The organism is Paenibacillus glycanilyticus (genome assembly GCF_023715145.1).
Lineage (GTDB): Bacteria > Bacillota > Bacilli > Paenibacillales > Paenibacillaceae > Pristimantibacillus > Pristimantibacillus glycanilyticus_A.
Genome location: NZ_JAMBNP010000002.1, coordinates 288,358 through 346,028 on the forward strand (window position 1 = coordinate 288,358; position 57,671 = coordinate 346,028).

Genomic DNA, 57,671 nt, shown 5'->3' on the forward strand with positions numbered 1-57,671 from the left:
ACAAGGAGCGGACGCTGAAATATATCGACATCGGCGAAAAGGAAGGCGCGCTGCTTATCCGCGACGGACGCAAGGACGCTGCTTCGGATGGCCAAGGCTACTTTGTAGGGCCAACGATCTTTGACCAGGTGCAATGCGAAATGAAAATTTGGGAGGACGAGATTTTCGCTCCGGTCCTGTCGATCGTACGGGTTGACACGCTGGAAGAAGCCATTGAGCTGGCTAACCGTTCCGAGTTTGCGAATGGGGCATGCTTGTTCACGCAAAGCGGTGCTTCGATGCGCCAATTCCGCGAAACGATCGATGCGGGCATGCTTGGCGTTAACCTCGGGGTTCCGGCTCCGATGGCCTTCTTCCCGTTCTCCGGATGGAAGAAATCGTTCTATGGCGATTTGCATGCAAACGGCACGGATGGCGTCGAGTTCTTCACCCGCAAGAAAATGGTCACAACTCGCTGGTAACAGATAATACGGGAGGTCTATTCGATGTCAAAAGTGAAAATCGGCATCATCGGCGCTGGCCGAATTGGCAAGATACATGCGGAAAATCTGCTTAAGCACCCTCAGGTTGAGATTGTTGGAGTCAGCGACCTGTTCGCCGGACCCGAGCTTGAGGCTTGGGCAACAGAGAGAGGCATTGGCCTCTTGTCCAAGGATTCAAACGATATTATTCAGCATCCGGATATCGACGCCGTCTTTATTTGCTCGTCCACGGATACGCATGTGCCGCTGATCAAGCAGGCCGCGCAAGCCGGCAAGCATATTTTCTGCGAGAAGCCCGTCAGCATGTCGGTTGCGGAAACGGCCGAAGCGATTGCGGCGGTCAAGACGGCGGGGGTGAAGCTGCAAATCGGATTCAACCGCCGCTTTGACCATAACTTCAAGCGCGTGAGAGAGCATGTGGAGTCGGGGACAATCGGGGATCTGCATATTGTGAAGATCACCTCCCGCGACCCTAACCCGCCGTCGAAGGAATACATTCAAGTATCCGGCGGTTTGTTTATGGATATGGCGATTCACGATTTCGATATCGCGCGGTTCGTATCCGGCAGCGAGGTTGTAGAAGTGTTCGCCCAGGGCAGCGTCCTGATCGATCCCGTATTCGAGGAATGCGGCGATATAGATACCGCCATCGTAACCTTGAAGTTCGCAAACGGTGCGCTTGGCGTCATCGACAACAGCCGTCAGGCTGTATACGGCTACGATCAGCGAGTGGAGGTCTTTGGTTCAAAGGGCAGCGTAGCGATTGCCAATGACCATCCGAATACGGCCGTTGTAAGTACGGCTCAAGGAATCGTCTCCGACAAGCCGCTGCATTTCTTCCTGGAGCGTTACATGGCGGCTTATGCGGACGAATCCAAGCAATTTATCGATAGTCTTGTGCTCGGAACAGCGCTCCCGGTAACGGGGGAAGACGGCCTGCAGGCAGAGCGGATCGCTTTGGCCGCCAAGCTGTCCTGCAAGCTGAATCGTTCCATCAAGCTGGCGGAGCTCGACGAGTTAATTCTGCAATCCGCCAGATCATAACGGAGGTAAACAAATATGTCGAAGCTTATCGTCACTCCAGAGCAAACCCCGGGTTCTGACGGCTCGGTCTTATCGATTACGCCCGAATCGGCAGGCTGGGAATACGTCGGCTTTGAAGTTCTGAAGCTGCAAAAGGGCCAGACCGTTCATAGAGAAACAGAAGACAAGGAAGTGTGTCTGGTTCTGTTAAGCGGATTGGCGAATGTAAGCGCAGCAGGCCAAGAATGGCGCGAGATCGGCCGCCGCATGAGCGTGTTCGAGAAGATACCGCCGTATTCGGTCTATGTTCCAAATGGCCAGCCGTATGGGATCGAAGCGCTGACAGAGCTTGAGGTTGCCGTCTGTTCCGCTCCTGGACTGGGGAACCATGAAGCGCGGCTGATCACTCCCGACCAGGTAGGGACGGAGGTTCGCGGATCCGGAAGCATGGAGCGCCTGGTTCAGAATATCCTGCCGGAGCAGGAGCCTGCCGACAGTCTGCTGGTTGTCGAAGTGTTCACGCCAAGCGGCCATTGGTCCAGCTATCCGCCCCACAAGCATGACCGGGATAATCTGCCGGATGAATCGCTGCTCGAGGAGACCTATTATTTCCGGACGGAGCCGGAGCAAGGTTATGCGATTCAACGGGTGTATACGGATGACCGAGAGCTGGATGAGACGCTGGTCGTGAAGAACGGCGAAGCCGTGCTGGTTCCAAGAGGCTACCATCCGGTCGCTGCGCCTCCCGGTTATGAAGTGTACTATCTGAATGTCATGGCAGGTCCGCGCCGCATCTGGAAGTTCTATAATGATCCCGATCATCAATGGATTATGAATACAACGATTAAGTAGAGCCTTTTAATTGGCCTCTTCACGGTTGCAACTGCTGATAGAAACACTCATAATAAGACATCATGGGGATAGGTCATCTATCCCCCATCTTAATGTTCAGAGGGATTCGGCATGAAAGCAACGATATACGATGTGGCCAAAGAAGCAGGGGTCTCCATTGCCACTGTTTCCAATGCCATCAATGGAAAAGGCAACGTCAGCAAGAAGAGACGGGAACAGATTCTCAAAATAATGGAGCAGATGAACTACCAGCCGAATGTGAATGCTTCCGCCTTGATGGGGAAGAAGACCTATACGCTAGGATTGCTAATACCGGATATTTCGAACCCCTTCTTCTCTGAGATTGCTCGGGCCATCGAAGATCAGGCCCATCAATTGGGCTACAGTGTCATCATGTGCAGCACGGACAACAAGGATGAGAGGGTAGAACGATATATTGGTTTGTTAGAACAAAAGAATGTCGACGGCATCCTGATCGGAACCGGGGTCGATAATCTGGATATTCTGACTAATCTGCAGGCGAAGCATATCCCGATTGTTATGATTTCCCGTGAAACCGCGGCATTAGAGGTGGATACGGTTGTGGCCGACGACTTTGTGGGCGGCTTAATGGCTGCGCAGCATTTGGCGGAGATGGGACATCGCCGCATCGCGATACTATCCGAGCAATTGAAGGTGAGCAGCGCCCGCGAACGGATCCGAGGCTTCAAGCAAGGCCTGCAGGACCGGCAAATTCCATTTGATGACGATCACATTGTTATCTGTAATTATATGATTGAGGAAGGCCGGCGCGCCGCCGGCGGGCTGCTGAGCCGCGAGGATCGGCCAACCGCGCTGTTCTGCTGCAATGACGTACTCGCCATCGGGGCTATGCAGGAAGCGAGAAGCCTTGGGATTAAGGTTCCCGAAGAGCTCTCGATAGTTGGGTTTGACGATACGATACTCGCAGCCGTCGTAGACCCTCCGCTTACCACGGTCGCACAGCCGATCACTAGCATGGCGAAGCAGGCGTTCCAGCTGCTGATCGCCAATCTGGACGAGGCTGAGCCGGTTAAGAAACGGATCGTGCTGCGCCCGGAAATCACTATCCGTCAATCGACGGCAATAGCAAAGAGTTGAATCATGCCTCCCTGAATCGGGGAGGTATTTATTTTTGCTATTTATTGGTTAATTAAGAGAATTGTCGCAACAAAACAAAAATCGTTCTATCATGATCCAAAATTCGTTCATCCCTCCGGGATGCAGGAGGTGATAAGTTAATAGACATAGTATGCGCCGCATGTGACCTATAGCAATCTGAATTCTCATGGTAACACCGAAATACGTTGTGGGGGCTATTTCGTGAACATACAAGATCAGATGAACCAGGCCATTGAATTGAAACGTGAGGAAATGCATCAAGCGAGTGACAGGTATGGTCTATCCTCCTTGATGGTCTTGCAAAAGTCCCGCGAGCTGGACATGCTGCTTAATCATTATGAAAAGAATTGCGGCTGTAAGCGCAAACGGGCGACTTAACCGCGCTTGCCTTGCCTGTCACATAAACGGAGGGGTCACAATGAGTAACGCAACGGTCAATTCCGCTATCACCGTCCGTCAATCCTATATGATGCGAAGCATTAGGTTTGATCGGCCTTCCGCTGCCTACCCGCTTACAACGGATGTGGGCATTCTATTTCCGGATGAGGGACCTGTTGGTCCATTAAGACTGCTCGTCTCTGCCGACGCCGCAACAAATTTGACGGTCGAGCTGTGGGATATTGGCTGCAAGGCTTATTGCCGGCCGCTTAACTGCAGGCTGAAGATGCAGGTCTCGATCCGGTCGGGAGAGCAGCAAGGGCTGAATATTTTATCGGATGACGGCATGTTCAGCGATGAACCCTATCATGCTTTCCTCATCGTGCGCGCCAATCCAGCTGTTTCGCTTTTCCAATGGGCAGGCTCTTTGCCTTACTATCAGCTTTCCATGCCGAATGTCTGAATCTCCGCATAGGTCGGCTGCATGATATAGGATATAAACCGCAAGACTTACACTTGAAAAAGTGAAGGTCTCGCGGTTTTTTTATCTTCTCGGTACGAGGATTTTACATGATATTCGCTATTCCATGGGCAACGATTGTTAAAAATGCATAATACGATTATACTTAAAAGATTAGATTAAACGATAAAAATCCGGAGGTTTGCTATGGTCACGCTAAGCGAAATAGCCAAAAAAGCAAATGTATCCGTAACGACGGTATCAAGAGTCGTGAACTATAATGATACGAGCGTGTGCAGCGAAGAGATGCAGAAGTTGATCTGGTCGCTCGTGGATTCTATGGGATACAAAGTCAAGAAGCGGGTCAACAATAAACAAGAACAGAAAAAGCCCGATCGTACGTTTACGATTGCTTATGTTCTTGGAACCGCTTCCTATGTGATGCAGCAATCATACAGCTATGCGATTATTAAAGGAATTGAATCAGAAGCTATCCGCAGAGGGGCGGACATTACGTTTACTTGTCTGAACCTGGATCTGTATACGCCCGAAATGCTGGGCGAGAAGCTTGTTGCTGCGAGCGTTGAGGCGGTGATCTGGGTGGCCGGCACAAGCGAAGCGTACTTCGAGGTCATGGAGCGGCTTGGTATCAAGATTACGATCGCGGGTATTGAGCCGGGCTATTATCCCGAAGACGTTGATTATGTAGGGATTGATTTCTACGCGGAGACGCTCCGCTGGATGAAGACGCGTTTCGTTAACCAATTTGAACGTGTCGGCTATATCGGACCGAAGGAATTATCGCGCTACCAGGCTTTTGTTGATGCGCACGGGATATTGGACAAGCCGGTTCAAGAGGAGTATATCCTTGAACTTGAAGGATGGACGATCGAAGAGGCGAAGACGGTTATGCAGGACTATATGACCCGGGAAGGCAAGCTGCCTGAAGCCATCTTTGCAGCCTGCGATTCCATCGCGCTTGGCGCAATGACCGTTCTCAAGAGTCAAGGGATTCAGATTCCCGACCAGGTTCGCGTCCTCGGATTCGATAATATCGAGATGGCCAGCTACTTCGTGCCCGAGCTGACCACAATCGAGGTGCCGACGTACAAGATTGGAGTAATGGCGGTGCAAGCCGCGTTGTCGAGACTTCGCGGCGAGCGCGATTTCGCCGTTCGTTATTTATTCCCGACGCAGTATATCGAACGTCAATCGTTATAGAATGATTGGAGCAGAAGAAACCGCCGCTTCGACCCGGAAGCGGCGGTTTCTCGTTTAATTAAAGTATAATCCAAAAAGGCCTTCAGATTAGTCATTTATCTGAAGGCCTTTTTCTGCTTTAATAGGTGGTTTAATTTAAACTAAAATTTTAGATCAAATATTGAAGTGTTAAAGTTTAAATGATAGTATAAATGTGGGGCGATAAACTACAATTTCCTGTTCGGTTGTAGATGGATGATTATTTTGACTTGCTAGATTTATTAGAAACGGGGAGATGTATTTGTTAGTGTCTGTGGAAGCGTTTGGTTTGCAGCCTGACGGGGGAGGAGATGCAACGCTGGCCGTTCTTCGGGCCATTGATTATTGCAGGGACATTCCTGGCGCCACGCTGGTATTCCCGGAAGGGACGTATCACTTCTGGCCTGATCTGGCGTTCGAACGCCAGTATTATATTTCCAACCACGATCAGGAGAAAACAAGAAGAATTGCTTTTCCCCTGCTTCAGATGAACGGCTTTACGATTGACGGGCAAGGCTCCACCTTTATGATGCATGGATTTACGACGCCGTTTGCCATCGATCATAGCTCGGATATCACGCTTACGCGCTTTACGATCGATTATGCGCGGTCTACCATTTCGCAAGGTACGGTCGTGCATTCGGATGAATCGGGCTTCGAGGTCTGCATACCGGAAGAATACCCGTATGAAGTCAGCGGAGGCAAGCTGATTGCGGTAGGCGAGGGCTGGAAGGAGCCGGTGAAAGGGATTATCGTGATGGATCCGAAGACCAAAGCTCCAAAGCAAGGATCAGGGGATATTCTGATGTGGGGTTATTACGATAAAGGCCGCGTGGAAGAGAGCGGTGACCGCCGCGTTCGTTACAGCGGATTTACTCATTACTCGCCTGATAGCGGGGACGTTGTCCTGCTTCAATCCGGTTATCGGGACTGTCCGGGCATCTTCGTCAATGACAGCCGTAACATCCTTGTCTCCGATGTCGACCTTCATGCCTGCATCGGCATGGGCTTTATCGCGCAAAATTCGAAAGATCTGCATCTTCGCGCTTTTAATGTTACGCCTCGTCCTCATTCAGACCGCTTATTCAGCGCTTCGGCAGACGCCACGCATTTCGTCAATTGTGAAGGGAAGATCAAGCTCGAAAACTGCTTGTTCGAGAACCAAATGGATGATCCTTGCAACGTTCATAGCATTTACGCTCAGATTGCCGAACGCCAGGGCGAAGAGCTGCTGTGCAGGCTTGTACATCCTCAGCAGAGAGGAATTCGAATATTTAGTCAAGGCGATCAGGTTCGTCTAGTGAGAAACGACTCCCTGCTGCCTTATTTCGAATCGCAGGTGAAGGCTGTACGTGCGATTAACGCCGAATATATGCTCCTTGAACTGGAAACGCCGCTTCCTTCAACGATCAACGGAGGTGACGGGCTCGAGAATCTGACGCGGATTCCCGATCTTCACGTGCGAGGGTGCGTGGCCAAGGCAAACCGCGCCAGAGGCTTTCTTATTACAACGCCGGGTCATGTGCTGTTTGAAGGCAATATCGTAAGCACGCCGGGCGCTGCAATCAAAATATCGGGCGACGCGAACTATTGGTTCGAATCAGGAGCGGTCCGAAGCGTCACGATCAGGGAGAATGTATTCGAGGATTGCAATTATTGTTACCCGTTCTGGGGAAAAGGAATGATTGATATCGACCCCGAGATCGAACAACCGGAGTTATTTGTTGGGCGCTACCACGAAGAAATCGTGATCGAACGCAATCTGTTCAGAACCTTTCATCCGGTGCTCGTATCGGGTCAATCCGTTGCTGGTTTGCGCTTTGCGGACAATCAGGTTGAGCTCAGCCGCAGGTATCCGCAAACGGATAATCTTCCTTATGTGATTGATTTGAAGGCTTGCAGCGATGTAGAGGTCTCAGGCAACCGCTGCGAGGGCGGCGTACTGGTCAGCCGGATTAACGGCAAGGAGATACAGCAGCCGCTTGCTGCCGGGAAGGAGTAATTTTGAAGGCTTGGGGTGGAACGATGGTTAGACTAAAAGACATAGCAAAGAAGGCGAACGTATCGGTTACGACCATTTCCAAAGTGGTCAATTACAACGATACGAGCGTATGCAGCGAGGAAACCCAGGCACTCATCTGGTCACTGGTGGAAGAAATGGGGTACAAGGCGAGGCGAATGGATAAGAACGGTTCGTCTGGCGGGTTACCCGCGTATAAGCTGGCTTATGTTATCGGGATGCCGAATTACGCGTTATCCGGAACGTATACGCATCAGATTATTCAAGGGATTGAGAAGGAAGCGTTCCGGCTTGGCGTGACGATGGCGTTCTCCTGTCTTAATCTGAGCCTGTATACGCCAAGGTCTCTAAGCGACAAGCTGCTCGAAATGGAAGTGACGGCGGTCATCTGGGTCGCGAGCTCGGACGATGAATATTTCTCGCTGCTGAGACAAAACAACATTCATGTGGTTGTGGCCGGCATCGAGCAGGAGCTGCTGCCCGATGATATTGATTACGTTGGCGTTAATTTCTACGCAGACACGCTTTATTGGCTGAGAACCGCGATTTTTAACCGGTTTGACCAAATCGGCTTCATCGGCCCCAGCTCGCAGGCGCGCTTCGAGGCTTACAAGGATCTTCATCTGTTGATGGGGAGGAATTATGATCCGGAATCAATCGTGGAGCTGGATGAGTACGACATGGAGAAGGCAAGGGCAGCCGTAGTGAAATGGATCAATAAGGGCTACAGGCTGCCGGAGGTGTTCTTCGCCGCTAGTGACGCGATTGCCATTGGCGCTCTTAGCGCCTTTCAGATGATGGGCGTCTCCGTGCCGGATCATGTCAAGATCGTCGGATTCGACAATATCGAGGTGGCCAGTTATGTATCGCCGGGACTGACCACAATCAGCGTGCCGGCGTTTCAGATCGGCGTTCATTCGGTTAAGGCGGCACTGTCGAAGACAAAGGGGGAGCATGAATACACGCTTCACCATATCTTCCAAACGGATTTTGTCGTTCGAGAGTCCTTATAAAAATGTAAGCGGTTTATTAAAGTATAAATATAGATTTAATTTAACTAAAACTTATTGACAATTTTACCTGAAAATTATAGTATATTTTTGTAAACAGTTTCGGGTTGAAGGTGGGATCTTATGGCTAGCGTATCATTCCGTCATGTGTTCAAAACCTATCGTTCAGAGAAGAAACCTTCCGTTAATGACTTTAACTTGGATATCGAGGACGGCGAGTTCCTTGTCCTTGTCGGACCGTCAGGCTGCGGGAAAACGACAACTTTACGAATGCTCTCGGGTCTTGAGGATATATCGGACGGAGAGATTTATATCGGAGACCGTTTCATCAACTACGTCTCCCCGAAGGACCGGGATATTGCGATGGTGTTCCAGAACTACGCGCTTTATCCTAACCTTACCATCTACGAGAATATGGCCCTTGGGCTAAAGCTAAGGAAGACGGCCAAGCATGAGATCGACATGCGGGTGAAGAAGGCGGCCCGGATTCTCGAAATTACGAACTACCTGGACAAGAAGCCTAATCAATTGTCGGGCGGGCAGAAGCAGCGGGTAGCGCTTGGCAGGGCCATCGTGCGGGAGCCTAAGGTGTTCCTGATGGATGAACCGCTGTCCAATCTGGATGCCAAGCTGCGCGCGCAGACCCGGGCGGAGCTGATCCGGCTGCACCAGGAGCTTGGAACAACGACCGTCTACGTAACGCATGACCAGACGGAAGCGATGACGATGGGAACGCGAATTGTCGTCATGAAGGACGGCGTGATCCAGCAGGCAGACACGCCTCAGCGAATCTATCAGCATCCGGCCAATCAATTCGTAGCAGGCTTTATTGGATCGCCGGCCATGAATTTTATGGCGGGCAGCATTAAAGAAAGCGAGGGGCGCCTTTATTTCGATAACAGGCGGGTGAGGCTCCGCATTCCAGAGAGCTTCTACGCGGAGCTTCGCGAAGCTCCTTCGATGCGCAATGTCATACTTGGCATTCGTCCCGAGCATCTCGTCAGCGACTCGGCATGGCTGCAGGCGAATGACAATAAAGTAAGCGCTTTAATCGATATTAAGGAGCATATGGGCGCAGACACGTATTTGTATCTGAACTTCGGAGAAACAAGCGTGGTGGCCCGAATCGACAATTCGGAGGATAACTTCCAGTTAAAATCCAACGTCGAGATCGGATTCCAGATGGAGAAGGCTCATTTCTTCGATGCGGAGACCGGAGCGAATCTCCGTACGGACAGCCGGCGGGGGCAGCTATGAAGGTCCGGAAGAGATATGTGTACTTAAGTCTGATGGCTCTGATTGTTCTCTTCTATGTCTATCGTTCGCTTGATGAAGGAAGCAAGGTTTTCCCGGTTCTCGCCGCGGAGAGCATTAAGCTTGAAGGCTTCAATGACGGCGAAGGCAGTCCTTATTATTATGAAGTGCTTAAAGGCTATACCTCCGCAAGGACCGGCAATTATGAAGGGCAGCCGGTAAACGTAGATCCGAAGGAATATTCGGGGAGCGGCGACAATGCCAAGCATTCTGTTGCAAGCGGTTCCACGGCAGGCTCGCAATCGTTATCTTGGGATAACGGAGAAGGCTGGATCGAATGGAAGGTTGATGTGCCGGCCGATAATCTGTATGAAATGGAGCTGGAATATGAGCCGCTTCAGGAGAATAGCACAAGCTCCATCTTCTACGGCCTGCAGGTTGACGGCAAGTATCCCTTCGCCGAAGCGAAGTCGATCGAGCTGGTCAAGCATTGGAAAGACCAGACTCGTCCCTATGCGAAGGACGGACTAGGCAACGAGATCCGCTCGGCACAGATGGTTATCGAGGGCTGGGAGACCGAGAGACTGCGCAATTACAGTATTTCCTCCGAGCCGCTGCGTTTCAGCCTGAAGAAGGGACAGCATACGCTGCGCTTCCGGGCATTAAACGAACCGATGAAATGGGGCGCGATCCGGCTGGTTGCTCCCGAGGTGCTGCCTGCATACAACGAGAAAGACGCTGATGCCAAGGCGGCCTCCTCCTCCTGGTATGCCGTTATCGAAGCGGAGCATTACGCCAGCAAGTCCCATCCGTCCGTTCAGGTCGGCAGCTTTAATGAGCCTCACGTATCGCCGGATCCGAAGGGGCGCGTCATCTACAATACGATCGACGGCAACCGGTGGCAGAAGGCAGGACAATGGGCGGAGTGGGAAGTGGACGTGCCGGAGTCGGGCTGGTATGAGCTTGACGTGAAATATACGCAGCGGTTTCAAGGCAAATCAAACATCTACCGTACGATCCAGATTGACGGAGAAACCCCGTATAAGGAAATGCTGCATTACGCATTCCCTTATAACGGCAAGCTGACGGTTTACCCGATTCAGGATAAGGAAGGCAAGCCATACGAGTTCTACCTGGAGAAGGGCAAGCACAGCATCCGATTTGTTGCGGACGCTTCGCTGCTGGATCCTGCTATTCTAACGCTTCGAAGCGCGATCTCCGAGATGTTCGAGCTGGAGCAGATGATCCGCAAGGTGACTGGCGATTACGGAGCCGCGGGCGGGGATGCGAACCGGACATGGGATTTGGCTTCGTACATTCCGGATCTCGAGTCCCGCCTTGCAGGAGTCAGAGACCAGCTGCAGACGGTGGAGACGTATATGAACGGTCTTAATCAGAATACGACGGATGCAACCAGCTCCATTAACATCGGCATTGAGGTGCTGGACGATCTGGTCGCGGATATCGATAAAATCCCGCAGAAGATGGGCAAGCTGACCGATCTGCAGACCCGGCTGGGCACATGGCTGGATTCGTTCTCGCAGCAGGGAATGACCATGGACTATCTCGTTGTTAAAGCGCCTGGTGCTAAGCCGGAGCTGAAGGAATCGAACTGGGCTTCCAAGATCCCGTATACGGCGGTTAACTTTGCGCGGACGTTTCAGCTGAAATATGATACCCGCAGCGAGAAAGACGTAAAAACCCTGCAGATCTGGGTGGCAAGAGGACGCGATTACGCGAATCTGCTGCAAGAAATGGTGAACCAGTCCTTTACGCCGCAAACGGGCATTAACGTAAGCATTAATCTGATGCCGGATCCCAATGCCTTGCTCCTCAGCAACGCGGGGGATGATCAGCCGGATGTGGCCATGGGCGTGCCGATGGATATGCCGATGGATTACGCGATCCGCAAAGCTGCGGCCGATTTAAGCAAATTCCCGGATTACGAGGAAACCGTATCCCGATTCAATCCCGGCGCCATGCGGTCCTTCACCTTTAACCAAGGCGTCTACGCTTTGCCGGAAACGCAATCTTATTATCTGATGTATTATCGGAAAAGCGTTCTGAAAGGACTAGGCGCGGAGGTGCCGCAGACTTGGGAGGATGTCCGCAAGCTGCTGCCTTCGCTTCAAGAGAATGCGATGTCGTTCTATTACCCATCGAAGGACTATGCTCCTTTCTTCCTTCAGAATGGCGCCGAGCTTTATTCGAAAGACGGCCTGAAGCCGGGCTTTGATACGGAAGAGGCTTACAAGGCCTTTGCCATGTGGACGGATTTATTCAGCAAATATGATCTGCCTCGTGAAGTGCCATCCTTCTTTAATCACTTCAAACGCGGAGATATGCCAATTGGCGTAGCCGATTTCAATACGTACATTCAGCTGCTCGTCTCCGCGCCGGAGATTAGAGGCGACTGGGGAGTCGCGGCGATGCCGGGCATCCGGCAGTCGGATGGCCAGGTTGCGCGATGGGCGCCAAACAACATGCAGGCGGCCATGATTCTAGTCAAGAGCGTGAAGAAGGATGAAGCGTGGACGTTCCTCAAATGGTGGACGTCGAAGGAAGTTCAGCTGGAATACGGCAGGAACATTGAATCCTTCAACGGTCCCGAATACCGCTGGAACACGGCGAACATGCAATCGCTGGCGGAGATGCCCTGGCCTTCGGCGGACATATCCGCAATCGAGGAACAGAACCGCTGGACCCTTAATATTCCGATGCTTCCCGGCGGCTATTACCTGGGCAGGGAAATGGATTTTGCCTGGAACCGGACCGTTGTCGAGAAGGTTCCGCCGAAGGAGTCGCTGGACAAATCGTTCCTTGACCTGGAACGCGAAATGGCCCGCAAGCAGCAAAATCTAAATCTGGACGACAATTATGATCTCAGCATCCCTGTTATTGATAAGCCCTACGATTGGAGGACGGTAGAGCCATGAAAGATGTGACAATCGTTCGGGCGGTTCCGGGCACGGAAGCGAAGCAAACGAAGAAGAGCAGGATGCGTTTTGCGCCGGATATCAAGGGAATGCTCGTGAGAGCCTGGAAGGAAAGGCTGGCCTATCTGTTTCTTGCGCCTTTCCTGATCAGCTTCATTGCTTTCATTCTCGTGCCGGTTGCCCTGGCGCTGCTCATGAGTCTCACCTCCTACGACGCCTTTAACGCTCCCAAATTCATAGGCTTTGACAATTTTATTGCCCTACTTACGCAAGATACGGTCTTTATGAAATACGCCTTGCCGAACACGCTTAAATTCGCCTTTTTTGTAGGGCCTTGCGGCTATGCGCTGAGCTTCTTCATCGCTTGGCTGATTTATCAGCTGCCGAAGTCGATCCGCGACATCGTGACGCTTGCCGTTTATGCACCGTCCCTAGCGGGCGGCGTGGCGCTTACCGTTGTCTGGCAGGCGGCGTTCAGCGGTGACTATGTTGGTTATATCAATAACTTTATGATGAAATTCGGCATGATCTCCAAGCCCGTTCTGTGGCTTCAGGATCCGAAATATCTGCTGACGATCATGATTATCGTCACGATCTGGATGAGCTTTGGCGTCGGATTCCTGTCCTTGCTCGCCGGGCTGGACACCGTGAACAAGGAGTTGTATGAGGCGGGCAAAATCGACGGCATCTCCAGCAGGCTGCAAGAGGTGTATTACATCACCATTCCGTCGATGAAGCCGCAAATGCTGTTTAGTGCCGTGATGGCCATCGTAGGCACTTTGAAGGCCGGCGCTATCTCGGTGCAGCTGACCGGGCTGCCGATTACGCCGCAATACTCCGGCCATCTGATTCTTAATCATATCGATGATTATGCGTTTATCCGCTTCGAGCTTGGTTACGCGTCCATGGTATCGGTGGTTCTGCTCCTGATGTCTTATGCGGCCCTTAAGATCAGCTACAAGCTATTTAACCCGAAGGATGGTGAGTAGACATGCAAGCGCTGTTCAATCAGATCCGTCGGTTGACGCTGTTCGAAGTTGCGCTGCTCGCCAGCCTGCTGCTGCTGGCAGCGTTCCTCGCGCTGCCAATCGTGTTCATTATCAATCACGCATTCAAGCCTTATAACGAGCTGTTCCAGTTTCCTCCGACCTTTCTGGTCAAGGAGCCGACGTTATCCAACTTCTATGATCTCTTCCTGCGCTCCTCGGCAAGCATAGTACCTTTCTCGCGTTATTTGTTTAACAGCATCATCGTTACTTCCATCTCGCTCTTTGCCGTTATCGTTTCTTGTTCCATGGCAGCTTACGTATTGTCCAAATACCGGTTTGGCCTCAAGAAAGCGGTTATGGCCATGATCATGCTGTCTCTCATGTTCGCGCCGGAGACTGTGGCCATTCCCCGGTATCTGATCATCAGCTGGCTGCAGATTAATAACACCTACTTCGGGCATATCCTGCCGTTTATTGCATCGCCCGTTGCCGTGTTTCTAATGAAGCAGTTCGTTGACCAGATTCCTAATGAGCTCGTGGAGGCGGCCAAGGTGGACGGAGCATCGGAGGTCCGCATCTTCCTGCAGATCGTTATGCCGCTTGCGATGCCTGCGCTGGCGACAATCGCCATCATTACGTTTCAGAGCGTATGGAGCGACGGGCAGGCTTCGACTCTCTTCATGCAGGACGAGACGATGAAGACGCTGCCTTACTATATTACGACGCTCACGAGCGGCGCCAATAATACGGTGGCCGGCCAAGGCATGGCTGCCGCGGCGGGACTGCTCATGTTTCTGCCGAATCTCATGATCTTCCTGTTCGCGCAAAAGCGGATTATGGAGACGATGGTCCATTCCGGCGTGAAATAAAGCCAGAGAAGAGGGTTTCATATGCGTAAATACATGCCGTTATTAGGGCTTATGCTCTTGCTGGCGTTGTTGTTTCCGAATAGCGCCTCCGCAAGGGAGCCTTATTATACGTTCTATCTTGATCACGGTACCGGCGGCGCAAGCAACAGATTGTACTATATGCAGGATATCTACGCGACGGGGATGAGCGTTGCAAATGAGGGCAAGTTTTCTCTAAGCGGTCCCAGCGATCTGTATATCGACGGGAACGATCAGCTCTTCGTAGCGGATACGGGAAATAATCGCATTGTCGTGTTTGACAGAGAGGGTCATTTTCTTCGCGAAATAGGAGGGCAGGAAGGCAAAAGCGCCCTTAACGCGCCGGAAGGCGTGTTCGTCACGTCGGAAGGCGAGATGTATGTCGCCGATACGGGCAACCGCCGGATTGCGGTGTTTGACGCTCAGGGGAAATTCGTGAAGGAGTTCCAGAAGCCGGTTAATTCGCTGGTGCCCAAATCCTTCTATTTCGTTCCGGTCAAGATCGTTGTTGATGCCCGGGGCATGATGTATATCGTCTCGAAGGGCTCCTATCAGGGCCTTGTCCGAATCGACAAGTACGGGGAATTCACGGGGTTTCTGGGCGGAAATAAAGCTAGCGTGACGCTGCTGGACCGAATCAAGAAAGCAATCTTCACGGAGGAGCAGATGGCGCAAGAGAGCAGGAAGCTGCCTCAGGAACTCAGCAATATCACGCTCGACCATTCAGGCTTCTTGTTTACGGCGACGCTTGGCGTCACTGCCGACCAGGTGAAGAAGCTGACCGCCGGAGGGCAAAACCGGCTGAGCGACTCGGGGGTCATTACGGGATCCGACCAGATCGTTGATATTGCTGCCGACACGCGGGACTTCTATTATGTCCTGGACCGCAAAGTAACGGGAGATGAGGACATTGACAGCATGATCTCCGTATTCAGCCCGCAGGGCTTGGAGCTGTTTACATTCGGGAGTGTCCGGAAGCAATCGGAACGGCGCGGGGTGCTCTCTTATCCCGCCAGTATCGGGATCGATTCGAAGGACCGGCTCTGGGTGCTCGATTCGGATTTGAACATGCTCCAGGCTTACGACCGGACCGCGTTTGGCAAAGCCATTCTCGATGCGGCGTCCGACTATTACATGGGTGACTACGAGAAAGGCGCGGACAACTGGCGCAAGGTGAGCATGCTCAACGAGACGATCAACCTGACGTATCTAGGGCTGGGCGAAGCCGCCCAGAAGGAAGGACGCGTCGTTGAAGCTATGCGGGATTTCAAAATCTCTTATGACGTAGAAGGCTACTCCGAGGCGTTCTGGACCTACCGGATGGATTGGCTCGAGCGGAATTTTGGTTACCTGGTTGCGGCAATGGCCGGCCTCTGGCTCGCCTACCGCTTCGGGATCAGGAGATTGATTCATTATTATCTCGTCCGCACTCCCGAGGCCTTGAAGGGAATTACGCGGGATTTGCGGGATTGCGGATATACGATGCTGCATCCTTATGAAGGATTTTACCGGATCAAAGGAAGGAACGTTTCCTACTGGAGCCTGCTGATTATCTTGCTGCTTGTCACGGGTGTGAAGCTAGCATCCATGTACGGGAGCGGGTATATTTTCAATCCGGTTGATCTGCGGCGAATTCAGCCTTGGACAGAGCTTCTCATTTTCTTTGTTCCCGTGTTCACCTGGGTGATTGCCAACTATTTGGTCAGCACGGTCAAGGATGGGGAAGGGCGTTTCCGGGAAGTGCTGCAAGCCAGCGTGTTTGCCTTGCTGCCCTATGCGCTGCTCTCCGTTCCGGTTATCTTGCTTACCAATATCCTCGTTCTGGAAGAAGGCATTCTTGTCTCCTCCATAACGAGCATCATGTGGCTGTGGGTGGTGCTGCTGTTCTTTGTCAGCTCGCAGGTCATTCACAACTTCGATTTTATTGAAAATTTCAAAAACTCGGCCATCACGGTCGGCACAATCGGGATCATCTGGCTGTTTGTCGTCATCAGCGCAGGCTTGACGTTTAACCTGTCGGATTTCATTTATCAGCTGTATAAGGAGGTCGCTTTCCTTGGGTAGCTTAATTAACTTCAGACCACGACGGAAAGTCCTTCTCACAGCCGTCATTCTCGTCGCTGCAGCAGGGATCGTGCTTTATGCAAGAAGCCAGCTGGATAGCTCCTTGACGGATAAGACCGGTATCGATATGCGAAAGCCTCAAGCTGCAGCCGTGCTTGCGGGTAAGGTGTGGCAGGCGGATGGCGTGAATGGAGGGGGCTTTGCCGAAGCGGCGCGCAATGCCGGTTACGCTCTTGAGTTCCAGCAGTCGACGGGGCAAATAAGAGTGAAGAATCTCCAAAGCGGTCAGGAATGGAGCAGCAATCCGAGTCCATCCGCGCTGGCCAAGGAAACGGTAGCGGGCGATCTGCGCACGAACCTGCAATCGCCGTTTATCCTGGAATATTACGAGCAGGCTTCCATCCAGCGGAAGGTAGCGAACGCTCTTGGTTCGGGTACGAAATGGACGGTCACGAAGCAGAAGGACGGCATAGCCGTCCAATATGATCTGGCCCAGCTTCAAATCAAGTTCAGCTTGATCTACACGCTAACCGAAAATGGATTGCAAGTTGCGATTCCGGACAGCGAATTTGAAGAAAGCGGAAATAACCGCATCGTGTCTATCGAAGTGCTGCCGTTCTTCGGGGCGGCCGGAACGGATGAAACGGGTTATCTCTTTGTTCCGGACGGCCCGGGTGCGCTTATGCATTTCCCGCGCAGCCGCCAGCTTATCGGCAAAGGTTATAATCAGCCCGTTTACGGGCCCGAGATTACGACTAAATCATCGAATTTTGACTCGACGGCCGTGTATCCTTCCCTTCCGGTATTTGGCATGAAAAAAGGAGAAGAAGCCTTCCTGGCCGTGATCAAGGCAGGAGCAACAAAGGCGGCGATACGCGCATTGCCTTCTGGGGTGGCCAGCTCGTTTAATTCCATTAACGCCAAATTCGTTTACCGCGAGGAGTATGACCGCCGTCTTAGCCTGGGCGGTAAAGCCACAAGAGTCTTCGAGGAGGAGCGGACACCGCTCGACGGGGAGATTGAGTATTCCTTCCTGACAGGCAAAGAAGCGGATTATGTGGGGATGGCCAAGCGGTATCGCGAAGAATTGACATCGGAGGGCAAGCTTCAGCCGCTTCAGAAAGCTGATGGCCATGTGCCCTTTGAGCTGATGATTATTTGCGGCAACTCGAACCGATACAATAACGACTACGAAGCAGCTACTACTTTCGTTCAGGCCGAGGAAATCATGAAGGATTTGAAGCAGTCCGGCGTAGAGCATGCGCGCATCACGCTCGATGGCTGGCAAAGCCACGGCAGGCTTCATAATACGGATCCTTTTGATGTCGAGAAAAAGCTTGGCGGCAAGGCCGGTTTGAGGGCGCTTGTGAACAAGGCGCATGAGCTCGGCTATGAGATCGTGCTGAATGTTGATTTTGTTGAGGCCGATTCCGAGACCGACGACTTGTCTCCAAAGAACTTTGGCGTTCGTTCGGCCGAAGGCGACGTTCTGCTCTTTGACAGCGATTTTATTCTAACCCCTAATGTGACCTACCATTTGGCGAAGAAGCTGGTACATGAAGCGAAAGCTGTCGGCGTCGACGGCGTGCTGTACGAGGAGCTGGGGAGCTTTGTTACCCGCGACTACAATCCGAATTACAAGTATACGCGTGACGATACGGCTCTTATTTATAACTCGATCCTGGATATGACACGCAAGGAACTGGGGTTTGGCGGCGTATATCTCGGCAATTCCTATTCCTTTGGCCATATCGACCACATCAATGGGATACCCGGGGATACGAACCATTTCTACATGGTTGACGAGATGGTTCCATTCATGCCGATTGCCCTGCACGGCAGTATTAGCTATACCATGGCGCCGGGCAACCTGCGCAACTCCACGGAGGCGGAAAGGCTGAAGGGGATTGAGTACGGTGCCGTGCCAACCTTCATGCTGACGGCGGAGTCAAGCCGTACGTTACTCGATACGACCACGTACGGTATTTTCAGCAGCCGGTACGAGCAGTGGAAGAAGCAGGCGCTTGGGGAATATGCGGACATGAAAAGAATGGCTTCCTTCGATAATCAGCCGATTACGGATCATTATGAGAGCGAGGCCGGCGTTTACGTGACGGAGTACGGCAATGGCGTCCGCGTGACGGTCGACTACAATAACGGACGATTCGACGTGGAAGGGGAGGTGAGCCGATGAACGCCCGGGCGAAGGGAATGGCCAAGTTAGCCTATAAGTGGAGAAGTTACGGAGCGGGCTATTTGTTTATGCTGCCCTGGATGATCGGATTCGCCGTGTTTATGGCCTTTCCGATTGGCTGGTCGCTGTATCTGGCCTTTCAGAAAGTCAGCTTGTCCGGCACCGGATTCAAGTATTCCTACATCGGCATGCAGAACTTCAAGGATGCGTTATTCAAGGATAACGAATTTACGATCCAGCTTCTTGTCTTTATGCAGCAGATGATTTTTATGATTCCGATCATCATCATTTTCTCGCTGTGCGTCTCCCTTCTGCTTAATCAGCAGTTTCCCGGACGCTTTCTCTTCCGGGCCATCTTCTTCTTGCCGGTTATCTTCTCTACCGGCCAAGTGCTGACGGAACTGTTTCAGCAGGGAGCGGGAGACGTACCTTTTATCGCGCAGTACGGAATCGATACTTACGTCACCGAGAATTTCAGCAAATCGCTCGCGGATCCGCTGCTGAACATTCTTGGCATGATGATCCTGATCCTATGGTCGTCGGGGGTGCAGATCCTTATCTTTATCGCGGGCTTCCAGACGATTTCCAAATCGATCTACGAAGCCGTTCGCATCGACGGGGCATCGCCGTGGACCAGCTTCTGGAAAATCACGCTGCCTGGCGTCAAGCCGTTCATCGCCTTGAACCTGCTCTATACGATGGTCGATCTGTTCACTTTTCCGTTTAATCCCATTATGGAACAGATCAAATCGAACATGTTCAACATTTCAACCGGTTACGGTTACGCAAGCGCCATTGCTTGGCTCTACTTTATCTTCATTATGATTCTGATTGCACTCATTATGCTGTTCCTTAACAGCTCCAATAAGGCGAGGAGGGCCTAGAGATGAAGACCGAAGCTGTCGTCCGGCGGTACACGCGCCAGGTCCGTTCCTATGTTAACAGCCGCAAGGCTCAGCGGATCAAGCTGGCGGTGCTTGGTCAGCACATGAATGACGGGCTGCTCGCCAAGCTGTTTATTTACTTCATGTTATCGATTATTGCGTATTTGTACCTTCAGCCGTTTTTTTACATGATCAGCACCATGCTGAAGGGGCTCTCCGATCTGCTGGACCCTACGGTGAAATGGATCCCGCGGACGATCGATTGGGATAATCTCTCCCGCGCGTTTAAAGGACTCAGTTATCCGCGTGCCTTCATGAATTCCATGCTGCTCGCGGCGGGCGGTTCGCTGCTTCAGGTATTTGTATGCGCCATAACCGGTTATGCGCTTGCGCGGCTGCAATTTCCCGGGAAGAAGCTGTTCTTCGCGCTAGTCTTCCTGACTTTCCTGATCCCGCCGCAAGTGATCATGATTCCGCTGTATGTAACCTTCAGCAAGCTGGGCTGGCTCGGTACGCCGTTTGTCTTTCTTATTCCGGCGCTGCTTGGGCAAGGAATTAAGAGCGCGCTGTTCATCATTATTTTCCGGCAGTTTTTCCTCTCTCTTCCGAAGGCGCTCGAGGAGGCAGCGATGATCGACGGAGCTTCCATGTTCCGGCTGTTCCTCCGGATTATCATGCCGCTTGCTTCATCGGCATGCCTGGTTGTTTTCTTGTTCTCTTTCATCTGGTATTGGAACGAAGGTTATCTGACCTCCATGTTCCTCTCGGGTGATTTCATCCCGCTGTCCAACAAATTGTCGGGGCTTGAGGCGGCTATCTTCGGCGACAATCCAAGCATGGCGACGATGACGCAAAATCCGGTGACGGAAGGAACCAAGATGGCCGGCGCATTCCTGATCGTGTTCCCGCCGCTTGTTCTCTATATGATTGCCCAGCGCTGGTTTGTCGAAGGAATCGAACGTACGGGTTTAGTGGATTGACCGGCGCTGGATGGCTTGAAAGGGGTGATGCGGGAAGCAGAAGACGGGGGATATCAGGGGTCTGCAGCATTGGAAACGAATCAAGGGGAGCTAACGGCAATTCTTAGGTCTTAATAATCGATTCATAAAACGGGAGGATTAGTCCATGACAAAGAAAAGATTATCGATGATGCTATTTTCCGTAATGATGCTGTTCACGCTTATTCTGAGCGCTTGCACAAGCAATAATAACAAGCCGTCCAACATGCCGTCCGAATCTCCTGCGGCAAGTGCAGAGGCATCGGAGAAACCGTCCGAAGAGCCGGTCACGCTGACTTACATTCGCGGTTCCGCCGTGTCCCCGAATGAACAAAAGGTTCTGGATATGTTCCATGAGAAATACCCGAACATTTCCGTTAATATCGCCCTTGCCGATGGCGGCGGCGTAAACGACATGCTGGAGAAAGCTACGGCGCTTCAGGCTGCTGGTACTCCGGCGGACATTATTTGGGTCCAGGATACCATTCCGTTTGCGAAGGATAATCTTCTGGTTGATTTGTCGCCTTATATGAAGTCGGATTCGGTGCTCAGCACGGCCAAAATTCCGGCAAGCTCGCTTGAAGCGCTGCAATTCAAAGGGCAGCAGCTCGCCATTCCGCGCGCGGAAAATCCGATTATCGTTTATGTGAACAAGGATCTGCTCGCTAAGCACGGTATCGATATGCCGGCAAACAACTGGACCTGGGAGGACTACCGCGAAATCGCGAAGAAAGTGACGGATCCAAGCGTTGGCGAGTACGGCATTGCGTACGGCCATTTCAACTCCATCATTACAGCCGGGGTGCTTGGCGTAGCTAACGGCACGTCTCCTAACCTGTACTTTATGGATCAGGATTGGAAGCAAAGCCTGATGACAACGCCTGAAGCAAAAAGCGACATCGAATGGATTAAGAACCTGCAGGACGTTGACCACTCCATCGGGGTATGGGCTGATCTTGAAAAATCCGGTACGGATTGGATGAAGGGCAATGTCGCGTTCGAAATTCACGGAGTTTGGGAAGGCAAAAACAAACGCGAAAATGCCAAGTTTAACTGGGATGTATTGCCGCTTCCAGCCGGCAAAGCGAAGCAAGTCGGCTATACGGTAGGTACGGGCATCGGCGTGCTTAGCGCTTCCAAGCATCAGGATGCGGCAGTGAAGTACCTCTCGTTCATGAATACCGTTGAAGCACAGCAGATCATGCTGCAGAACGGCGACTTCCCGCTTACGGAAGACCAAGAGCTGAAGGATGCGCTGATCGAAACTCCGATCTGGAAAGGCACGAATATCCTTGCCACAATTGGCGTTGAAATGAGAGCCGAGCCGGTTGGCAAAATCGTTGGCGCTTCGGAATACGTGCAATGGTGGAGCGACGAAGTACAGCATGCATTCAAAGAAGGCGAAGATCTGAACAAGCCGATTTTCGAAAAAGCGGAGCATTTCAACGAGTATACCCTGGGTCTGCGCAAAGAGCTGGGCCTGGATTAAGATACGAAGGAGAGATTCGGCAATGAAACAAGGCAAGAAGAGGGTACCGCAATATTCCACGGCAGGCTTTTACGGAATTGAAGGAAGTCCGAGACAAGTATTTAACTTCAATCCGGGCTGGCGTTTCCTTAAAGGGGATGCACCGGGCGCTCATGAGGCGCAGTTCGATGACAGAGACTGGGAGGCAGCAGCGCTGCCTCACGGCCTCGAGATTCTCGGCGAGAACGCGAGCGGGATGCGCAATTACCAAGGTACGGCTTGGTACCGGAAGCAGTTTATTCTTCCTGAGGAGTTAAAAGGCAAGCGGACCGTTATTCATTTCGAAGCGGTCATGGGAATTGCCGATGTTTGGGTGAACGGACAGCCAGCCGTGCGGCATTTGGGCGGTTATCTTCCTTTCGCGGCGGATATCAGCCACCTTGTTTATTCTGATGGCCGGGAGAACATCATTGCCGTGCGGGCAGACAATTCCAATGATCCGACCTATCCGCCGGGCAAGCCGCAGGACTATCTGGATTTCAGCTACCTCGGGGGGATTTACCGCGATGTGTACCTGATCGCAACGGAGCAGCTGCATGTGACGCATAACCTGCTAAGTTCAACGGTTGCCGGCGGGGGTGTATTTATTGGCATTCGCGATGTCTCCGAAAGACAGGCGGATATTGAAGTGAGGACGGAAGTGGAGAATGAGGACGGGGCTAACCGCTGCTTCACGCTGCGCACCGTGCTTGAGAATGAGGACGGCAAGGAATTGCTCGTCTTCGAAGAGATGGCAGAGCTGAAATCCGGCGAGAAGGGAACATTCGTCCAGAAGATGGACGCGCGGGACGTAAGACTGTGGCATCCGAATGATCCATATCTCCATTTCATCCGGACGGAAGTGCTGGAGAACGGGAATATCGTCGACAGCTTCAAAACGAGGTTTGGCATCCGCTTGTTCGAGATGCGCGGCGACGAAGGCTTCTTCGTTAACAAATCCTATATCGGGGAAAAACTGAGCGGCGTCAACCGCCATCAGGATTACGTATACGTCGGCAATGCCTTGCCGAATTCCGGCCAATGGCGCGATGCGGTGCTGCTCCGCGAAGGCGGCTCCAACGTTGTGCGCGCCGCCCATTATCCGCTGGCATCCGCGTTTATGGACGCTTGCGACGAACTCGGATTGCTCGTTACGGTAGCGAATCCGGGCTGGCAATTCTACAATAACGAGGATCCCGTATTCGAACAGCGCGTATTCGAGGATACGCGCGCGATGGTAAGGCGCGATCGGAACCGTCCGGCTGTCCTTCTATGGGAAACGGCGCTTAACGAGACGGATGATCAGCCGGTCTCCATGCTGAAGGAAATGCACCGGATTGTCCATAAAGAATTCCCGTTCCCGGGCGCGTTCACCTGCGCGGACGTGGACAGCGCCAAAGAAGCCGGCTTCGACTTCTACTATCATGGCAGCATGCAAGACGAGAAATGCTCGCTCACCAGGGAATACGGCGATGGCGGCGAAGTCGATAACTTTGGTTCCCAGAATGCGATGACCCGCGTGAAGCGCGAATGGGGGGAGCTTGCGATGCTCAATCAGGCGATGATCCGGGCCAGAGATCTCGATGATGTCTACTCAACGCCTCCGAAGCGCGTAGGAGCAACGGTATGGTGCGGAATTGACCATCAACGGGGCTACCATCCGGATCCGTTCCTTGGCGGGGTGCTTGACCTGTACCGCGTGCCTCGTTACTCCTATTATTTGTTCAAGAGCCAATACGCTCCCGACTTTAAGCTGAAGGGGATTGAAACGGGCCCAATGGTCTACATTACCCACGAGCTGACACAGGTATCCGGCAGCGATGTGATCCTGTTCACGAACTGCGAAGAAGTCCGGTTGACCTGGCTTGGCCAAGTGATTGGCACACAAAAGCCGGAGCCGAATTACACGGCGATGCCGCATCCGCCCGTTGTGTTCAAGGATGTATTCGACTTCCATGAAATCTCGTCGAACTGGCGTCACCGGACGGGCGAGATTGAAATGGTGGCAGAAGGCTTAATTAACGGTGAGGTAGTCTGCCGTGAAGTAAAAGTCTATTCGGAATGGCTGGCCGGCGTGAAGCTCGAGGTGGACGACGTACATATCGGCCTGGCCGCCGACGGCTCCGATTTTATTCCGGTTCGTGCCGTGCTCGTCGATCATAAAGGCGTTCCGAAGGTGCTTGGCAATGAATACATTCACTTTGTGGTTGAGGGACCGGGCGAGATTGTTGACGGTCCAGTCCCGGGCGCTAATCCGATGCGTACGCAGTTCGGGACGGCAACGGCATTCGTTCGGGCAACGACGGAGTCCGGCGAGATTGCCGTAAAAGCATTCTGCAACGGTCTTGCATCCGATCAGATCGTCATTCGTTCCGTGAAGCCTGCCCTGCCGCTCATTTACGATCCTTCGTATGCGGAAGAAAGCCGCAAAGCCGAATCGAAAGCGAATGCTCCGGCTGTTGCTGCCGCGCTAGCCGTTGCCGTATCCGGCAATGATGCGGAAGCGATTCAGAAGCTGGAGGCAACCATCAAGCGCCTGCAGCTGGAGCTGACCAGCAAAGAGCAGGATATTATGGAATTGCGGGGAAGCCGCGCGTAATCGATCAGGGAGAAGCCCCGAGCATCTGTATCCATTGCTCGGGGCTTTCTTTTGCCCTCCGGAATCAGAAAGATTGGATGGTCTAAGTTCCGTCCAATTGGATGGTTACAGAAGCCGGGTTGAAATTTATGATGAGTTCAAGAACATCATCATGTAAAGGGTGGTTACAAATGAAGGAATTAATCTCTTTTATTTTTCTGACATTAGCGTTTATCTCTGGTCCATTTCTGATCGTATGGTTCGGGCGTCAGGCTATTAGCGGCGAGGAGCTTCTGGAGGCCGAGGGACAGCATCATTAATCTCGCTGCGCGCAAAGTAAAATGACGTATGCTTATTGTCCGAATTGTGGACAGCGCATACGTCATTTTTATTTCGCCAAGGTCTCTCTCAAGGCTAAAGCGAATTTATCGATACCCGTCTCGATTTCCTCTATTGAAGCCCGGGCGTAGGATAATCTGACATAACCCGGTTCGGTGCCAAACACAGTGCCCGGAATAAAAAGAACGCCATTCTTGATTCCGTTGTTCAGCAGCCCGTAGTCCTTGACTTCCTCGTTGATTTTACACCAGAGACTTAACCCGCCTTGGGGCAATTCGAAAGAAACCTTGCTTCCAAGCTTGCGGTACAGGGCTTCGGCCATCACATCCCGGCGAAGACGCAAAGAGTCTCTCAGACGCTCCAGATGAGGGGCTAGCGCATTGGATTCAAGCAGATGCGCGGCTATCCATTGCGGGAAAATGCTCAGGCCGAAATCCATCTGCTGCCGTGCGTCCGACAAGCGCCGGATGACGGCTTCAGGGGCAGCCATCCAGCCGATCCGCAGTCCGGAAGCAGCCACTTTGGACAACGAACCGATGTATAAGACACTGCCGCTCCGGTCTAAAGCCTTGATGGGAGAAGGGGCTGCTTCATCGAAAGAGGTCATGCTGAACGGATCATCCTCAACGATTGGAATTCCTAGCTGTTCACAGCAGCTTAGAACCTCTGCTTTTCGTACAGGACTCATTACGGCACCTGTCGGATTCTGATAATTCGGATTAAGAAATACCATCCGGATCCGGTGCTGCTTATATAATGCTCGGATATCATCCGGCTTAACCCCATGCTCATCTACGGATAAACCAAACAAGCGGATTCCCGCGGACTGAAACATGGGTAAAGAGTAGCAATAGGATGGATTCTCAATAGCAATGGCATCACCGGGACTGAGCAGACATTGCGTGATGAGATATAAGGACTGCTGCGAGCCGGATGTCACCAGAATCGATTCATCGGTTGCCTGAATTCCCCGCTGTTCATGAAGGAATGAAGTTATTGCCTTGCGGAGCGGGACATAACCCTGCGGATCCCCGTATCCAAGCGTCTCGCGAAACGGCAGGCTTTGCATCAGGCTTCTGATTTCTTCATTAGGCGAAAGCTCGGGAGCCAGCTCTCCGTTAGCGAAATTAATAAACGGTTCTCTGCTTTGATCCGCTTCCCTTATTCTCCGCATAAAGGGCAGATTGGGAAGAAGGGTGCCCCCTTCGACATAATGGTTCCAATTGGGGGAAGGATCCATTCCCCATTTATGTCCGCAGACGCGGGTGCCGCTTCCCGTTAAGCTCTCGATCATTCCGAGCGAGCGAATATTCTCATAGGCTTGTACAATCGTGCTTCGATTAACGCCTAATTGATCGGCCAGTTTGCGTTCCGAAGGCAGGAGACTTCCGGGAGGCAGTTCTCCTAGTGTAATCCTCTGCTCCAAATACGCCGCGATTTGTTGATACAGCGGCTGCTTGCTGTTTCTATCCGGTTTCCACATGGTACTCACCTTTCCGAGCAGTTGCTGATTAATCTAGATTAACATAATACAGCAAATAAGAGCACTCTGCCCGAAAAGACGGAGTGTCCTTAGGTTTTCTATAAAGTGACTTTCGTGCGCAGCGAGCGCTTATATTCGTTGGGCCTCATGCCCGTGTAATTCTTGAACGTATTCGAGAAATACGAATAATGGGAAAATCCTACTTTCTCGGCCAGCTCGTAGTTGCGGAATCTTCCTTCGCTTAAATAATGCTTCGCAAGTTCAATTCGCCGCTCCAATACATAATCTATCGCCGATTTGCCAAGCTCCTTCTTGAACAGAAGGCTGAAGTGGGAAGGACTTAATCCAGCCTCCAGCGCAATATCGTTAATCGTAAGCTTGTCCGCGATATGCCGATGAATGTAATCCAAGGCGCGGGCAATCTCTGCGCGAACGGTTGCCGTACCCGCGGTTGCGGCATCCCGCTCACGCAGCCAAACGCGCAACAGCTCGATAGCTTCCGCCAGGCGTTCCGCCTGACCAAAGGCAGGCCACTCCGGTAAGGAGGAATCCTGGCGCAGGAATGACTCAAGAGACTGCAGCCAGGCATAAACCTCCTCCGGCTCCGGTCGATAGAGAAGAAGCAGCGCAAATATGCTATTCAAGCTTTTCTGGGCTGGAGCCGATTCCGCCTCGTAACGCAAGGAGACGGCCAGTACATTCAATTCCAGCTGCAGAGCTTCGGTAAGCGGATGAAATTCGGGAACCTGGTCCGCAAAGATGGAGTGGGAGCTCTCCTTGTAGAAGCGGTGAATAAATAATCGCTCGGCCTGCTTGTAGCCTTCCCTGATCATGGAAGGGGAAGACAGGCGGCTGCTCACGGCTAAGGTGACGGACAGATTCAAATAGGAACGAAGCGGAGCCGCGATAGCCCGTTCAAGCTGCAGACATTTGTTTCTTGACTCTTCCTGGCTCTGAGCCGGTTCTTGCAGCAGCAATATGGAGAATTTGCCGAATTCCAGCGGGAAGAGCTCGAACTGTTCGGGAAATAAGAGCTGGAGGGAGTCCCGGATAACATCCAGCATGCTGTTTTCCACCAGATGATGATCCTTCTCCGAATAGGCGTCGAGAAAGGGACCAAGCCCATCAATCTGACCAAGAATCATAACGAAAGCGTCCGATTCCAGATGAATGCCAAGCGCTTTGGCTTGGGTTGTGATTTCGTTATCCTCTTCGTATACACGGGACAGCAGCTGCTTCAGGAAGTATTTGCGAAGCGGATATTGAACAGCGCCTGCCGTCCCGACATCCACCAAATCCCGGTGGGCGGTCACGATGAGATTATTAGCCGAATCGCCAAGCTTATGAAGCAGGGATTGTTCATCAACGACCGGCAATTTGATCTCAATTAGCGAAATATCCGGCAGCAGCCTTCTGACAAGCTCGAGTGCCTCCTCGCCATTTGACGCTTTTCCGATAATTTTGCAGTTCCGTTTGTTCCAAGGGAGTTGTCCGTGATTGATAGCCTCGTCATCTACAAGGATTAGTGTTTTCATGCTGAACCTCCATGCAATAGGAGTATAAGTACATCCATCATAAGGCCGGCATGACCGGTAAAACAGTGAGCAATTCCACGGAAACTAACACGATTCAACGGAAAAGCATAATCCTGCGATGCCGATGAATAGTTCAATTTTTCGTGGGATTGTTGCTGTTAAACGCCGAGGTTATTTAGTACATTTAACGCTATATCATCGGGGAGGCGACTAGGCAATGGAACGGTCCATTTACGTAAAAGATTTCACAGACGGGGACGATGCCAGCCGGATAAGGGCGGCCATCGAACGGGCGATTGCTGCAGGCGCAGCGAAGGTTGTATTTGAACCGGGCCGTTATATCCTGCAAAGTACGGTTATCTTTGAAACGGAAGGCTTTGAGCATGATGCCAGCAGTACGGAAGCCGGCTTTAAAGACTGCCATATCGTTGTGCAGGGCGCTAGAGGTCTGACGCTCCAAGGCGCGGTTGATGAGCAAGGCGAACCAGCTACCGTATTGGTTGGATATAATGATGGACGTATTCACGGCTATCTGCCTTCTATATTGTGGTGCGAGGATTGCGAGGAGCTGACGCTGAACAGCTTGGCCTTTACCCGGGAGCCGAATTTCGCTTCGGCAGGCGTCATTATTCACAAAGACGACCGGCATACGGTTGTTGAAGTGTTCGAAGGGAACCGCTGCGAGGAGACGATGGGGGCGTACTGCATGAACCGATTCGATCCGGGCACGGGCGCGCTTACCGGAGAAAGCGTCACCTATGGCTATGGGACGGAGAAGCCTTGGGTACGCACCGGAGAACGGCAGCTGACGCTCGAGGATGCCGATGTAGCCTCCAAGGTACGGGTCGGAGAGTTTTTGTCCTGGCATCAGGGAGCGAGAACGGATTTTCAGACCTATTTTGCCAGATGCAACGATCTGCAGCTCTCCAATATCCGGACATTAAACGCAAACGGATTTGCGATGCTGGCGGAAAGCTGCCGAGGCATCTCCGCTGAGCGTGTTGTCTTCCGGCCTGACGGGAACAAATTGTTCACCGCTCCGCGCGATGCCTGGAAGCTGTTCAAGTGCAGCGGGGAAATCCATATCTCAGGCATGCATATAGAAGGCGTTAGGATGGATGGCCAGAATATGCACAGCAATTGGCTGGAGCTGGAGCAAATCGTCCATAAGCGCGAAGCGGTATTTTACTGCAAGTATACCTTTGCCCCGTTGATAACCGGAAGCACGGTGGAGTGCCATATCGGCGAGGATACCTTTCCATTAACCGTCGCAGACTGGAAGCATGAAGCGAAGCGCGGATTGGGACATCTGTATCGTATTCAATTCCATGAGGATTTGCCTGTTGGGACGGCAAACGGGATGCTGGCGGCAGCAGCGTGCTGGGAGCCGGACCGCTATGTGTGCAAAGATTCTTCTTTTATCAATATTGCGGGAGCCGGACATCTTGTCCGTTACGATCATCTGTATTTGCTTAACAACTTGTACAAAAACACGATGAATCCCGGTGTTCTGCTAGGCGCCGAGCTGCCGGTCCATTCCGAGGGCGGCCATGCGACGGATATTATGATCAAGGATTGCGAGTTCGATAATTGCGGGTTCTTCCCCCGTTACGGGGCAGCAGGCTGCATCGGCATCAAGTCCGCAGGATTCAGCGGGAAGTACAACAAGAATATCATGATCGTGAACAACGTCATGCGGAATTCGGAGATTGGAGTCCATTGCTTGGATGGGGATGAAGTCTATGTGATCCGCAACACCTTTGACCATGTGGCTGCTCCTGTGCTTGCGGATGAATCGGTTGGCGGTTATATTTTCGAGCAGCACAGCAGGATTGCGAATGCGGTCTCCGGAAAATAAGGCATGTTCAAAAAGCCCGTCGGCTGCGTCTGCAACCGCCGGGCTTCTTGGTTTGGGTAGGCTTGTCAGGCTTTCACTCCAAGCCGTTCATCCTGAACATAAAGCCGACGCCTCGGACGTTGCGAATATACCGCTGACAGCCGGAAGGGGCGAGCTTTTTGCGCAAATAATGAATGTAGACCTCAATGGAGCTTATGCCGACCTCCGCATGGCAGCCCCGAACCTGGCTGAGCAGCTGCTCCTTCGATAAAACCTGTTCCCGGTTTAACAACAAATATTCGAGCAGTTCGAATTCCTTCGCCGATAGATATAACGGTTCGCCGCAAGCAAAGGCTTCTTTCGTGCGGGGATTGACGGAGAGCTCTCCGTATTGAATCTCGCTAGTCATTCGTCTCACCTTTCCGGTTCGTCATTATGGCTGTGTCTCGTATTATATCAACCTAAACTTAATGAACTCTTAGAAAAGATCACGCGGAGGCGAGTATGCATGCTTCATCACTTTCCTGTATGATAATGTGGTAAGGAAAGGAAGGTTAGAAGCGATGGGCAGGCAAGCGATAACGGAAACAAACGGATTTGCTTTTTTAATTACTCTTGCAACCGCCTTAGGCGGAGGAATCATCTTTCATCTGTTGAATACACCGATTCCATGGCTGCTTGGGCCAATGATTGCGGTGTTGATTGGTACGAACGTATGGAAAGGCAAATACAGATGGCCAGGTCAAATCCGCAATACCGGCATGATTATTGTCGGCTATACGATTGGACTGTCCATGACGGGGTCCGCCCTCAGAGAAATGGGGGAGCAGCTTCCGACGATGTGCCTGATGACGGTTATCCTGCTGCTCTTATGCGGAGGGATTGCTTATGCGGTTTCCAAGCTGTCCGATACGGATTTCAAGACGGCTTTATTGGGCAGCATTCCGGGGGGCTTATCGCAAGTGCTGGCGCTGGCAGAGGAAACCAAGGGCGTTAATCTGACGGTTGTAACGGTTACGCAGGTGGTCCGGCTGATGATCATTGTCATTGGCATTCCGTTACTCGTCTTTAGCCCGGTCTTTGGACAGGTGCATGATGCTGCGGCAGCAGCCGTAGCCGTAACGGCCAAGCATAATGATTGGGCAGGCTTATTCCCGAATATCCTTGTATTCGCTCCAGTATGCGCCTTATGCGCGATAGCCGGCAACCGGATCAACTTCCCGACGGCGTTCCTGCTTGGCCCCGCGCTTGCGACGGCTATTCTGCAAGGAATCGGGCTGCATGGTCCATCGCTTCCAGCGGGATTAATCAGCGCGGCGCAGCTGATGATTGGCACCTACGTTGGCCTGCTGCTTAAGCCGGGCAAGCTTCAGCGGAAAGCTAGAACCTTTGCTTTTGCCATAGGTAGCGGTCTGGTGCTTATGTTATGCGCATGGGGACTTTGCGAGCTAATGACGCTCTTGCACCCGGTGTCCAGGCCTACCGCTTTGCTTAGTCTTGCTCCGGGAGGAATGGATCAGATGGGCATACTGGCGCATGAGATTAATGCCGATCTGTCAATGGTATCGGGTTATCAATTATTCCGGACCTTCTTTATCTTCTTTGCGGTACCGCCGCTGCTGCGTCTCCTATTCCGAATAAGTCCGAAAGGCTCGCGTGCCGAGCAGCCGCATTAATCCTGTAAACGGGAGGAATCGTTATGAAAATATTTGTTGCCGGCGCTGCCGGCGTTGTTGGCCGATTGCTGCTGCCCAAGCTGGCAGAAGCCGGTCATGAGGTGATGGGTATGACGAGAAGCCTATCGAAGATTGCCCAAGTGAAGCAGTCGGGAGCAAAAGCAGCGGTTGCCGATGTTTTTGACCGGGACAGGCTCTTTGAGCTGCTTGCAGACTATCGCCCTGATGTTGTTATTCATCAGCTGACTGCTCTGAGCGAATGGAGTCTAGCGGATAATGCGAGGATTCGGATCGAGGGCACCCGCAATCTGGTTGATGCGGCTATGGCAGCAGGCGTACCGCGGATGATCGTGCAAAGCATCTCCTGGGCTTATGAACCCGGAGAAGAGATTGCAACGGAAGCCGATCGTTTGGATGAAGAGGCACCGTTGCCGAGAAAAATCTCGGTAGACGGCGTTATTGCGATGGAGCGGGCAGCCGCGGAAATGCCCCATGCCGTTATTTTGCGGTATGGCGCTTTGTATGGTCCGGGCACGTTCTATGAATATAACAACGGCATGTTTGCTAATCAGGTCAAAGCGGGAAAGGTGCCGGCAACGGATGGCAGAACCTCGTTCCTGCATGTGGAGGATGCCGCGTTGGCTGCTCTACATGCCCTTGATTGGCCGGCTGGCTCCGTCAATATCGTGGATGACGAGCCGGCGGCCGGCAAGATCTGGCTGCCGTTATACGCGAGTGCTCTTGGTGCGCCGGAGCCAGCCATTCAAGGCGCCATGAACCGCGGCGAGCGGGGAGCCTCTAACGAGAAGGCCAGACGGCAATACGGCTGGAAGCCCCAATACCCGACCTGGCGGGAAGGATTGCTCTGTAATTAGAATACATTTCTATCATATATGCAGGTTTTTTTGTGAGATTAGCCTTTTTCAAGGCAAGCATGACAAGCGCATACGCCATGCGGCTCTTGTCCCACACACATTAACGGGACAACAACCTTGGAGGTGCTTGTTTGAAATCCGCAGTCCGGAAATCCAGAAAGCATAGGCATGGCAAGCGTAAGGTCCGGCCGGACAGCAAGGGCCGCAGGGAATTCAAGGACCGGCGGGTCCACAAGGGGAGCAAGGCATTCCGGGAGCGTTCTCGCCTGCTTACGCCAACGTGTATGACAACGCAGCGCAAACGTTAATCGACAATCAGGCTGTTCGGTTTAACCAATTTGATCAGCCGACATCGATTATGGCCGGTGGAATCCTGGCAACGGCAACATCGTTGACGGTTCCAACTGCCGGTGATTACACTGCGGATTGGAGTGTGTCCTTCCTGCCGCCTCCAACCCATTGCGCGTTCGGGATATTTATTAACGGCGTGCTGAATCCCGCACCAACCTCCGGGCTGGCCGTGACCGATGGCCAGCAGGTCAATGATGTAGGAGCTACGGCGATTTTGCGTTTAGCGGCTAATGATGTGGTGGAGTTGCGTGCTCTTATACCGGCAGCTACCAGCGCACCGGCTATCATCAATATAAGCGGTGTCATCTAGTATCCGCCGTTTGGCGGGGTAGCCGACCAGCCAATTGCCAGCGCATCGCTTCGAATCATCAAATTAACGGCATAATTAAGCACGCCAAAGCACCGGAATGGACCTTCATTCCGGTGCTTTTCGTTTGATGGATCCGACCCAGCCAATGCCGCTTTAAAAATTCCGGTGGAGTTGACGCGGAGCTCAGCCATATGCTATCGTTGACTACGTTACTTATTTAGTAAATTAGTAAATAAGTATGAAGGGGATGAAGACAAAAGTGGAAAAGCAGCGCAAGAGAGAGCTTGGGACAGCCTACGCACAGTCCTTCCGCAGAATGGGCATTTATCAGATCAAGAATGTGGAGAACGGCAAGATATTGGTGCTTGGCACGATGGATTTGGAGGGCGCGAAGAATCGGCTGGCCTTTATGCAGCAGACGAATATGAATACCGTGTTTGAATTACAGCAGGATTGGAACAAATACGGGGGAAGCAGCTTCGCGTATGAAGAACTGGATACAATCAAGCCCCGCGAGGAGCATCTGAATGACCGTTCCGAGCTGAAAAAATATCAGGCGGAAGTAGATGCGCTTCTTGAGCTATGGCTCGAGAAGCTGCAGCCTTATGATGAGGCAGGCTATAACCGCCGGCCGCGTGCGAATTAAACGGCAACCCGCTGCTTCCTGACGGAGGCTGCGGGTTGTTGTTGCATCACAGGGAGATTGACTCCATTCTCCCGTTAACCTACAATCGGTTTCAAGAACTTTTGCAGGCACTATGGAATGGGGGAGCGGACCGATGCCGTCATATACGGATCAGCTGTTTGAAGAGGTGGATTTCAGCGGGGAAGATCTCAGGGAAGCCGAGCTGATCCGCTGTACGTTTATAAAATGCAGGTTTAGTCATACGCGCTTGGAGGAGGCTGCCACAACAGGCTGCAGATTCGAGGAATGCGACTTTCACGGCGCATCGCTGAATGCGTCCGTTCATACCGAGACGGCTTTTACGAACTGCCGTTTTGAATCGGCCAATCTGTTCGTAGCCAAGTTCGCGCAATGTAAAATGACCGGATCCGATTTCGCCGGCTCTGAGCTGAACGGGATCACGATTGTTAAAGGGGATTGGTCGTATACCAATCTCAGACACGCGAAGCTGGATAAGCAGAACTTGAGAGATGTCCGATTCGTAGAGGCAGATCTGATGGGGGCATCGCTTGAAAAATCGGACCTTCGGAAATGCGATTTGTCGCGGGCGAATTTGTCTCAAACGAATCTAAGCGGAGCTGACTTGCGCGGGGCCGAGCTGGAAGGCGTGCCTTGGATGACCGTGAATGTGAAGGGTGCGCGAATGGATACGGCCCAAGCGATAAGCCTGCTCCGGTCACTCGGGGCGAAGGTAGAGTGAAAGACGGTCTGAAATCTGTTACGATAGTGGTATTCTTCTAATTCATCCTACATAAGGAGAGGGCTAAAATGTCAGAAGCCGCACGTGTTACAAGCTTTCTGGAGACGGTTGACGTCGAGTCCGGCGAGCGCCGCGTTCTTGCGCAGTTTGATTATTTGATCGAGGCGCCGAACTGGACAAGCGATGGCAAGACCCTTATTTATAACAGCAAGGGCCGGATTTACAGCTACGATATCGCAGCAGGCACCAGCAAAGAAATTCCTTCCTCCTTTGCCGTACAATGCAATAACGATCATGTCTTATCGCCGGACAATACCCGCCTTGCTGTCAGCCATCATACGAAAGAAGACGGCCAATCGCGTATTTATATATTCCCGCTGGAAGGCGGAGATCCCGTCCTCGTTACTCCGATGGGGCCAAGCTACCTTCACGGCTGGTCGCCGGATGGCAGCACGCTTGCTTATTGCGCGGAGAGAAATGGGCAATACGACATCTATGCGATTCCGGCTAATGGCGGAGAGGAGACCCAGCTGACGAATACGCCGGGGCTTGACGACGGTCCCGAATATTCGCCTGACGGGGAATATATTTGGTTCAACTCCGTGCGGACCGGCCTAATGCAGGTGTGGCGCATGAAGACGGATGGCAGCGAGCAGACGCAGATCACGTTTGACGAGAGCAACAGCTGGTTCCCTCATGTATCGCCGGACGGCAAGCAGGTTGCCTATATTACTTACCGGAAGGGCGATGTTGCTCCGGGCGATCATCCCCCTAACAAGCAAGTAGAGCTTCGGCTTATGTCAAGCAAGGGCGGCGAGTATCGGACGCTAGTCCAGCTGTTTGGCGGACAAGGAACGATTAACGTTAATTCCTGGTCCCCTGACAGCAGGCAGCTTGCTTTTGTAAGCTATCAATTGCACTCGTAATTTTTAAGAAAAAGCCGCTCTATCGTCCACTCCTTACGGGTGGAACGGAAGAGCGGCTTTTTCTTGCGCGCGGCTTACGTGCAGGCATGCTTCATATGCTGGATAAAGGTTCGAACCTGGTAGGCAATCAACTCATCCTTCCGGTAGGCCAGACAAATATGGCGCTGCTGCACCTTCCCCGGCAATTCGCGCAGAACAAGCTCCTTGGCTTCCACTTCTCTCTTTACGCTCCGCCATGGCAGAATGCCAATGCCAATCCCATGCTTGACCGATTCCTTAATCGTCTCGATAGCGCCAAGCTCCATGCCCACTGTCCAATCCAATCCGTTATCTCTTGCCCACAGATCCGACAATTCCCTCGAGGTTGAGCCATGCTCATGGAGGAGGAACGACTGACCACGCAGATCATCAACCGTAATGTTTTCTTGGTGGGCGAGAGGGTGGCTGTAGGGCAGCACCAGTTTCAGATCATCATCGGCCAGCGGGATAATTTCCACGTCATCCATCGGGCGGACGATTAAGGAAACAACGGCAACATCAATATCGAATTCTCTTAACAGCTTCATTACGGTTCCGGCTTGCTTCACCGTAAGCTGCGGAATCACTTTATCATAGCTGGCCTGGAAGGCAGCCAGGTACGGCGGCAGGAAATAAGTAGCGGGCGTATAGCTTGCGCCGATTTTTAATTGTCCGCGGCCTTGCTCTCTATGCTCCTTCATTAACTGGCCGGCTTCATCCAGTAACGCGCATATCCGTTTGGCGTAAGGTAGCAGAGACTGTCCCGCATCGGTTAGCCTGAGCTGCCGGGGATGCTTATAGAACAGCTCTACGCCGATGGCCTCCTCGAGTTTTTTCAGGTGAAAGCTGACGGTGGGCTGTTTGAGCTGAAGCTCGGCTGCGACCTCTGTTAAGGTAGACAAGCGGGCTGCATGGGCAAATACGCGAAGCTGTTGAATGTTCATCTGGGCTCATCTCCTTATCTCTCTTGCCATACTATAGATAATTTCGATGAACCTATCAATAAGGATAGATGTTATTTAATGTAATCTTATCATTCGCTTAATCTTCCATTTACAAATTCTCGTTAATCTGAGATAGAAAGAAGAAGATATTGGAGGGGTAAGAGAAATGGCAAACGGGTATAAAATGAAGGGTCTTATGCTTGTCAGCGTATTGATGGCAACAGCGGCACTGTCGGCATGCGGAAGTAACGGCAATAACGAAGCAAATACTGCAGCAACAAACGGCACTAATGCGGCAGCAACGACAGAAGCAAGCACGGAGCCAACGAAGGAAGCCGCTGCGGAAAGCCCTGCGGCAGACGCCAGCAAAGATGAGCCGCTTGTTGTGTATCTGAATGACTTCGACGATATCGTGAAGCCGATGTTCGAGGAGAAGACGGGCTACAAGCTGGAGATTGTCTCCGGCAACGGCGCAGAGATCGCCTCCCGTATCGAAGCGGAGAAAGGCAATCCGCATTGGGACGTTGTATGGATGGATTCGATGCCAACCATTGACCAAATGGGCAAGAACGGACAGCTTCTCGACAGCTGGGCGCCAAGCAATCTCGGCGGACTGACAGATTTCGCGAAAGGCCTTGTACCCGCCAATAATACTTACTTCCCTACGGGTGAGCACGCTGCATCCGTTATCGTCTATAACACGAAAGCATTCGACGCAAACAGCGCCCCAAAAACTTGGGATGACCTGCTTGACGCCAAATTCAAAGGCGCAATCGGCATGGCCGATCCGGCTGTTGCAGCACCGGCTTATCCGTTCGTAGCCTGGTTCTTCCAATCGGAAGGCATGGACCAAGGCAAAAGCTACTTCGATGCGCTGCTTAAGAACGGCGTGCATGTCTATCCGAAGAACCCTAACGTAGCGAAAGCTTTGACAGACGGCGAGATCAAGGCTGCAGCTCTTCAAGAAAGCAATGCTTATACGCTTAAAAATGCTGGCGAGCCAGTAGATATTATTTGGCCGGCTGAAGGCGCTCCGGCTTCGGTACGCGTAGCGGCGATCCAAAAGGAATCCAAGCACCAGGAAGCGGCAAAAGCATTCGTAGAATTCCTGCTTGATCCGGCAACCCAGCAGGCACTGATTGATAAAGGCGACGAAAGCTACTTCGAGCCATCGGTAAAAGGCGTTAACGCGAAGGCTGACCGCGCGGCGGATGCGAAGCTGGTTGTCGCAGAAGCGGGCTGGGCAGGCGAGCATGAGGGCGAAATTAAACAATGGTTCGCGGATAAAGCGGTGAAATAATGCTGCGAATCGGGACGCAAGGAAACCGGACTGGCTGGCTCGTGCTGGCCGTCCTGTTTCTTCTTATACTTCTGCCGCTTGTTGCCGTCGTTATCCAAGTACTCCTGCCGGGAGTATTTTTTGGTCATTTTGAGCTGGGTAATTTATCGCTGCTGCTGGACGTATTCCGACGGCCGCTCTGGTATGTCTCGCTGAAAAACTCCGTTATCCTGGGCATTGGAACAACGGTGCTGGCGACGATTGTTGGTACGGCAATCGCGATGGCCAGGTCCAATTGGGCGTTCCGCGGCGCTAAGCTGCTTGACTTCGCCGTTTGGATTCTGATTATTACCCCATCCTTCATCTTGGCGCAGGGCTGGGTTATGTTTGCCTCCGCTGACGGTCTAGCCGCGCAATGGCTCGGATGGCATGGCCTGCATTCTTTTATTTTCCAACCGGTCGGGCTTATTGTGGTTATGACGCTCAGCAAGTTCCCGCTGGCTTACTTAACGGTCTATTCGGCGCTCGAGTGGAAGGTTGACCGGCTGAGCGAAGCTGCGCGTTTGTCCGGCGGCTCTAGCTGGACGGTGTGGCGGACGATTCAGGCACCGCTCTTGCTGCCGGCTATTTGCTCGGGAGCCATGCTGGTCTTTATGGATACGGTAGGCGACTTTGGGCTTCCGGCGTCCATCGCGACGATCTTCCGATTCCCGACTCTGCCCTATTCGATTTATTCAGCTCTGTATACATCGCCGATCCGGTTCGATATGGCCGGGGCGTTATCCTTTTATCTGGTGCTGCTCATTGCTCTGGCAATGAGTGTCCAGCTGTACGCCATGCGCAAGTCACGGTACGATTTCTTGTCCTCGCGGGCAACCCGTTCAGAACCAAAGAAGCCGCGCAAGAACGGCATTTATCTTGTGTTCGGCAATATTGTGTTTCTAGCCGTTGTAATCGGAATTCCATTTGGCTCTAATCTGCTTATGTCTATTTCGGGCAGCTCATCCGGCAAGGGGCGTGAGCTGACGTTCGAACATTATAAAGCTTTGTTTGCCGGTAATAACGATATGCTGCTTAAAGGGCTGACCCATTCGCTGGAGATTGCTGCCGTAGCCGCTGTTATCGGACTGTTGGTAGGCTTCCTTGTCGCTTATGTCCTCACTTATTCGGAGTTCAAGCTGCGCAAGACAATCGATGTCATCTCGCTTGTCTCGCTGGCCGTGCCGGGAATCGTGCTTGGGATCGGCTACATCTTCATCTGGAACCAAGCTTGGCTTGAGAAAATCGGGCTGCTGCTCTACGGAACGCCTTGGATTCTGATTCTGGCAAGCGTAGCCGGGGTTATTCCCGTTATTACCAGAGTGGTCGTCGGCGCAATGGCGAAGGTGCCAAGACAGCTGCTCTCCGCGGCACAGATGCAGGGCGCATCCTTCAGCCACCGAGTTACGACGATTCTGATGCCATTGATTAAAGGGGCATTGCTGTATGCGGGACTAGCAGCGTTTGGAGCCAGCGTATTTGATCTGGCGATCTCGTCCATCTTGTATCCGCCTAATTTCATGACTCTTCCGGTTGTTATTAATAAAGCCTTTGAAGATCTGCAATTCGGATACGCGGCTGCTGCCACGTTGACCGGCGGAGGACTCGTTATCCTCATCATTGCGGTTATGGAGCTGCTTATTAAACCTTCAAGAAAGCGGGTAAAATCATGACAAATACGATATTGGAAGTCGAGCGGCTGGGTAAATCCTTCGGCTCTCATACCGCCCTGCGAGATATTAATTTCTCCGTCAATCAAGGGGAGATTATCAGCGTGCTTGGACCGTCGGGCTGCGGCAAATCAACCTTGCTCCAGCTGATCGCCGGTCTTCAGCAGCCGGATGAGGGAGAGATCCGGCTGCGCGGAACAACGGTTGCAACCGTATCGCGTCTTGTACCGCCGGAGAAGCGCGGCATCAACATGGTGTTCCAGGATTACGCCTTGTGGCCGCACATGACGATCTACGACAACATGGCTTATGGACTCCGGAGGCAAAAGGTTCCTGCAGCCGCTATCCGCGAGAAGCTTGCGGAGCTTGTGGCCTTGCTGCATCTGGAAGGGCTGGAGGACCGCCTTCCGCCGCAATTATCCGGCGGTCAGCAGCAGCGGGTAGCGATTGCGCGCGCGCTTGCGACCAAGCCGGATCTGCTGCTGCTCGATGAGCCGCTCTCCAATCTCGACATGCGTCTGCGCATCGAGATGCGTTCCGAGATGGCGTATTTGTTCCGTCAGCTTGGCACAACCGTATTCCATGTGACCCATGATCCGGATGAAGCCTTTGCGATGGCAGACCGTTTGATGATTATGCGGGCGGGCGCCGTTGATCAGATTGATCGTCCGCAAATCTGTTACGACCGTCCGGCTACCTTGTCTGCCGCCATGCTGCTTGGCGCAGGAAACCGATTAAAGAGCAAGCTTGTCAGGGAAGGCGAGCATGCGACCGTCCGGATTGCCGGACAAGAGATTGTGGGAACCTCGCCGGGTAATTCGAATAAACTCCGCACCGAAGCGGTAGACCTGTTGTTCCGTCCGGACTCCGCGCTATGGCAGACGATGCCGACGGCGGCGGCTAACCAGCTGCCTGTCCATGTGCTTCACAGCGTATTCGAAGGCAAGCGGTGGCGGGTGCTCGCGAAGACCGGCGACGGCCAGCCGATCTCCTTCCTTCATGACGAGTACCTGGATGCCGGGCTTGAAGGAAGCCTGCATATCAGTGCTTCCGACGCCTTTGTATTCCCTCAGCAATCGGCATAACGATATGATACACGGCAAAAGAGAGACAGCTCTAAGAGATGTCTCTCTTTATTTTGTCTAGCACCATAAATGAGGATTAGAAGAAGTAGGGCGAGTTAGGCTGCTGGAGGTAACCAAACGGCTGCTGCTGGTATTGCTGCTGCGGATAGGGCTGATGTCCAAAGGGGCCTTGTGCATAGGGATATTGGGAGTAGGGCTGCGGGGCTTCCGCCTCGCGGGCCGGCTGGCAGTTGGCCGGCGGGCCAATAACGGTTGTATCGGTAATCGGCGCCAATGTTTCTTTCACCATCTGCTCGTTTAGGCAATAGGTATGGGCCAGTACGCCAGGAGGCGTCAAACGCAGCATATCGGACATGCCGATGAACTCCGGCACCGGAGCGTCGAAGATTGCAAGCAGGTGGGTGTTATCGACCGTAGCGATCTCGTAATGCGGCCAGCCCTGCGGGACATTGGCAACCTGGCCGGGCTGTATCGGGAAGTTGAGCAGCTGCTTCGTGAACGGATTGATGATCGAGACAACTGCCGCGCCGGAAATACAATATACAAGCTCGGATGCATTCTGATGGGTATGCGGCTCTACGACATTCGAACGGCTGAGGTAAATATCCAGCAAAGACACGTTGCCAAGGGTATTTAATTGTTCAATCGACAACGTATTAATGAAGTTGCGATTGTCTTTTTTGAAGGTCGTATTTTTATTCACGTCATACCAGAACTGTACATTTGGAGAAGTAAAATCCATATAGGATACCGCCACTAGCTTTCCGCCTTTCTGTCGGACATGAGGATTGAAGACTAATGGGATATCCTATGCTTCCGCCTATTAAGACGTTCGCCTATTTCAAATAAGACTTGCCCGGGTATTTTACGACCGGCCATTTCTCCTTGCGGAGATGGTTTAGCAGCTCGGGCCCGACATGGAGATTATCCGCTACGAGATCTCTAGGGGTGAGGGCCATCCATTGGTTGAGGGAGACATCCATAAACCTGTCGCTCTTGAACATCTCGAGGAACCATAAGGAATCATCGCCGGTGTTCTGAATATAATGCCCGAATGCAAAAGGCACGTAGCCAACATCGCCGGCGCGGTAATTAAAGGTTCTGGCCGCTCCGTTCCCCGCAAAGACGGTCATACGCCCTTGTCCGGTCAAGTAATACTGCCATTCATCATTATTGGGATGCCAGTGCAGCTCCCGCATGCCGCCCGGCTTAATCTCGACAAGTGCGGCGGCGATCGTTTTGGAGGCGTGGAAATTGGTAGAATCTACGATCCTTACCGTACCGCCTGGTGTCACGATGGGAGTTTGCGCGAGAAGCCGGTATTTAAAGCTCTGCGGGACAGTGCCGTAAGGGGAGTGAACCTGCTGGCTTTCAATAGATCCGGGTACATGATCCTGGAAAATATATACCTGATCCGAAGGAATGGAGTCGAAGGCAGACTCGGGCACGCCAAAGTTGGCGCATAACACATCCTTGGGCGTATGCGCGAACCAGTCGGAAATCGACAACGTGTTCAGATCGGAGAATTTGCCGTCGTCAAATACGAGCAGGAACTCGCAGCCATGCTCCAGTCCCTGAATGGAATGCGGCAGTCCCGCCGGGAAAAACCACAAGTCGCCCGCGCCAACATCCGCGATGAAATTGCGTCCGTCCTGGTCAACCGACGTAATGCGGGCGCTGCCCCAAATCATGTAGGCCCATTCTGACTGCTGATGCCAATGCAGCTCCCGTACGCCGCCCGGCGTCAGATACATGTTTACGCCGGCGAGCGTGGTAGCGATAGGCAGCTCGCGCACGGTAATCTCCCTTGACCAGCCCCCTTGGTTGAGCTGCATATGGGTATCGGAATACGCGAATTTCAGGTTCGGCACCAGTCCGTAATCCGTCACCGGAGGTCGCAGCATATCGGGATTCTCCAAATCTCTCATTATATCCCGCGGGCCTAGGTCCGGACCTCCTGCATCATCGCTTGGCCGATAAGGCTGAGGCACCGTAAAAGGTTCGCTTTTTCCATGCAGATCGTCAGGAGATATGTTCAAGGCAGCAAGAAGATCATTTGCAGCATGGGGGTTATTGCCCGAATTCGATTCGTTCATGCCATTCCCTCCTAAATAAGCTCTTCAAACATACATATGACGGAAGGGTTGGCTATTATATACGAAAAAAAGCCGGGCAGTCTGCCCGGCTGTCATTCTGTTAGAAATCCGCGGATCCCATTTTGCCGTCCTGGAAGTCGACAAAGGCTTGGAATACCTCCGCGCGGCTGTTCATGACGAACGGTCCTTGCTGGAAGACGGGCTCATCGATGGGCTCGCCGCTTAATACGATAACGACGGTATCATCCGTTTGCCCCTCGATGCGGATGGTTCCTTCCGTATTCGTGAAGAGGATAAAGTCGCCTGCCGCTGCTGCTTTGTCTCCGTTAATAACGGCGCTTCCGGTCAGTACCATAGCGGCCGTGTTGTAGGAGGAAGGAAGCTCGAAGCTGGCTTTGCCGTTTGCCTTGAACGAAATGTCAAACAGGTTGATGGGAGTAAACGTGCGGGCAGGGCCGGTAACGCCATGAAAGCTGCCGGCGATAATGCGTACCGTACCGCCGTCGTCCGGGAGCTCCGCATATCCCATGTCCGCTTTTTGCAGCTCCTGGTATTTTGGCTCATGCATTTTATTCGCGCGGGGCAGATTGACCCACAGCTGAATGACGTGGAACAAACCGCCTCGCTCGGAGAAGCTTTTCTCATGGTATTCCTTGTGCAGCAGTCCGGAGCCTGCCGTCATCCACTGAACATCGCCGGGGCCGATAATCCCGTGATTGCCTTTGTTGTCGTGATGCTCAACGTAACCGTCATAAGCGATCGTGACGGTCTCGAATCCGCGGTGCGGATGCGCGCCGATGCCTTTCACTTCTGCGCTTGGCGGGAATACGTACGGTGCATTATAATCCATCAAAATAAAGGGACTAAAGCGTTGTCCGAAGTTCGTGCCTCCCGGAAAATAGTTCGAGACCCGGAAGCCGTTGCCGACCATATGAAACGGAGGCCCTTGATATACGCCTTCTATCGAGCGGAATGTGGTTGTCATGATGGAAGCACCCCTTTATTATTAGTGAGCAATAATTATCTTAAATTTAAGATACTATAAAAAAGTAAGTATGTAAAGGGGGATTATAAAATGAAAAGACAGCCTCTCATCTCAAGATGTGTGACGTCATAATTGTTGAGAAGAAAATCAAAATTAATGAGAAATAAAATTCATAATTGGTGATAAATCAGCCAAAGTGTATAAGAACCATTGCATTGGAATTTTATCAAACAAACGATATCGTTCAATTAGGTATGGCGACAATTACACCAAAGGGACTTATTCATAATAGTAAGGTATATTCGAATCCGGCTATGATCAAACACTAGTGGTTTGAACATGCTGAGAAGTTTGGAGAGTGGCAATGTCCGGTAGGTTATTTTCCAGAGAAACCGGATCATATTGTGCTGTTCGATGCGCAAAGACTGGAGGTTGCGTCATGTGTTGAGAATCAGCAACATCCAGATGCTGCTGTTCTTGAGTAAATAAAAATGTCAGTATTAAAACAAACTAATAAGCAAAAAAAGGCTCTGCTAAGTAAGCAGAGCTGTAATAAAAACACAGTCTATTTTATTTTTAGTGAGATGCTGTGCCGTTCGTTTAACCTTGCTTTTGTTTTGAGATTTCGCGCCGAACGATAGGAGCGACCTTATCTGCCAACAACTCAATCGCTTTCGCTACTTTGGCGTAAGGCATGTTCCCGATGTCCAATTGGAGAATATAGCGGCTATGACCGAATAATTCGTATTGGCGCAAGATCTTTTCAGCGACTTCTTGAGGACTGCCGACAGGGATGGCCATACCAGGTCCGACCATCATCTCAAAATCTGAACGAGATATAGCTGCCGTGCCTCCCGCTCTTTTCCCTAGGAAGTGGCCCATATAGTTGCTGTAATGAGGATAAAATTCATCCTTGGCCTGTTGAGAAGTCTCAGCTACATAACCATGGCTGGTGACGGCTACTTGTAGCTTCGACGAATCGTGTCCTGCTTCTAGGCCCGATTGGCGGTACAAGTCGACAAGAGGTTTAGCCCGTTCAGGAGAACCTCCCAAAATTGCAAGGGCCATCCCTAAGCCGAGTCTTCCCGCATTGACGGCGCTTTGTGGCGTCCCACCGACTCCGACCCACAAAGGTAAGTCTCGCTGATCTGGGCGTGGGGCGATTTCCAAATCGTTTATTGCACTGCGGTATTGGCCACTCCAAGTGATTCGGTCACTTTCGCGAAGCTTCATTAATAGGTCTAGTTTCTCCGAGAACAGTTGGCTGTAGTCATCCAATTTATAACCGAATAGAGGGAAAGAGTCTACGAATGCACCTCTTCCCGCGATGATCTCGGCTCGTCCTTCGGACAGCAGATCGAGGGTTGCAAAATCTTCGAATAGGCGAACGGGATCGACGGTACTAAGCACGGTTGTGGCGCTGGTCAAGCGGATTCGTTCCGTAGCCTGGGCGATTGCCGCAAGCACGACGGCATTTGATGAGACAGCGAAGTCCAGTGTATGATGCTCCCCGATTCCAAAGATGTCTAGGCCTGCTTGGTCAGCCAACTTGGCGGCGTCCACGATTTCTTTCAGCCGTTGCTTATGGCTGACCTGAACGCCATGTAGGTTAGGAACCGTATCGCCGAACGTATACAATCCGAATTCGAATACGGGTTTATCTTTTCTTGTGGTTACGTCCGTTTGTTTATTTTGAATGGTCATAATGATGTCCTCATTTCTTTTTATGTTGTTGGATATAAAGCCTTATGCGTGTCGATTGTTTCTTTGGCCAGTCGATTTAACCGATCTAAGATATCGGGATTTACAAGCTCTTTATCGGGATTGTAATCTTTGTTCTCGATGAACACATAAGAAGAGATGATATTAGCCTTCATAAATGCCAGAATCGGTTTTAGCTGATGTTCCGCCATCAGGAAGTGCTTAGACGTCCCAGCCGTTACGATAATGCCGATCGTCTTTCCCCGGAGGGCATCTGGAGGAAGCAGGTCAAACACATTTTTGAGTATGGCAGGGATGGAGGCTTGAAAGATCGGTGTTCCGATCAGAATCGCGTCTGCATCCATGACCAACTTGGCAACGTGCAGCGCGTCTCCCTTATAATCGAGATAATTTCTACCGTCGCCGTACGGGATGTCGTAATCAGCGAGATCGATCATGGAAACATTCACGTCCGCATCAATTTCACCCGCCATGCGAATGGCATTATTCATGGCAACTCTTGTTTTGGATCCTATGTTAGATCCGGATAATCCTAACAGTTTCATGGAAATCGTCTCCTTATTTAATTATTTAGCGGTATATTTACGAATGGCAGGCACGATTTGTTGGGCGACAATCTCGATATTACGAGCCAGCTTTTCGAACGGCACTCCTCCGACGTCCATCTGCAGAAGAAGGCGTTGATGACCGAATAATTCATATTGATGAAGAATTTTCTCGATGATTAATTGCGGGCTACCAACCAAGAGCGCATCTTTGTAATCTGACGATTGTGCGAAAGCTTCTTTAGGATAAGTGCCCCCACGCAGCGCGCGGAAAGCCGTATTTAGATGAGGATAAAATTCGTTAACAGCATCTTGCGACCGTTCCGACACATACAGCATCGCGGTTGTAGCCACTGGAAGCGCCGCCGAATCGTAACCGCTTTGTTCCGCGGCTTGACGATAGGCATCAACGGAAATCTTGAAGTTGACCGATGGACCGCCAAGCGCGGCGAGCATCAAGGGAACGCCGGCAATTCCGGCTTTAATTGCGCTCGCCGGTGCGCCACCGACTGCCCTCCAGATAGGCAATCGACCGCTTAAAGGACGCGGTAGTACGGTGGCCTGATCGAGCGGGGCCCGGAAATTCCCTCGCCAAGTGATCGTCTCCTCGTTGTTAAGACGAATCAAGAGGTCCATCTTCTCTTCAAATAGTGCTTCATAATCACTTGTGTCGAATCCCAGCAAATCGTATGCGCCTAGTCGAGATCCTCTTCCGGCGACGATTTCAGCGCGACCACCAGAGATTAAGTCGATCGTGGCGAAGTCCTCATAGACGCGTACCGGATCGTTTACACTAAGTACCGTTGACGAACTTGCGATCTTAATTTTATTTGTGGCATTCGCGATCGCGCCCAGGACGACCGAGTGTGCCTGAGTGGCGAAGTGTTCTTGATGGCTTTCGCCTACGGCAAATACGTCGAGTCCTGCCTGATCCGACAACTTGGCGGCCTCAATCAATTCGTGCAAACGCTCGCCAGCGGTGATCTTATAACCCGTATGTGGATTGCCAAAATGTTCGCCGACAGAATAAAGTCCAATTTCCATGCCATTATTAGGGTTAATTCGATATTGTTCCATTTTGTTCTCTCCTTTTATTTAGGTTTCGAATTATCAGTTGACTAGTCAAGTGATAGAGCAAAAAAAATTACTCACGAGGCAAGCTTTTATTTAAGCTATGCTTTTGTAGCCGCGTGACTAGCTCATACAAGGTTTTCTGTTCTTCTTCCGTCAACGTTTCATCGAAGAAGGAAGTCTGGAACGCCAGTTGCGCAGGGAAAGCTTCCGCCAAAACTGCTTCCGCCTGAGGCGTAAGACTGATCATCTTGGTCTTCCAGCCTTGTTTGCGCTCGATGTAACCGTCCTTTTCCAATCTAACCAGCATTCTAGAGATTCCGCCTTCTGTCACAGTTAGCTTGCTAGCCAATTCCAACTGGTTCAGCGGCTGAAAGGTTCTAATTTGCACGAGAACATCGAACTGTGCGGTCGTTAAGCCGAATCGCTTCAGAAATTCGTTCGTCATGTGATGGCTGCGGTTCGTGAAGCGAACAAGACGGAGCCAGATTAAGGAACCCAATGTGTGGTAATCGCTCATTCAGAACCTCCCTCTGTCTTTCGATAATCTCACTTTACTACTCAACTGATAAAAGATCAAGATTTTTGACCAGGTAGTTTTTTCTATTTGTCAGTCAGAAGCAATTGATATCCGGTCAGAAATATATGCAATTGAAGTTGTAGACTGAGAAACTAGTTTGACTGGATGGGTTTATAGTATTAAAAATTTTGATGCCATACCTGGTTTATCCGCTAGCTCATCAACCTTGGCAGGTTTTCGTTTTATTCTCGTCTCGCTACCGATACATAAATATTATTAAAATGCGAAACCTATTGCGAGAGGAGGGATGGGATGCTCAGAAAGCTGTTCGGAAAAATAAAACCGATGAATATGTACGTGGAGACACCAAAGCAGATTCCTGTAGAAGAAGATAAACCAACCACTTCCTTAGATGAGATGACGGCAAAACTCAAGGAAATATTTAACGGCTGCTCGGACGTCGTTTTTCGCTCGTTCAGCATTAGCGGTGTAGTCGACGGCCTGCTTGTCTACATCGAAGGACTTGTCGACGAGAAGCAATTGGAAGAAACCATTTTGAAGCCGTTAATGACAAGCGATTATTACATATCATCGAAACTAATAAAAGAGGAATTCATTACGTTCCTCGAGAAGAGATTGATCGCGATCGGACAAATGAAACGTTCGTCGAGTCTTTATCAGATCGAGCAGGAAATCTTAAAGGGCTCGGTCATTTTGTGCGTCGAAGGACAATCGGAATCGATCGTGGCAAGCGTGCCGGGAGGAAACGTACGATCGGTAGAGCAGCCTTCCACCGAAAATACGGTCCGCGGTCCGCGCGACTCTTTCACGGAATTATTAAATACAAATACAAGCTTGATCCGCAGGAAAATCCGGTCATCCCGTTTGAAAATCGACACAATAACGGTTGGAGACATCACTCGGACAAGCATTGCTATTGCATATATTCATGGCATAGCCAACGAAAGCGCTCTGCGGGAAATCAAAGCCAGAATTCAAAGCATGCATACGGAAGAACTGCTGGAATCGGGAAACATCGAACAATTCATCGAGGAAAAACCTTTCTCGCCGTTTCCCCAGTTTCTGGCAACGGAAAGACCGGATTACGTGGTGTCTGCTTTATTGCAAGGCCAGGTTGCGATTCTTACAGACGGCTCCCCGTTTGTTATTAGCGCACCGATGACCTTCTGGGGATTCCTTCAGGCGGGAGAAGATTATTACGAACGGGTCGTTTACGCGAATTTGATTCGGATGATCCGCTTTTTATTTTCCATGATCGCATTGCTGCTGCCGTCACTTTATGTCGCTCTCACGACCTTCCATCAACAAATGATACCGACTAATCTGTTGCTAAGCATCGCGGCGGCGCGAGAAGGAGTCCCTTTTCCGGCGCTGGTGGAAGCATTGATTATGGAAATCACGTTTGAAGGATTAAGGGAAGCGGGAGTGAGATTGCCTAAACAGGTCGGCCAAGCAGTCAGTATCGTCGGGGGCTTGGTTGTAGGTCAAGCGGCCGTTCAAGCAGGCATCGTCTCGGCTCCGATGGTCATCGTCGTATCCTTGACCGGAATCGCTTCCTTTACGATTCCCCGCTATAATTTCTCCCTCGCTTTCCGTATTTTGCGTTTCCCATTAATTCTTCTTGCCGGCATATTCGGACTCTACGGGATATCCGTTGGTTTGCTTGCCATATTGGTTCATCTAAGCGAGCTAAAATCGTTTGGCGTGCCTTATTTGTTTCCGATGGCGCCTGTTAACCTAAAAGGTCTAAAAGATGCGTTATTCCGTGCTCCCGTATGGACGCTTTATCTTCGGCCGCAAGCAGTCGGTCATCGATCGAAAAGAAACGGGAAGGATTGAAACAGCGATGAGATCGCTTTGGCTTCTTTTGATCGTCCCGCTGCTCAGCGGATGCTGGGACCGGGTCGAAATGAATGACGTATCGTTTTTTATGGCATCGGCATTGGATATGACGGATAAAGGCGAGATGAAAGTTTCAATCCAAGTGCCGATACCGGTTGGTGCCGGCAGCGGGGAAGGCGGTAAGGCATCGGCGGGAGGCAGTCTTGGCAAAACGTATTTTGTCGTAACCTCGACGGGAATCAACATTCACGATGCAGAAAGAAAAATCCAAAACAAGATGTCCAGGCAATTTTTCAAGGGGCATCGCAGAGTGGTCTTTGTCGGAGAGAAGTTTGCGAGACGCGGAATTAAAGACGTTCTCGATTATTATTCCAGAGATCCAGGCAGCCGGTTAAGAACTTACATCGTCGTCGCAAAGGGGGGCGAAGCATCGAAACTACTTCTGAACGACCATCCTATCGAACGCATACCGGCTGAAGACGTTCGCGAACTTGAAACTTCCGGCACAGGCACATCGGTTACTTTTAGGGATTTTCTCATGACTCAAGCGAACGAAGGAATCGTACCTGTCATGGGAGCGGTTGAGTTATTCTCCCCGACGGTCGATTCCGGGAACGAGGAGCATTTTCGTTTGAATTCCCTGTCTTCGACGGCCGTCTTTAAAAACTATCGGCTTGTAGGCTACCTGAACGACATCGAAACGAGAAGCATGAATTGGATCAAAAACAAGCTCGATCAAACGATCGTAGCGGAAAAATTGCTCCGGGCAGGAGGGAATGTTGGCGCCGTATTAAACAGCACCAGTAGCAGAATCGTAACGACGTTTAACGGCGACAAAGTCCTTATACATATCGTTCTTAATGGGACCGGCGTACTCAACGAAGCGAACGTAGATATGGACATGAGCAATCCGAAGAACATTTCCGACATTGAAAGGGAGCTTGGGGAAGCGATTGCGGGGCAAGCTCTTCGTACGGTGAAAAAAGCTCAGACTGAATGGAAAGCGGACGTATTCGGAATCGGATTGCAGCTTCACCGGTTTCAACCAAACGCATGGAAAAAGGTGCGAGGGAATTGGGATGAGACGTTTGCTGGCGCCGAGGTTTCCGTAAAGGCGAACATCAAGCTCCACAGGGCGGGGATTATTACGGATTCTCTGACGAACGAAAGAACCGAGGCGAAATGATGTTCTTAGGGTTGTTGTATATACTGGGCATCATCGTCATCGCGTGGATGCAATTACACCAAATAAAGACGAAGGCGAATCTACAAGATTATTTATTCCTTACGATGATGTATGCGGTGATTGCCACCATCGGATTTCTATTGATCTTGAAAGTCTGGGTTCCCAGCCCATCGTTTTTCATTAGAAAATGGCTCATGTTCGCGGAGAAGTAAACGAAAGGAAGGAGAGCGGTCATGAAAAGCTACGGGTATAACAACCGTATTTCCAATTTGGAGTTATTCGCCCTCATGTTCGTGTTCGTCGTGGGCAGCGTACTGACGCTTCCTGTCGGTTACGAGGCCGGGCACGATGCGTGGATATCCGTCCTGATCGGTACGCTTGCGGGACTAGCGATCAATGGGCTATACGTTTTTCTATGCCATCGCTATCCACATAAATCGTTGGTGGAAATCGCCCATTGTCTCTTAGGCTCCTGGATCGGCAAGCTCGTCGGCTTGTTATATGCCTGGTACGGGTTCTACCTTGGCGGCTATGTGCTTCGGAATTTCACGGATATGACCGCTGCCGTGCTATTGCCGCGAACGCCTATTGTTGTATTAGGGATCGTCATGATCGCGCTTACGGTATGGACCGCAGCGAAGGGGATCGAGGTCCTAAGCAGATGCTCGCTAATTATACTCGTGTTCATTATCTTTTCCACGTTTATAGGCAGCGTCTTATTGATCCCGGATATGGAGCCCGCTAATATGTTGCCGGTCCTCGATAACGGATGGCGTTCTGTCTTGCGGGGTGCCGGAGGAATTGCGACCGTACCGCTTGGAGAAACGATCGTTTTTGCCATGCTGATTCCGTACGTGAATCGGATCTCCGCCGTGAGACGGACCGTATTCGGCGCTATCGGAGTTTGCGGTGGCCTGCTTCTCGTTACGTGTGTCGTCAATATCTTTGTGTTGGGGGAAATCGCGAGCCAGCAATTGTTTCCAAGCTATACTTCTTTTATGTATATCGCGGTAGGCGATTTTTTCGAGAGAATCGAGCCGCTCGTATTTACGGTTTGGATCTTCAACGAATTCGTGAAGCTAAGCGTGTGCCTCCTATCCACGTCGCTGGCCTTCGCTCAGACGATACGTAGCGGCGACTACCGAATATACGTGCTGCCCGTAGGCTTGTTGATATTGCTGCTCTCCACTTTCCTTCACCCCAATCAGTTGGACCTCGTTGAATACGTAAAAAAAATATGGCCTTGGTATTCCATCCCGTTTCTCATTGTCGTGCCTTTGCTTCTTCTAGTCGTTTCGTTATTTCGAAAAAAAGGTTCACGGGCTGGCCTTGCCGACGCCAAACCGGATGTGATGGAAACTCCTTGATCGAACGGGGTTAGTCACGATCAGGACATCACCATCGACGCCGAAGAGCCCGGAGGAAGGCCCGGGCTCATAATCCCTTAGTGGATTTTTCTCATGCAGCAAATCCCATTTTATTATACGAACTGAACGATGTCATCCATAGGCCGTCTCGATTTGGGACGTGAAGGTAATTTAGACCGATAGCCGAACGCTGTCATCACGCTCAACCCGAACTCATCGGATCCAAGTAGTCCTTTATTGTCGAGCAGAGCATTGACGGCATCCATATCGAACCCCTCGATTGGGCACGAATCAATACCAATATGCGCTGCGGCTGTCATCATATTACCCATTGCCAAGTAAGTTTGCTTCGAAGACCAGTCAAACAGAGCCCGCTCGGTATCCAGATGAAGATCATCATAAAATTGGGAGTATGCTTGCTTCATGCTCCTATAAATTTCTATAGGCAGACCTTTGACTTGAGTTTGTTGTTCCACGAGATACGGGGCATCATAAGTGAGTCCTTTTCTGGCCAAGAAGATGACGAAGTGGCTCGACGTCGGAAGCGACCTCACCGCGCCGTATACGTGAGGCGCGAGTTCTCTTCTGAACTCCTCACTTTGCGCGACCACGAATTTCCAAGGTTCATTGCCTCCTGAGCTTGGAGATAGGCGGCCGGTCTCGAGAATGAATCGAAAATCGTCTTCGGAAATTTTTTTCGTTGGATCGAATTCTTTAGTAGCATGCCTGAAATAAAACGTGGATAACAAATCCACCTTTTTCATCTCTATATCCATCGGTTATTTTTACCCCTCGATTCAAATTTATTTCTCTACGAGATCATAAACGGAACGCTGTCCGTTTTATATGCCCATAATAAATGGACTGCAGTCCATTTGTCAAGCGGTTGAGTAGTAAGGTGTGGTCATAAAACAATAAAGCAAATAAAGAGGCGCCAAAATGGTCAATACCTGACCTTTTTGGCGCCTTTTTCCCTTATTACGGTTCAGAATTTAATTCTGTACCGTCCCTTTTTTACGGCTTTTTACTGAAAAAGCGGTTCAACGTAAGTGTTGAAAAGTCTTTCTTTTATTCCATCGCAAGTGTATTGGCGATGTTCTTTCAGGAATAAAAACATTTCCGGTGCCATCGTAGACATGATGGCATCCGCTCTAAAGACCGGATCTACCATCGAAGCTTCATTCGTAACCTTGTATTCCTTGAGCAATCTCACAAGGATGGAATGAATGGATTCATAATGTTCCTTGAAGGAATCACTTTGTTCTTCTTCAGGATTGTAGTTTTTTTGCATGGTAGCCAGGAGAGGGGAGTGAGTTTCCAGTGATTCTAAATGATACGCTATTACGGTTTCTAACCGTTCCTTAAGCGATCTGGATGAATTATCCATGAGGTATAGCTCCATTTTATCCCTATTTTGAATACAGCTTTCGCTGATCAAGTCCCAGCACAAATCGCCTTTGTTCGTATAGCTACGATACAAGGTTCCTTGTCCAAATCCAGCTTCTCTGGCGATTTGCCGCATGCTGACATTTTCGACACCGTACTGAGCGAAAAGTTGAGCAGCCTTTGCCAGAATAATTTCCCTGCGTTCTTGCGCATCCTTGCGCAGCGTGCGTTCTAGCATGACAAATTCCCTCCTTTCAAAAAACGCCATTGACGAACGGACTGCGTTCCGCTTATATTGAGATACATCTGGACCGCGTTCCGGTTTCGCGATATTCATGTAAAGCTAGTTTACTACATGTTACCCCTTTAGCGAAATAGGGTCAATAAAGCGGAGCCAAGCGGGAAGGCATAACAAGTAATAAATCAAAAGTTCCTGAGGAGGAAATGTCCAATCAACAACAAAACAAAAAATACGGGGTAGGCGTCGTCGGAGCAAGCTCTACGAATCCAGGCCGTGCAAGCCAGATATTCTCCGGTGACTCCATATGCGCACGATCTAGCCAGATTCGGTAATGTCATTTATATATAGATGGGAGAGGAAATAAAGTGAAAGAAAGAATTTCGAGAGCAAATATGATTTTGCTTATTATTGTCTGTTTTACTCAGTTTATCGAGGTTATGAACAGTACGACGGTCGTCGTAGCACTGCCTTCCATCCAAACGGCACTACACATGCAGGCGAACGACTTGCAATGGATCGTGACATCGTATGTCCTTACCTTTGCTTGTTTTCTGATGATCGGCGGGCGAGCCAGCGATCTGCTCGGAAGAAAACGGGTATTAATGATAGGTTTGGCAATCTTCAGTCTCTCTTCGTTGACAGGAGCCCTGGCAACGGATCCGATTTGGCTTATTGCCAGCAGGGCGATACAAGGAATCGGGGCTGCACTTTCCATTCCGGCGGCAATGTCGCTCATCAGCAACAATTTCCCAGCTGGGCCACAACGTAACAAAGCGTTCGGTATATTCGGCGCCTTGGGGTCCGGGGGAGCTGCTGCCGGATCAATCGTCGGTGGTTTGCTTACGGATTCCGCGGGCTGGAGATCGTTGTTCTATCTGAACGTTCCGCTGGGAATCCTGCTCATCCTTGGTTTGTTGTTCGTTAAAGTAAGTCCGTCAGTCATTCAGCAAAAACAATCCATCGATTGGCTCGGTTTGATTTCCGTATTGGCCGGCATTTTCGTACTGGTCTACGGCATCTCAATGCCGAATGTCGATGGCAACTGGCCGACGGCAAAGATCACGATGTTGATTATCGGCGTATTGGTGTTAGGCGTATTTATTTTTGTAGAAAAATTTGCTGAAAATCCGTTGATGCCGCTTCGTTTATTCAAATTTCGTTCGCTCGTTACATCTAATATTATTGGATTTTTAATGTTTTCTTATATGACCGGCTTTAACTTCTTTTCTACTTTGTACTTTCACGAGCTTGGCTATTCATCTCTAACCGTCGGGTTGGCTTTCTTGCCGCTTGGTTTAACCTCGATCGTGGTCACGCAAATTACTCCGTTCTTTATGCGCAAATTTGGAGCGAAAAGAGTGCTGATCGTCACCCAGGCGATCAATGCTCTCGGAATGTTCTGGTTGAGTCAAATGAATATGGATAAAAACTATGCATCCTTTATCCTTCCCGCATTTGTCGTACTCGGATTGTCGATAGGCGCGTCCTATACGGCCGTCATCGTAGGTTCCGTTCAGGATGTTAAACCCGAGGAACACGGCATTGCTGGAGGAATCGTGAATACGTTCCTGCAATTGGGGGGGAGCTTGGGTTTATCCATCCTGGCGACAATCGCCGCTACGGTGACAGCCTCGGCGCATGATGTTTCCGCAAGTACGGCTTTATTATCCGGTTTCCACACGGCATTAATCGTAAGCGGATTTTTCGCGATCATTGCTTGTATCCTTTCTTTCATGAGCAGCGGCAAGAGTAAGAAAGCGGGTATAATTCCTCAAGATGCGCGCGTAAACGGTGACTGACTTACAAAGGCACGATCTGATTGGAAAGCTTGAACCCGAAAGATAGAAAAAACCTATCTTTCGGGTCCTTGTGTTTTAATGCAAAAAAGTACACCAATCAATTTTATTCTTTATTCAACCTATTGTCCGGTAAGTTTTCCTGCTCTTCTTCGTAGCATTCCAATAACAAGCAGTAATAACGGAATTGAAATAATAAAAATGGGAAGCACAATATATTTCCAGAAATCCGGAAAATAAACTTGCGATTCTATGATGTTTTTGGGATATAGCGCTATTATAAGAAATAGGATAGCTGATGCTCCTGTAATATTTCTCCACTTTGTGATACCTAATACCTTAGCAGTCCCATAACTGGTTATGAACAAGTATAGAGATAACTTGATAAAGATGCTGAAGATCACGACGATGACCGCCAAAACGTCAATATTTTGAATGAACTCCATTACCGATACATATTGAACTACTGAATAAACGGGATAAATAAAATAGGTGGGCAGCACTGGACCTAAGACCATGCAGGTACTGACTGTTATAAGGATGAGTAATATTCCAGCCAAAGCTACGCCACCTGTTGCAGCAGCTGTGATTTTTCGATGTGGTTGTAAAAAGCCTATTAGCATAAGAATTGCAATCGACTCACCTAGGAACGAAAACGCCCCTAGACTTCCTTTCACCAGCGCACCCAAGCCTTGCAATGGAAGTACTGGAAGTAGCATGACGGGCCGGAAATCTTTAGCTAATAGCAAGGTGATCAACACGATGGAAATTGTAATGAACGGACCAATAATCTCGCTACAACGACCCAAGGTTTGGACACCGCCAGTTACTGTATAAATCATCATGAGTATCATCAAAACCATGATGACCCAAATGGGTGTATTCAAAAATAATGCCATATGAACGAAGTCCGAATACTCTCTTAGAATCACCCCTCCAACGGCATACCATATAGCAAGATACAAAATAGAAAGCAGCTTGCCAAGCCACTTTCCAATTAATTCGGGTACAAAGTCAACGAAGGTTTTTCCAGGAAACAACAGACATAATTTAGATGAAATATAAGTGACGACTAGACTCGACAGGAGTGCTAGAAGGATAGAGAGCCATGCTGCTTGTCTGCTTTCCTTGAAGGACTCGCCGATTGTCAACAATGCAGTCATACCGATTTCCATCGTTGTAAGAAGCCAAAACAATTGATTGAGCGAAAGTTTCATCTAAATCCCGCTTTCATTTGACGTGGAGTGGCGAGTTTTGCTGTCCGATTTGTTTGATTTCTAACTTTGGTCGGATTATGATCTCGGAGTGAACAAATATATTGTCCCATTTTCCCCTGTGGTTTTTCCAATACGAAGGGTGTTGTCTATATACCGCTTCTCCAATGCCAAGCACATCTGCCTTATATTCTTTCTGCACTTTATGGATGAGGTTAAGCATTTGCGTTTTAATTTCATTGTTGAATGACTGCTGAAGTTTCATAAGGTCCGTACCTTCCGACAATACAAGGGAAGAGTTATTCTCTTTCAAAACGATTTTCCCTTTTATGGTAATTTCCACTTTTACATACCCGGAATTCGATACAGCGCTGTAAATCCTGCTTTTCGGCTGCGACACGAATCCAGTAACCGTTCCTTGATAGTCAGTCGTGATTAAGGCATTCTTAATTGTCCCCATTATCCAGCCTCTGTTGTGCGCTTCATCATAATTGAGGTATCCTAGCAGTTTATGTTTATGATTAAATATCGCTCGTCCGTAGAACATTATAGTTGGTTTATCAAGGCCGGGACTGGAAAATTTCTTTACAACCGGCAGCGTCGGTGAACTGCCTTCCCCTTTGGAAGCCATCAAATAATGGACCAGCGAAGTCCCCACTTCACCTCCTGCAGCTTGATGGATCTTGATAGGGGCCATGGCCGATAGTTTCTCAAGCGGGTAATTGATTTTCATTATATCCTGTGCGGTGCCTTCTTTGACTACCCATATATCTGTCCTTAGTCGGCTATTCGGATCACGAGTATAGGAATCCAATAGTTCAGAAATTCCACTACGCGCAAGCTTCTCTCCAATGAATAAGTTGCGCCTATGTCCTCGGGTCATTGAACGAGAAAGATATTGCTGCATGTTATCAATTGCATCGGCAATGTTTTTGCCGCGGCTTGACTCTAGAAAAGAGGCCGATCGAGGAGGATCTTGTCCTTCTCCTGATTTAGGAACAAACAGCTGTCCGGTAATAAGATAACGGTTGC

The 57,671-nt window shown here is 50.9% G+C and carries 50 protein-coding genes (2 of these 50 only partly in view); 34 read left to right on the plus strand and 16 right to left on the minus strand.

Features of this window, described 5'->3' with window-relative positions; all coding sequences use genetic code 11:
* The 20 genes from M3194_RS06535 to M3194_RS31205 form a co-directional block, all read left to right on the plus strand.
* Positions 1-461, plus strand: partial view of a CoA-acylating methylmalonate-semialdehyde dehydrogenase gene (locus M3194_RS06535; RefSeq protein ID WP_251652627.1) — the final stretch only. 985 nt of this gene lie to the left of the window's left edge; only the last 461 of its 1,446 coding nucleotides appear in the window; its start codon lies beyond the left edge, outside the window; it ends in the stop codon at positions 459-461.
* Between the two features lie 24 nt (positions 462-485).
* Positions 486-1,526 (plus strand): inositol 2-dehydrogenase, encoded by a 1,041-nt coding sequence (iolG, locus tag M3194_RS06540; RefSeq protein ID WP_251652628.1) that lies wholly within the window; start codon positions 486-488, stop codon positions 1,524-1,526.
* A 15-nt stretch (positions 1,527-1,541) separates the two neighbouring features.
* On the plus strand, positions 1,542-2,357 hold the full coding sequence (gene iolB, locus M3194_RS06545; protein WP_251652629.1) for a 5-deoxy-glucuronate isomerase: 816 nt from the start codon (positions 1,542-1,544) through the stop codon (positions 2,355-2,357).
* Positions 2,358-2,468: 111 nt separating this feature from the next.
* Positions 2,469-3,476, plus strand: a complete 1,008-nt coding sequence (locus tag M3194_RS06550) for a LacI family DNA-binding transcriptional regulator (RefSeq protein ID WP_251652630.1) — start codon at positions 2,469-2,471, stop codon at positions 3,474-3,476.
* A 222-nt stretch (positions 3,477-3,698) separates the two neighbouring features.
* A complete protein-coding gene (locus tag M3194_RS06555) occupies positions 3,699-3,875 on the plus strand; it encodes a Spo0E family sporulation regulatory protein-aspartic acid phosphatase (protein WP_251652631.1) in 177 nt (58 codons plus the stop codon).
* 40 nt (positions 3,876-3,915) lie between these two features.
* On the plus strand, positions 3,916-4,338 hold the full coding sequence (locus tag M3194_RS06560) for a hypothetical protein (RefSeq protein WP_251652632.1): 423 nt from the start codon (positions 3,916-3,918) through the stop codon (positions 4,336-4,338).
* 204 nt (positions 4,339-4,542) lie between these two features.
* Positions 4,543-5,556: a LacI family DNA-binding transcriptional regulator gene (locus M3194_RS06565; protein WP_251652633.1), complete on the plus strand. Its 1,014-nt coding sequence runs from the start codon at positions 4,543-4,545 to the stop codon at positions 5,554-5,556.
* A gap of 286 nt (positions 5,557-5,842) precedes the next feature.
* Positions 5,843-7,576, plus strand: a complete 1,734-nt coding sequence (locus M3194_RS06570; RefSeq protein ID WP_251652634.1) for an alpha-1,3-galactosidase-related protein — start codon at positions 5,843-5,845, stop codon at positions 7,574-7,576.
* Positions 7,577-7,599: 23 nt separating this feature from the next.
* Complete coding sequence (locus tag M3194_RS06575) at positions 7,600-8,607, plus strand: LacI family DNA-binding transcriptional regulator (RefSeq protein WP_251652635.1); 1,008 nt, start codon at positions 7,600-7,602, stop codon at positions 8,605-8,607.
* Positions 8,608-8,727: 120 nt separating this feature from the next.
* A complete protein-coding gene (locus M3194_RS06580; protein WP_251652636.1) occupies positions 8,728-9,861 on the plus strand; it encodes an ABC transporter ATP-binding protein in 1,134 nt (377 codons plus the stop codon).
* Positions 9,858-12,794 (plus strand): extracellular solute-binding protein, encoded by a 2,937-nt coding sequence (locus M3194_RS06585; protein WP_251652637.1) that lies wholly within the window; start codon positions 9,858-9,860, stop codon positions 12,792-12,794. Before M3194_RS06580 ends, M3194_RS06585 begins: the two co-directional genes overlap by 4 nt.
* The gene (locus tag M3194_RS06590) at positions 12,791-13,783 is read left to right on the plus strand and encodes a carbohydrate ABC transporter permease (RefSeq protein ID WP_251652638.1); all 993 of its coding nucleotides are present in this window, start codon (positions 12,791-12,793) and stop codon (positions 13,781-13,783) included. Before M3194_RS06585 ends, M3194_RS06590 begins: the two co-directional genes overlap by 4 nt.
* A 2-nt stretch (positions 13,784-13,785) precedes the next feature.
* Positions 13,786-14,652 carry a carbohydrate ABC transporter permease gene (locus tag M3194_RS06595; protein ID WP_251652639.1) on the plus strand — a complete coding sequence of 289 codons (867 nt, stop codon included), beginning with the start codon at positions 13,786-13,788 and terminating at the stop codon, positions 14,650-14,652.
* Between the two features lie 21 nt (positions 14,653-14,673).
* On the plus strand, positions 14,674-16,734 hold the full coding sequence (locus M3194_RS06600; protein WP_251652640.1) for a YIP1 family protein: 2,061 nt from the start codon (positions 14,674-14,676) through the stop codon (positions 16,732-16,734).
* Positions 16,727-18,928, plus strand: coding sequence for a DUF5696 domain-containing protein (locus M3194_RS06605; protein ID WP_251652641.1), 2,202 nt, complete (start codon positions 16,727-16,729; stop codon positions 18,926-18,928). The genes M3194_RS06600 and M3194_RS06605 overlap by 8 nt, the downstream gene beginning before the upstream one ends.
* A complete protein-coding gene (locus M3194_RS06610) occupies positions 18,925-19,812 on the plus strand; it encodes a carbohydrate ABC transporter permease (RefSeq protein WP_251652642.1) in 888 nt (295 codons plus the stop codon). Before M3194_RS06605 ends, M3194_RS06610 begins: the two co-directional genes overlap by 4 nt.
* A gap of 2 nt (positions 19,813-19,814) precedes the next feature.
* Positions 19,815-20,792 (plus strand): carbohydrate ABC transporter permease, encoded by a 978-nt coding sequence (locus tag M3194_RS06615; RefSeq protein ID WP_251652643.1) that lies wholly within the window; start codon positions 19,815-19,817, stop codon positions 20,790-20,792.
* Between the two features lie 145 nt (positions 20,793-20,937).
* On the plus strand, positions 20,938-22,299 hold the full coding sequence (locus M3194_RS06620; RefSeq protein ID WP_251652644.1) for an ABC transporter substrate-binding protein: 1,362 nt from the start codon (positions 20,938-20,940) through the stop codon (positions 22,297-22,299).
* Between the two features lie 22 nt (positions 22,300-22,321).
* On the plus strand, positions 22,322-24,916 hold the full coding sequence (locus M3194_RS06625) for a glycoside hydrolase family 2 protein (protein ID WP_251652645.1): 2,595 nt from the start codon (positions 22,322-22,324) through the stop codon (positions 24,914-24,916).
* Positions 24,917-25,086: 170 nt separating this feature from the next.
* The gene (locus M3194_RS31205; RefSeq protein WP_285889157.1) at positions 25,087-25,215 is read left to right on the plus strand and encodes a hypothetical protein; all 129 of its coding nucleotides are present in this window, start codon (positions 25,087-25,089) and stop codon (positions 25,213-25,215) included.
* 68 nt (positions 25,216-25,283) lie between these two features.
* Here the strand turns inward: M3194_RS31205 and pdxR are convergent, their stop codons facing one another.
* Together pdxR and M3194_RS06635 are read right to left on the minus strand one after the other, a co-directional pair.
* Positions 25,284-26,717 (minus strand): MocR-like pyridoxine biosynthesis transcription factor PdxR, encoded by a 1,434-nt coding sequence (gene pdxR, locus M3194_RS06630; protein WP_251652646.1) that lies wholly within the window; start codon positions 26,715-26,717, stop codon positions 25,284-25,286.
* Between the two features lie 98 nt (positions 26,718-26,815).
* Positions 26,816-28,252 carry a helix-turn-helix domain-containing protein gene (locus M3194_RS06635; protein WP_251652647.1) on the minus strand — a complete coding sequence of 479 codons (1,437 nt, stop codon included), beginning with the start codon at positions 28,250-28,252 and terminating at the stop codon, positions 26,816-26,818.
* Positions 28,253-28,469: 217 nt separating this feature from the next.
* Between M3194_RS06635 and M3194_RS06640 the strand changes: the two genes are divergently transcribed.
* Positions 28,470-30,110: a hypothetical protein gene (locus tag M3194_RS06640; protein WP_251652648.1), complete on the plus strand. Its 1,641-nt coding sequence runs from the start codon at positions 28,470-28,472 to the stop codon at positions 30,108-30,110.
* 73 nt (positions 30,111-30,183) lie between these two features.
* Here the strand turns inward: M3194_RS06640 and M3194_RS06645 are convergent, their stop codons facing one another.
* Positions 30,184-30,498 carry a winged helix-turn-helix domain-containing protein gene (locus tag M3194_RS06645; protein WP_251652649.1) on the minus strand — a complete coding sequence of 105 codons (315 nt, stop codon included), beginning with the start codon at positions 30,496-30,498 and terminating at the stop codon, positions 30,184-30,186.
* Between the two features lie 154 nt (positions 30,499-30,652).
* Between M3194_RS06645 and M3194_RS06650 the strand changes: the two genes are divergently transcribed.
* The 3 genes from M3194_RS06650 to M3194_RS06660 all read left to right on the plus strand — a co-directional run bounded on the left by M3194_RS06650 (position 30,653) and on the right by M3194_RS06660 (position 33,301).
* Entirely contained in the window at positions 30,653-31,765 is a 1,113-nt protein-coding gene (locus M3194_RS06650; protein WP_251652650.1) for an AbrB family transcriptional regulator, read from the plus strand.
* A 23-nt stretch (positions 31,766-31,788) separates the two neighbouring features.
* Positions 31,789-32,640: an NAD-dependent epimerase/dehydratase family protein gene (locus M3194_RS06655; protein ID WP_251652651.1), complete on the plus strand. Its 852-nt coding sequence runs from the start codon at positions 31,789-31,791 to the stop codon at positions 32,638-32,640.
* A gap of 280 nt (positions 32,641-32,920) precedes the next feature.
* Positions 32,921-33,301: a hypothetical protein gene (locus M3194_RS06660; RefSeq protein WP_251652652.1), complete on the plus strand. Its 381-nt coding sequence runs from the start codon at positions 32,921-32,923 to the stop codon at positions 33,299-33,301.
* Here M3194_RS06660 and M3194_RS06665 read toward each other — a convergent pair.
* Positions 33,298-33,492, minus strand: coding sequence for a hypothetical protein (locus tag M3194_RS06665; protein ID WP_251652653.1), 195 nt, complete (start codon positions 33,490-33,492; stop codon positions 33,298-33,300). The genes M3194_RS06660 and M3194_RS06665 overlap by 4 nt on opposite strands.
* 68 nt (positions 33,493-33,560) lie before the next feature.
* Here M3194_RS06665 and M3194_RS06670 point away from each other — a divergent pair, with 68 nt between their 5' ends.
* The 3 genes from M3194_RS06670 (at position 33,561) to M3194_RS06680 (ending at position 35,612) form a co-directional block, all read left to right on the plus strand.
* Positions 33,561-33,947, plus strand: coding sequence for a GIY-YIG nuclease family protein (locus tag M3194_RS06670; protein WP_251652654.1), 387 nt, complete (start codon positions 33,561-33,563; stop codon positions 33,945-33,947).
* A 133-nt stretch (positions 33,948-34,080) separates the two neighbouring features.
* Entirely contained in the window at positions 34,081-34,686 is a 606-nt protein-coding gene (locus M3194_RS06675; RefSeq protein ID WP_251652655.1) for a pentapeptide repeat-containing protein, read from the plus strand.
* A gap of 68 nt (positions 34,687-34,754) precedes the next feature.
* Positions 34,755-35,612, plus strand: a complete 858-nt coding sequence (locus M3194_RS06680; RefSeq protein ID WP_251652656.1) for a TolB family protein — start codon at positions 34,755-34,757, stop codon at positions 35,610-35,612.
* Positions 35,613-35,686: 74 nt separating this feature from the next.
* On the opposite strand, the gene M3194_RS06685 is transcribed toward M3194_RS06680, so the two are convergent.
* On the minus strand, positions 35,687-36,574 hold the full coding sequence (locus tag M3194_RS06685) for a LysR family transcriptional regulator (protein ID WP_251652657.1): 888 nt from the start codon (positions 36,572-36,574) through the stop codon (positions 35,687-35,689).
* Between the two features lie 166 nt (positions 36,575-36,740).
* Between M3194_RS06685 and M3194_RS06690 the strand changes: the two genes are divergently transcribed.
* Genes M3194_RS06690 through M3194_RS06700 form a run of 3 tightly spaced genes read left to right on the plus strand, consistent with a single transcriptional unit; the run spans position 36,741 to position 40,647 of the window.
* On the plus strand, positions 36,741-37,874 hold the full coding sequence (locus M3194_RS06690; RefSeq protein ID WP_251652658.1) for an ABC transporter substrate-binding protein: 1,134 nt from the start codon (positions 36,741-36,743) through the stop codon (positions 37,872-37,874).
* Positions 37,874-39,565 carry an ABC transporter permease gene (locus M3194_RS06695; protein WP_251652659.1) on the plus strand — a complete coding sequence of 564 codons (1,692 nt, stop codon included), beginning with the start codon at positions 37,874-37,876 and terminating at the stop codon, positions 39,563-39,565. The genes M3194_RS06690 and M3194_RS06695 overlap by 1 nt, the downstream gene beginning before the upstream one ends.
* Positions 39,562-40,647, plus strand: a complete 1,086-nt coding sequence (locus tag M3194_RS06700; protein ID WP_251652660.1) for an ABC transporter ATP-binding protein — start codon at positions 39,562-39,564, stop codon at positions 40,645-40,647. The genes M3194_RS06695 and M3194_RS06700 overlap by 4 nt, the downstream gene beginning before the upstream one ends.
* Before the next feature lie 76 nt (positions 40,648-40,723).
* Here the strand turns inward: M3194_RS06700 and M3194_RS06705 are convergent, their stop codons facing one another.
* The 7 genes from M3194_RS06705 to M3194_RS06735 form a co-directional block, all read right to left on the minus strand.
* Positions 40,724-41,404 carry a cupin domain-containing protein gene (locus tag M3194_RS06705; protein WP_251652661.1) on the minus strand — a complete coding sequence of 227 codons (681 nt, stop codon included), beginning with the start codon at positions 41,402-41,404 and terminating at the stop codon, positions 40,724-40,726.
* 79 nt (positions 41,405-41,483) lie between these two features.
* Positions 41,484-42,743: an oxalate decarboxylase family bicupin gene (locus tag M3194_RS06710; protein ID WP_251652662.1), complete on the minus strand. Its 1,260-nt coding sequence runs from the start codon at positions 42,741-42,743 to the stop codon at positions 41,484-41,486.
* A gap of 100 nt (positions 42,744-42,843) precedes the next feature.
* A complete protein-coding gene (locus tag M3194_RS06715) occupies positions 42,844-43,728 on the minus strand; it encodes a pirin family protein (RefSeq protein ID WP_251652663.1) in 885 nt (294 codons plus the stop codon).
* Between the two features lie 600 nt (positions 43,729-44,328).
* Positions 44,329-45,432 (minus strand): LLM class flavin-dependent oxidoreductase, encoded by a 1,104-nt coding sequence (locus M3194_RS06720; protein ID WP_251652664.1) that lies wholly within the window; start codon positions 45,430-45,432, stop codon positions 44,329-44,331.
* A gap of 20 nt (positions 45,433-45,452) precedes the next feature.
* A complete protein-coding gene (locus M3194_RS06725; protein ID WP_251652665.1) occupies positions 45,453-45,995 on the minus strand; it encodes an NADPH-dependent FMN reductase in 543 nt (180 codons plus the stop codon).
* A 21-nt stretch (positions 45,996-46,016) separates the two neighbouring features.
* Entirely contained in the window at positions 46,017-47,072 is a 1,056-nt protein-coding gene (locus M3194_RS06730; RefSeq protein ID WP_251652666.1) for an LLM class flavin-dependent oxidoreductase, read from the minus strand.
* A 67-nt stretch (positions 47,073-47,139) separates the two neighbouring features.
* Positions 47,140-47,586, minus strand: a complete 447-nt coding sequence (locus M3194_RS06735) for a MarR family winged helix-turn-helix transcriptional regulator (RefSeq protein WP_251652667.1) — start codon at positions 47,584-47,586, stop codon at positions 47,140-47,142.
* A gap of 312 nt (positions 47,587-47,898) precedes the next feature.
* Here M3194_RS06735 and M3194_RS06740 point away from each other — a divergent pair, with 312 nt between their 5' ends.
* The 3 genes from M3194_RS06740 (at position 47,899) to M3194_RS06750 (ending at position 52,002) form a co-directional block, all read left to right on the plus strand.
* Positions 47,899-49,446, plus strand: a complete 1,548-nt coding sequence (locus tag M3194_RS06740; protein WP_251652668.1) for a spore germination protein — start codon at positions 47,899-47,901, stop codon at positions 49,444-49,446.
* 7 nt (positions 49,447-49,453) lie between these two features.
* Entirely contained in the window at positions 49,454-50,635 is a 1,182-nt protein-coding gene (locus tag M3194_RS06745) for a Ger(x)C family spore germination protein (protein ID WP_251652669.1), read from the plus strand.
* A gap of 233 nt (positions 50,636-50,868) precedes the next feature.
* Positions 50,869-52,002, plus strand: a complete 1,134-nt coding sequence (locus M3194_RS06750) for a GerAB/ArcD/ProY family transporter (protein WP_251652670.1) — start codon at positions 50,869-50,871, stop codon at positions 52,000-52,002.
* A gap of 113 nt (positions 52,003-52,115) precedes the next feature.
* Here M3194_RS06750 and M3194_RS06755 read toward each other — a convergent pair whose 3' ends face one another.
* On the minus strand, positions 52,116-52,778 hold the full coding sequence (locus M3194_RS06755) for an NAD(P)H-dependent oxidoreductase (protein WP_251652671.1): 663 nt from the start codon (positions 52,776-52,778) through the stop codon (positions 52,116-52,118).
* Between the two features lie 248 nt (positions 52,779-53,026).
* A complete protein-coding gene (locus M3194_RS06760) occupies positions 53,027-53,626 on the minus strand; it encodes a TetR/AcrR family transcriptional regulator (protein WP_251652672.1) in 600 nt (199 codons plus the stop codon).
* A 368-nt stretch (positions 53,627-53,994) separates the two neighbouring features.
* Here M3194_RS06760 and M3194_RS06765 point away from each other — a divergent pair, with 368 nt between their 5' ends.
* A complete protein-coding gene (locus M3194_RS06765) occupies positions 53,995-55,428 on the plus strand; it encodes an MFS transporter (protein ID WP_251652673.1) in 1,434 nt (477 codons plus the stop codon).
* Positions 55,429-55,547: 119 nt separating this feature from the next.
* Here M3194_RS06765 and M3194_RS06770 read toward each other — a convergent pair whose 3' ends face one another.
* Positions 55,548-56,642, minus strand: a complete 1,095-nt coding sequence (locus M3194_RS06770) for a GerAB/ArcD/ProY family transporter (protein ID WP_251652674.1) — start codon at positions 56,640-56,642, stop codon at positions 55,548-55,550.
* 13 nt (positions 56,643-56,655) lie between these two features.
* Positions 56,656-57,671: the 3' portion of a Ger(x)C family spore germination protein gene (locus tag M3194_RS06775; RefSeq protein WP_251652675.1), read on the minus strand. The gene runs 133 nt beyond the window's last position; 1,016 of the gene's 1,149 nt are visible here — the last part of the coding sequence; its start codon lies beyond the right edge, outside the window — the gene reads right to left on this strand; it ends in the stop codon at positions 56,656-56,658.

Bases quoted from the DNA above. Each gene is read 5' to 3' on its own strand.
- pdxR (WP_251652646.1), bottom strand. From the start codon at position 26,717: ATGTGGAAACCGGATAGAAACAGCAAGCAGCCGCTGTATCAACAAATC.
- M3194_RS06695 (WP_251652659.1), top strand. From the start codon at position 37,874: ATGCTGCGAATCGGGACGCAAGGAAACCGGACTGGCTGGCTCGTGCTG.
- M3194_RS06590 (WP_251652638.1), top strand. From the start codon at position 12,791: ATGAAAGATGTGACAATCGTTCGGGCGGTTCCGGGCACGGAAGCGAAG.
- M3194_RS06625 (WP_251652645.1), top strand. From the start codon at position 22,322: ATGAAACAAGGCAAGAAGAGGGTACCGCAATATTCCACGGCAGGCTTT.
- M3194_RS06720 (WP_251652664.1), bottom strand. From the start codon at position 45,432: ATGACCATTCAAAATAAACAAACGGACGTAACCACAAGAAAAGATAAA.
- M3194_RS06550 (WP_251652630.1), top strand. From the start codon at position 2,469: ATGAAAGCAACGATATACGATGTGGCCAAAGAAGCAGGGGTCTCCATT.
- M3194_RS06730 (WP_251652666.1), bottom strand. From the start codon at position 47,072: ATGGAACAATATCGAATTAACCCTAATAATGGCATGGAAATTGGACTT.
- iolG (WP_251652628.1), top strand. From the start codon at position 486: ATGTCAAAAGTGAAAATCGGCATCATCGGCGCTGGCCGAATTGGCAAG.
- M3194_RS06665 (WP_251652653.1), bottom strand. From the start codon at position 33,492: ATGGCTGAGCTCCGCGTCAACTCCACCGGAATTTTTAAAGCGGCATTG.
- M3194_RS06760 (WP_251652672.1), bottom strand. From the start codon at position 53,626: ATGCTAGAACGCACGCTGCGCAAGGATGCGCAAGAACGCAGGGAAATT.
- M3194_RS06580 (WP_251652636.1), top strand. From the start codon at position 8,728: ATGGCTAGCGTATCATTCCGTCATGTGTTCAAAACCTATCGTTCAGAG.
- M3194_RS06595 (WP_251652639.1), top strand. From the start codon at position 13,786: ATGCAAGCGCTGTTCAATCAGATCCGTCGGTTGACGCTGTTCGAAGTT.
- M3194_RS06755 (WP_251652671.1), bottom strand. From the start codon at position 52,778: ATGGATATAGAGATGAAAAAGGTGGATTTGTTATCCACGTTTTATTTC.
- M3194_RS06715 (WP_251652663.1), bottom strand. From the start codon at position 43,728: ATGACAACCACATTCCGCTCGATAGAAGGCGTATATCAAGGGCCTCCG.
- M3194_RS06735 (WP_251652667.1), bottom strand. From the start codon at position 47,586: ATGAGCGATTACCACACATTGGGTTCCTTAATCTGGCTCCGTCTTGTT.
- M3194_RS06680 (WP_251652656.1), top strand. From the start codon at position 34,755: ATGTCAGAAGCCGCACGTGTTACAAGCTTTCTGGAGACGGTTGACGTC.
- M3194_RS06750 (WP_251652670.1), top strand. From the start codon at position 50,869: ATGAAAAGCTACGGGTATAACAACCGTATTTCCAATTTGGAGTTATTC.
- M3194_RS06710 (WP_251652662.1), bottom strand. From the start codon at position 42,743: ATGAACGAATCGAATTCGGGCAATAACCCCCATGCTGCAAATGATCTT.
- M3194_RS06575 (WP_251652635.1), top strand. From the start codon at position 7,600: ATGGTTAGACTAAAAGACATAGCAAAGAAGGCGAACGTATCGGTTACG.
- M3194_RS06725 (WP_251652665.1), bottom strand. From the start codon at position 45,995: ATGAAACTGTTAGGATTATCCGGATCTAACATAGGATCCAAAACAAGA.
- M3194_RS06745 (WP_251652669.1), top strand. From the start codon at position 49,454: ATGAGATCGCTTTGGCTTCTTTTGATCGTCCCGCTGCTCAGCGGATGC.
- M3194_RS06645 (WP_251652649.1), bottom strand. From the start codon at position 30,498: ATGACTAGCGAGATTCAATACGGAGAGCTCTCCGTCAATCCCCGCACG.
- M3194_RS06585 (WP_251652637.1), top strand. From the start codon at position 9,858: ATGAAGGTCCGGAAGAGATATGTGTACTTAAGTCTGATGGCTCTGATT.
- M3194_RS06565 (WP_251652633.1), top strand. From the start codon at position 4,543: ATGGTCACGCTAAGCGAAATAGCCAAAAAAGCAAATGTATCCGTAACG.
- M3194_RS06690 (WP_251652658.1), top strand. From the start codon at position 36,741: ATGGCAAACGGGTATAAAATGAAGGGTCTTATGCTTGTCAGCGTATTG.
- M3194_RS06650 (WP_251652650.1), top strand. From the start codon at position 30,653: ATGGGCAGGCAAGCGATAACGGAAACAAACGGATTTGCTTTTTTAATT.
- M3194_RS06615 (WP_251652643.1), top strand. From the start codon at position 19,815: ATGAAGACCGAAGCTGTCGTCCGGCGGTACACGCGCCAGGTCCGTTCC.
- M3194_RS06600 (WP_251652640.1), top strand. From the start codon at position 14,674: ATGCGTAAATACATGCCGTTATTAGGGCTTATGCTCTTGCTGGCGTTG.
- M3194_RS06655 (WP_251652651.1), top strand. From the start codon at position 31,789: ATGAAAATATTTGTTGCCGGCGCTGCCGGCGTTGTTGGCCGATTGCTG.
- iolB (WP_251652629.1), top strand. From the start codon at position 1,542: ATGTCGAAGCTTATCGTCACTCCAGAGCAAACCCCGGGTTCTGACGGC.
- M3194_RS06640 (WP_251652648.1), top strand. From the start codon at position 28,470: ATGGAACGGTCCATTTACGTAAAAGATTTCACAGACGGGGACGATGCC.
- M3194_RS06635 (WP_251652647.1), bottom strand. From the start codon at position 28,252: ATGAAAACACTAATCCTTGTAGATGACGAGGCTATCAATCACGGACAA.
- M3194_RS06740 (WP_251652668.1), top strand. From the start codon at position 47,899: ATGCTCAGAAAGCTGTTCGGAAAAATAAAACCGATGAATATGTACGTG.
- M3194_RS06770 (WP_251652674.1), bottom strand. From the start codon at position 56,642: ATGAAACTTTCGCTCAATCAATTGTTTTGGCTTCTTACAACGATGGAA.
- M3194_RS06700 (WP_251652660.1), top strand. From the start codon at position 39,562: ATGACAAATACGATATTGGAAGTCGAGCGGCTGGGTAAATCCTTCGGC.
- M3194_RS31205 (WP_285889157.1), top strand. From the start codon at position 25,087: ATGAAGGAATTAATCTCTTTTATTTTTCTGACATTAGCGTTTATCTCT.
- M3194_RS06685 (WP_251652657.1), bottom strand. From the start codon at position 36,574: ATGAACATTCAACAGCTTCGCGTATTTGCCCATGCAGCCCGCTTGTCT.
- M3194_RS06620 (WP_251652644.1), top strand. From the start codon at position 20,938: ATGACAAAGAAAAGATTATCGATGATGCTATTTTCCGTAATGATGCTG.
- M3194_RS06610 (WP_251652642.1), top strand. From the start codon at position 18,925: ATGAACGCCCGGGCGAAGGGAATGGCCAAGTTAGCCTATAAGTGGAGA.
- M3194_RS06675 (WP_251652655.1), top strand. From the start codon at position 34,081: ATGCCGTCATATACGGATCAGCTGTTTGAAGAGGTGGATTTCAGCGGG.
- M3194_RS06560 (WP_251652632.1), top strand. From the start codon at position 3,916: ATGAGTAACGCAACGGTCAATTCCGCTATCACCGTCCGTCAATCCTAT.